This window comes from Phenylobacterium sp. (genome assembly GCF_016124325.1).
Taxonomy (GTDB): Bacteria; Pseudomonadota; Alphaproteobacteria; order Caulobacterales; family Caulobacteraceae; genus Phenylobacterium.
Map to the genome: position 1 here is coordinate 221225 of NZ_WGNY01000014.1, position 46256 is coordinate 267480.

At 70.2% G+C, this 46256-nt stretch carries 39 protein-coding genes (1 of these 39 cut by a window edge); 24 read left to right on the forward strand and 15 right to left on the reverse strand.

The genetic code is table 11. The annotated features are described in order from the left end of the window. On the forward strand, nt 1-2039 hold the 3' portion of the coding sequence (locus GC203_RS08015; protein ID WP_293453128.1) for a TonB-dependent receptor. It extends 295 nt beyond the left edge of the window; 2039 of the gene's 2334 nt are visible here — the last part of the coding sequence; its start codon lies beyond the left edge, outside the window; it ends in the stop codon at nt 2037-2039. On the opposite strand, the gene GC203_RS08020 is transcribed toward GC203_RS08015, so the two are convergent. Continuing rightward, nucleotides 2036-2893, reverse strand: coding sequence for an enoyl-CoA hydratase-related protein (locus GC203_RS08020; RefSeq protein ID WP_293453130.1), 858 nt, complete (start codon nt 2891-2893; stop codon nt 2036-2038). The two genes, GC203_RS08015 and GC203_RS08020, sit on opposite strands and share 4 nt — an antisense overlap. 86 nt (nt 2894-2979) lie before the next feature. Here GC203_RS08020 and GC203_RS08025 point away from each other — a divergent pair, with 86 nt between their 5' ends. Both GC203_RS08025 and GC203_RS08030 read left to right on the forward strand, forming a co-directional pair. Beyond that, entirely contained in the window at nt 2980-4350 is a 1371-nt protein-coding gene (locus GC203_RS08025; protein ID WP_366501568.1) for an anthranilate synthase component I family protein, read from the forward strand. Beyond that, complete coding sequence (locus GC203_RS08030) at nt 4347-5126, forward strand: aminotransferase class IV (RefSeq protein WP_293453131.1); 780 nt, start codon at nt 4347-4349, stop codon at nt 5124-5126. The genes GC203_RS08025 and GC203_RS08030 overlap by 4 nt, the downstream gene beginning before the upstream one ends. On the opposite strand, the gene GC203_RS08035 is transcribed toward GC203_RS08030, so the two are convergent. Further along, nucleotides 5107-6432 (reverse strand): aspartate aminotransferase family protein, encoded by a 1326-nt coding sequence (locus GC203_RS08035; RefSeq protein ID WP_293453133.1) that lies wholly within the window; start codon nt 6430-6432, stop codon nt 5107-5109. The genes GC203_RS08030 and GC203_RS08035 overlap by 20 nt on opposite strands. Before the next feature lie 52 nt (nt 6433-6484). Beyond that, entirely contained in the window at nt 6485-7747 is a 1263-nt protein-coding gene (locus GC203_RS08040) for an MFS transporter (protein WP_293453134.1), read from the reverse strand. 156 nt (nt 7748-7903) lie between these two features. Between GC203_RS08040 and GC203_RS08045 the strand changes: the two genes are divergently transcribed. Both GC203_RS08045 and GC203_RS08050 read left to right on the forward strand, forming a co-directional pair. Further along, a complete protein-coding gene (locus tag GC203_RS08045) occupies nt 7904-9145 on the forward strand; it encodes an LLM class flavin-dependent oxidoreductase (protein ID WP_293453135.1) in 1242 nt (413 codons plus the stop codon). Between the two features lie 167 nt (nt 9146-9312). Further along, the gene (locus GC203_RS08050) at nt 9313-9528 is read left to right on the forward strand and encodes a hypothetical protein (RefSeq protein WP_293453136.1); all 216 of its coding nucleotides are present in this window, start codon (nt 9313-9315) and stop codon (nt 9526-9528) included. Between the two features lie 42 nt (nt 9529-9570). Here the strand turns inward: GC203_RS08050 and GC203_RS08055 are convergent, their stop codons facing one another. From GC203_RS08055 to GC203_RS08075, 5 genes are all read right to left on the reverse strand, one after another. Beyond that, a complete protein-coding gene (locus tag GC203_RS08055; RefSeq protein ID WP_293453137.1) occupies nt 9571-10176 on the reverse strand; it encodes a CoA pyrophosphatase in 606 nt (201 codons plus the stop codon). A gap of 47 nt (nt 10177-10223) precedes the next feature. Next, nucleotides 10224-11282 (reverse strand): alkene reductase, encoded by a 1059-nt coding sequence (locus GC203_RS08060; RefSeq protein ID WP_293453139.1) that lies wholly within the window; start codon nt 11280-11282, stop codon nt 10224-10226. Between the two features lie 95 nt (nt 11283-11377). Next, entirely contained in the window at nt 11378-12121 is a 744-nt protein-coding gene (locus GC203_RS08065) for an SDR family oxidoreductase (RefSeq protein WP_293453141.1), read from the reverse strand. A gap of 21 nt (nt 12122-12142) precedes the next feature. Beyond that, complete coding sequence (locus GC203_RS08070) at nt 12143-12970, reverse strand: hypothetical protein (RefSeq protein WP_293453143.1); 828 nt, start codon at nt 12968-12970, stop codon at nt 12143-12145. A 76-nt stretch (nt 12971-13046) separates the two neighbouring features. Further along, complete coding sequence (locus GC203_RS08075) at nt 13047-14099, reverse strand: hypothetical protein (protein ID WP_293453145.1); 1053 nt, start codon at nt 14097-14099, stop codon at nt 13047-13049. A gap of 137 nt (nt 14100-14236) precedes the next feature. Between GC203_RS08075 and GC203_RS08080 the strand changes: the two genes are divergently transcribed. Beyond that, nucleotides 14237-15496 (forward strand): cytochrome P450, encoded by a 1260-nt coding sequence (locus tag GC203_RS08080; RefSeq protein ID WP_293453146.1) that lies wholly within the window; start codon nt 14237-14239, stop codon nt 15494-15496. Here the strand turns inward: GC203_RS08080 and GC203_RS08085 are convergent. Further along, nucleotides 15463-16296, reverse strand: coding sequence for a phytanoyl-CoA dioxygenase family protein (locus GC203_RS08085; protein WP_293453147.1), 834 nt, complete (start codon nt 16294-16296; stop codon nt 15463-15465). The genes GC203_RS08080 and GC203_RS08085 overlap by 34 nt on opposite strands. Before the next feature lie 70 nt (nt 16297-16366). On the opposite strand from GC203_RS08085, the gene GC203_RS08090 reads away from it, so the two are divergent. After that, nucleotides 16367-17476 (forward strand): S-(hydroxymethyl)glutathione dehydrogenase/class III alcohol dehydrogenase, encoded by a 1110-nt coding sequence (locus GC203_RS08090; protein ID WP_293453200.1) that lies wholly within the window; start codon nt 16367-16369, stop codon nt 17474-17476. A gap of 6 nt (nt 17477-17482) precedes the next feature. On the opposite strand, the gene GC203_RS08095 is transcribed toward GC203_RS08090, so the two are convergent. Continuing rightward, nucleotides 17483-18550: a formylglycine-generating enzyme family protein gene (locus tag GC203_RS08095; protein ID WP_293453149.1), complete on the reverse strand. Its 1068-nt coding sequence runs from the start codon at nt 18548-18550 to the stop codon at nt 17483-17485. A 149-nt stretch (nt 18551-18699) separates the two neighbouring features. Here GC203_RS08095 and GC203_RS08100 point away from each other — a divergent pair, with 149 nt between their 5' ends. The 4 genes from GC203_RS08100 to GC203_RS08115 all read left to right on the forward strand — a co-directional run bounded on the left by GC203_RS08100 (nt 18700) and on the right by GC203_RS08115 (nt 24772). Further along, a complete protein-coding gene (locus tag GC203_RS08100; protein WP_293453151.1) occupies nt 18700-19245 on the forward strand; it encodes an RNA polymerase sigma factor in 546 nt (181 codons plus the stop codon). A gap of 97 nt (nt 19246-19342) precedes the next feature. Further along, nucleotides 19343-20317 (forward strand): FecR domain-containing protein, encoded by a 975-nt coding sequence (locus GC203_RS08105; protein ID WP_293453153.1) that lies wholly within the window; start codon nt 19343-19345, stop codon nt 20315-20317. Nucleotides 20318-20360: 43 nt separating this feature from the next. Beyond that, the gene (locus GC203_RS08110; protein WP_293453154.1) at nt 20361-22715 is read left to right on the forward strand and encodes a TonB-dependent receptor; all 2355 of its coding nucleotides are present in this window, start codon (nt 20361-20363) and stop codon (nt 22713-22715) included. 860 nt (nt 22716-23575) lie between these two features. Then, nucleotides 23576-24772, forward strand: coding sequence for a mandelate racemase/muconate lactonizing enzyme family protein (locus tag GC203_RS08115; protein WP_293453155.1), 1197 nt, complete (start codon nt 23576-23578; stop codon nt 24770-24772). 35 nt (nt 24773-24807) lie between these two features. Here the strand turns inward: GC203_RS08115 and GC203_RS08120 are convergent, their stop codons facing one another. From GC203_RS08120 to GC203_RS08130, 3 genes are read right to left on the reverse strand one after another with little or no spacing between them, the layout of a single operon-like run. Continuing rightward, the gene (locus GC203_RS08120; RefSeq protein WP_293453157.1) at nt 24808-25695 is read right to left on the reverse strand and encodes a 3-keto-5-aminohexanoate cleavage protein; all 888 of its coding nucleotides are present in this window, start codon (nt 25693-25695) and stop codon (nt 24808-24810) included. Nucleotides 25696-25713: 18 nt separating this feature from the next. After that, nucleotides 25714-26484, reverse strand: a complete 771-nt coding sequence (locus GC203_RS08125) for an SDR family oxidoreductase (protein WP_293453159.1) — start codon at nt 26482-26484, stop codon at nt 25714-25716. Then, nucleotides 26481-27614, reverse strand: coding sequence for a mandelate racemase/muconate lactonizing enzyme family protein (locus tag GC203_RS08130; protein WP_293453161.1), 1134 nt, complete (start codon nt 27612-27614; stop codon nt 26481-26483). The genes GC203_RS08125 and GC203_RS08130 overlap by 4 nt, the downstream gene beginning before the upstream one ends. Nucleotides 27615-27768: 154 nt before the next feature. Here GC203_RS08130 and GC203_RS08135 point away from each other — a divergent pair, with 154 nt between their 5' ends. From GC203_RS08135 to GC203_RS08180, 10 genes are all read left to right on the forward strand, one after another. Further along, nucleotides 27769-28503: a TetR/AcrR family transcriptional regulator gene (locus tag GC203_RS08135; RefSeq protein WP_293453163.1), complete on the forward strand. Its 735-nt coding sequence runs from the start codon at nt 27769-27771 to the stop codon at nt 28501-28503. A gap of 56 nt (nt 28504-28559) precedes the next feature. Next, nucleotides 28560-29492 carry an SMP-30/gluconolactonase/LRE family protein gene (locus GC203_RS08140; protein WP_293453165.1) on the forward strand — a complete coding sequence of 311 codons (933 nt, stop codon included), beginning with the start codon at nt 28560-28562 and terminating at the stop codon, nt 29490-29492. Nucleotides 29493-29508: 16 nt separating this feature from the next. Then, complete coding sequence (locus GC203_RS08145) at nt 29509-30843, forward strand: aspartate aminotransferase family protein (RefSeq protein ID WP_293453167.1); 1335 nt, start codon at nt 29509-29511, stop codon at nt 30841-30843. Nucleotides 30844-30859: 16 nt separating this feature from the next. Beyond that, nucleotides 30860-32074 carry a CoA transferase gene (locus GC203_RS08150; RefSeq protein ID WP_293453169.1) on the forward strand — a complete coding sequence of 405 codons (1215 nt, stop codon included), beginning with the start codon at nt 30860-30862 and terminating at the stop codon, nt 32072-32074. A 138-nt stretch (nt 32075-32212) separates the two neighbouring features. Further along, complete coding sequence (locus GC203_RS08155; protein ID WP_293453170.1) at nt 32213-33862, forward strand: acetolactate synthase large subunit; 1650 nt, start codon at nt 32213-32215, stop codon at nt 33860-33862. Beyond that, entirely contained in the window at nt 33859-35040 is a 1182-nt protein-coding gene (locus GC203_RS08160) for an acyl-CoA dehydrogenase family protein (protein ID WP_293453171.1), read from the forward strand. The genes GC203_RS08155 and GC203_RS08160 overlap by 4 nt, the downstream gene beginning before the upstream one ends. A gap of 11 nt (nt 35041-35051) precedes the next feature. Continuing rightward, nucleotides 35052-36464, forward strand: a complete 1413-nt coding sequence (locus tag GC203_RS08165) for an MFS transporter (protein ID WP_293453172.1) — start codon at nt 35052-35054, stop codon at nt 36462-36464. Between the two features lie 15 nt (nt 36465-36479). Further along, on the forward strand, nt 36480-38438 hold the full coding sequence (locus GC203_RS08170; RefSeq protein ID WP_293453174.1) for a prolyl oligopeptidase family serine peptidase: 1959 nt from the start codon (nt 36480-36482) through the stop codon (nt 38436-38438). Next, nucleotides 38435-39700 (forward strand): serine hydrolase domain-containing protein, encoded by a 1266-nt coding sequence (locus GC203_RS08175; protein ID WP_293453175.1) that lies wholly within the window; start codon nt 38435-38437, stop codon nt 39698-39700. The genes GC203_RS08170 and GC203_RS08175 overlap by 4 nt, the downstream gene beginning before the upstream one ends. 225 nt (nt 39701-39925) lie before the next feature. Beyond that, the gene (locus tag GC203_RS08180) at nt 39926-42178 is read left to right on the forward strand and encodes a TonB-dependent receptor (protein ID WP_293453177.1); all 2253 of its coding nucleotides are present in this window, start codon (nt 39926-39928) and stop codon (nt 42176-42178) included. Nucleotides 42179-42277: 99 nt separating this feature from the next. Here GC203_RS08180 and GC203_RS08185 read toward each other — a convergent pair whose 3' ends face one another. Then, nucleotides 42278-43375: a DUF2817 domain-containing protein gene (locus GC203_RS08185; RefSeq protein WP_293453178.1), complete on the reverse strand. Its 1098-nt coding sequence runs from the start codon at nt 43373-43375 to the stop codon at nt 42278-42280. 79 nt (nt 43376-43454) lie between these two features. Here GC203_RS08185 and GC203_RS08190 point away from each other — a divergent pair, with 79 nt between their 5' ends. From GC203_RS08190 to GC203_RS08200, 3 genes are all read left to right on the forward strand, one after another. After that, entirely contained in the window at nt 43455-43781 is a 327-nt protein-coding gene (locus GC203_RS08190; protein ID WP_293453202.1) for a 4-oxalocrotonate tautomerase family protein, read from the forward strand. Nucleotides 43782-43866: 85 nt separating this feature from the next. Then, nucleotides 43867-44874 (forward strand): DUF4350 domain-containing protein, encoded by a 1008-nt coding sequence (locus GC203_RS08195; RefSeq protein WP_293453180.1) that lies wholly within the window; start codon nt 43867-43869, stop codon nt 44872-44874. 35 nt (nt 44875-44909) lie between these two features. After that, a complete protein-coding gene (locus tag GC203_RS08200; protein WP_293453182.1) occupies nt 44910-45731 on the forward strand; it encodes a M55 family metallopeptidase in 822 nt (273 codons plus the stop codon). Between the two features lie 32 nt (nt 45732-45763). Here GC203_RS08200 and GC203_RS08205 read toward each other — a convergent pair. Next, nucleotides 45764-46256: 2-oxo acid dehydrogenase subunit E2 (locus GC203_RS08205; RefSeq protein ID WP_293453184.1), on the reverse strand; the 493-nt coding region annotated here is incomplete at its 5' end.

Consider the following 46256-nt stretch of genomic DNA (forward strand, 5'->3'; position numbering starts at 1 on the left):
CCACCTTCTACATGCGCGGCGTCGCCTCGGGCGAGAACAACAACCACTCCGGCCCGCTGCCCAGCGTCGGCATCTATCTCGATGAGCAGCCGGTCACCACGATCACCGGCCCGCTGGACATCCACGTCTACGACATCGCCCGGGTCGAGGTGCTGGCCGGACCGCAGGGCACGCTCTACGGCGCGAGTTCGCAGGCCGGGACGATCCGCATCATCACCAACAAGCCGTCGCTCTCGGGCTTCTCGGCCAGCTACGACGTCGAGGGCAACACCGTCGCCCACGGCGATCCCGGCTATTCGGCCGAAGGCTACGTCAACATGCCGCTCGGCGACCGCATGGCGATCCGCCTGGTCGCCTGGGGCGAGCACGACGGCGGCTATATCGACAACGTCGCGAGCACCCTGACCTATCCGACGGGCCCGGTCACGATCAACAACGCGCCGTATGTCGAGAAGAACTACAACGAGGTCGACATCACCGGCGCGCGGGCCGCGCTGAAGATCGATCTCGACGACAACTGGACGATCACACCGTCGCTCATGGGCCAGCGTACCGAGGCCGACGGCAATTTCTCGGCCGACCGCTACAACAAGGGCAAGTACGCGATCGCCCGGTATCGGCCCGAGCGGTCTGACGACAAGTGGTTCCAGGCCGCGGCGACCATCGAAGGAACGGTCTCCAACATCGACCTGACCTACGCCGGCGCCTACATGCGCCGCTGGATCGACACCGAGTCCGACTATTCGGACTACAGCTACTTCTACGACACCCTGTTCGGCTACGGCGCCTACACCACCGACAACGCCGGAAATCCCATCGACACGACGCAGTACATCCAGGGCAAGGACTACTTCACCAAGCAGAGCCACGAGCTGCGCCTGGCGACGCCCTCGGAGAACCGCTTCAAGGTGGTGGCCGGCCTGTTCTACCAGCGCCAGACCCACAACATCCAACAGCGCTACAAGATCGACAACCTGGCCGACGCCACCGAGGTGCCCGGCTGGGACGACACCCTGTGGCTGACCAAGCAGTTGCGGATCGACCGCGACTACGCCGCCTTCGCCGACGCGACCTACGACGTCAGCGACCACCTCTCGATCACGGGCGGCATCCGCTTCTTCCGCTACAAGAACTCTCTGGCGGGCTTCTTCGGCTTCGGCACCGGCTATTCGTCCGGCACCGGCGTCGGCGCCTGCTTCGGGCCTCCGGTGGTCGAGGGCGGCCCCTGCACCAACGTCGACAAGGTGACCAAGGACACCGGCCACACCTATCGCATCAACGCCCAGTGGAAATTCGACGACGACCGGATGGTCTACGCCACCGTGTCCACAGGCTTCCGGCCGGGCGGCATCAACCGCCGCGGGACGCTTCCGCCGTACAAGGCCGACTTCCTCAAGAACTACGAGTTCGGCTGGAAGACGAGCTGGTTCGGCAACACCCTGCGGTGGAACGGGGCGGCCTTCATCGAGAAATGGAACGACTTCCAGTTCTCGTACCTGGGCGCCAACGGCCTCACCGAGATCCGCAACGCCGGCAAGGCCAAGATGAAGGGCGTGGAGACCGACATCAACTGGCTGGTCGCCGATGGCCTGACGCTCACGGGCGGCGGCGCCTACACCGACGCCCAGCTCGACGAGGACTACATCCCCGATCCGTCCGCGCCGCCCGCCGCCTTCCGGGGCGACCGGCTGCCGGTCACCCCCAAGTGGAAGGGCAACCTCACGGCCCGCTACGAGTGGCCGATCGGCGAGATGGACGCCCACGTCCAGAGCTCGGTGGTCTACACCGGCCCCGGCTATCCCGACCTGACGATCGCGGACCGCGCCGTCACGGGCAAGACGCCGCAATACGTCACCGTCGACATGACCGCCGGCGTCCAGAAGGGCTCATGGCGGGTCGAGGCCTATGTGAAGAACCTGTTCGACGAGTACGGCCAGAACGACCGCTACGTGCAGTGCAACACCGCGGTCTGCACCCGGGTCTACGTGATCCCGATCCGGCCGCGCACGGTGGGCCTCAGGTTCGGCCAGTCGTTCTAGGTCTTGTCCCACCAGGGATAGAGGTCGGGCATGTCCGAGGAGACCCGCCCCGGGAAACGGGGCGGGCGCTTCTCCAGGAAGGCGGCGACGCCTTCCTTCACGTCGGGGCCCGCGCCCAGGATCATGCTGAGCCTGCCGTCCACCGCCAGGACACCCGACGGATCGGCTTCGCCCGAGAACCGCCACAGCATCTGGCGCGCCAGGGCGATCGACACCGGCGCGGTGTTCTCGGCGATCTCCGCCGCGATCTCGCGGGCGCGCGCCAGCAGTTGATCGGGCGCGACCACCTCGCTCACCAGTCCCGCGGCCTGGGCCTCGGCGGCTGGGATCAGCGAGCCCCGAAGGCACCAGTTCAGGGCCTGGGGCAGACCCACCAGCTTGGGCAGGAACCAGGCGCTGCCGGCCTCCGGAACCAGCCCCCGCCGGGCGAAGACGAAGCCATAGCGCGCGCCCTCCGCGCAGATGCGGATGTCCATGGGCAGGGTGAGCGTCGCGCCGACGCCGACTGCGGCGCCGTTGATCGCCGCGATCGAGGGCTTTCGGCAGTTGAAGATGGCGCCGACGAACCCGCCGCCCTCGGCCCGCGCCCGATCCGGCGCCTGGAAGGCCACGGACCCTTCGGCCTGGGTGTCGAACGCGTTGGCGCCGCCCGAGATATCGGCCCCGGCGCAGAAGCCGCGGCCTGCGCCCGTGACGATCACCACGCGGACGGCGTCGTCCTCGTCGGCCCGCTGGAAGGCGTCGGTGAGCTCGGCCCCCATCACGGCGGTGTAGGCGTTCAGCTTGTCCGGCCGGTTGAGCGTGACGGTCAGCACGGGCCCGTCCAGCTCGTAGAGCAGGGTATCGTAGGCCATGGCGTCCTCCCTCTATTTTCCCGCATAGACGCGCGCCTTCCCGGGCGGCAGGCAACCGCCGCGCCGATGCGCTATAGGCCGGCGTCGTGAGGAGCCTGCCCGCCACCGATCCGATTCCCGCGTCCGCAGACCTGGCCTGCGTGGCCCTGCGCGCCACGGCCTGGGCGGACCCCGTCTCCGTGGCTTCGGCCTTCGCCGACGAAGTCCACGCTTGCGTCCTGCTCTCGGGGGCCGATGGGTGGAGCTACGTCCTGCGGCGGCCGGACCGCGTGCTCGAGCCCTCGGGCGATCCCGCGTCGGCGCTGGCGTCGATGCTGGGCGCGCCGGTCTCGCTGGGCGACGGTCCGCCGTTCCAGGGCGGTGTCGTCGGCCTGGCCGCCTACGAGCTCTCGGCGCGGCTGGAGCCCACGGCGCCCCAGGGCCGCACCGGGTGGCCTGATCTGGTCCTGCTGCGCTATCCGGCGCTGCTCGCCTTCCACGAAGGCGGGCGGCGCGCCTTCGCCGTCGGCCGCGGCCCGGACGCGCGCTGCGCAGCGGCCCGGGCCGACGCGGCGTTGAGTTGGCTGGACGTCCCACGCCGTCGGAGGAGCGACGGCGTCCTCGCGCGGTCCGTGGCGCTGGCCACGACCGACGCCGATCACGCCGCGGCAGTGGCCGAAACCGTCGGGCGCATCGCCGCCGGGGAAATCTTCCAAGCCAATCTCGCCCGGCCCTGGCGGGGGCGGCTGGCGCCGCACGCTCGGCCCTTCGACCTCTTCGCCCGGCTGGCCGCCCAGAGCCCGGCCGGGTACGCGGCGTTCCTGAACCTGCCCGGCCGGGCCCTCGTTTCCAACTCGCCCGAGCGGTTCCTCTCGGTGCGGCCCGCCGCCGGCGGTCTCTGGGCCGAGACCCATCCGATCAAGGGCACGCGGCCGCGCGGGTCCGACGCCGCATCCGACGCCGCCCTGGCCGACGAACTCCGCGCCAGCCCCAAGGACCGCGCCGAGAACCTGATGATCGTCGACCTCATGCGCAACGATCTGGCGCGCACGTCGGCGCCGGGCACCGTCGTGGTCCCCGAACTGTTCGGCCTCGAGAGCTACGCAAACGTCCACCACCTCGTGAGTCGGATTCGGGCGCGCCTCGCGCCGGGCCGGAGCGCCTGGGACGCGTTCCTCGCCGCCTTCCCGCCGGGCTCGGTGACCGGCGCGCCCAAGCTGCAGGCGATGGCCGTGATCGCCCGACACGAGCCGCCCCGTGGCCCATACTGCGGCAGCCTGTTCTGGGCGGGCGCGGACGGGGCGCTGGAGGCCAGCGTGCTCATCCGTACGGTGTCCCTGATCGAAGAATCGGCAGGCTGGGCGTTCGAAGCCCGCGCAGGCGGCGGCGTCGTCGCCGACAGCGATCCCGCCGCCGAGACGGATGAGACCGCGGCGAAGATGGGCGCTATCCTGAAGGCTCTGACGGGAACGCCATGACCGATATCCCCCTCGACGACCGCGGCTTCACGCTTGGCCATGGTCTCTTCGAGACGGTGCTGTGGGCGGACGGCGAGTTCGCCTACTGGGACGCGCACGTCGAGCGCCTGGAGCGCGGATGCCGCGCGATCGGCCTGCCCGAACCGCCCCGCGCCGAGGTGATCGCCGCCGCGGAGGCCGCGCTGGAGACGGTCGGCAAGCCCGCCCGCGCCGCCGTGCGGATCAACTGGAGCGCCGGCTCGGGCGCGCGGGGCCTGGACCCGCCCGCCGAGTTCCATCCGAGGCTCGCGGCGACCGCTGTCGCGCAGGGTCGCGCGCCCGGGTCCGCGCAGCTGGCCACCGCCCGGGTGAGGCGCAACGATCGCTCGCCGACCGCACGGATCAAGAGCCTGTCCTATCTGGACAACGTCCTGGCCCGCGCCGAGGCCCGCGCGGCCGGGGCCGACGAGGCCCTGATGCTCAACACGGCCGGCGAGGTCGCCTGCTGCGCGGCGGCCAACGTCTTCTGGCTGCGCCACGACGAGGTGTTCACCCCCGACTTGGAGTGCGGCGTGCTGGACGGGATCATGCGCCGTGAGGTGATCGCGGCCTGCTACGCCCTCGGCCTGCCGATCCACGAGGTGTTCGCCAACTCGGGCCGGTTGGCCGGCGCGCCGATGTTCATCACCAATAGCCTGACGGGCGTGCGCCCGGTGGCCAGCCTCGACGGTCAGAAGCTGCCGACCTCACCCCTGATCGCGGCCATCGCCAAGGCGGTCAGTCGAGCCCGCAGATGACCTCGCGGAGGATTTCGGCCATGAGGCCGATCTGCGCCTCCTCGACGATCAGCGGCGGCGAGAGGCAGATGATGTCGCCCGCCGCGCGCACGGTGAGCCCGGCCTCGAAGGCCTTCACCAGCGCCTCGTAGCCGCGCGCGCCCGGCGCGCCTTTGCGCGGTTGGAGCTCCACCGCCGCCAGCAGGCCCACGTTGCGTATGTCGATGACGTGCGGGGCGTCGGCCAGGCGGTGGACCATCTCCTCCCAAATCGGGGCGAGGCCGGCCGCCCGCGTCAGCAGTCCCTCGCGCTCGTAGATGTCCATCGTCGCCATGCCGGCCGCGCAGGCCAGCGGATGGCCGGAGTAGGTGTAGCCGTGGAAGAACTCGATGCCCGCCTGGGAGGCCTCCATGATGGCGTCGTGCACATGGCGGCCCGCGAACACCGCGCCCATCGGGACGGTGGCGTTGGTGATGCCCTTGGCCGTGGTCATCAGGTCAGGGGTGACGTCGAAGAACTGCGACGCGAATGGCGTTCCCAGCCGGCCGAACCCGGTAATCACCTCGTCGAAGATCAGCAGGATTCCGTGCCGGTCGCAGATCTCGCGCAGGCGCTGGAGGTAGCCCCTGGGCGGCGGCAGCACCCCGCCCGCGCCGGCTACGGGCTCGACGATCACCGCGGCGATGGTGTCGGCGCCGTGCAGCGCCACCAGCTGCTCCAGGTCCTCGGCGCGCTCGGCGCCGTGCTTCGGCAGGCCGCGGGCGAAGGCGTTGGCGGCCAGATCCTGGGTATGGCGCAGGTGGTCGGACGGCAGGGTCACATAGGCGCGGCGGTTGTTGACCAGCCCGCCCACCGAGATGCCGCCGAAGCCCACCCCGTGATAGCCCTTCTCCCGGCCGATCAGGCGGGTGCGCTGCCCCTCGCCCCGGGCCCGGTGGTAGGCCATGGCCATCTTGAGCGCCGTGTCGACCGCTTCCGAGCCCGAGTTCACATAGAAGATCCGGTCGAGGCCGGGCGGCGCGATCCTGGCCAGGCGCGCGGCGAAGTCGAAGGCGATCGGGTGGCCCATCTGGAACGAGGGCGCGTAGTCGAGGGCCAGCACCTGCCGCTGGAGGGCCTCGGCGATCTCGCGCCGCCCGTGGCCGGCGTTGACGCACCAGAGCCCCGCGGTGCCGTCCAGAACCTCGCGGCCATCGTCGGCCCGGTAGTACATGCCGCTGGCCGAAACCAGCATCCGCGGCGCGCCCTTGAACTGGCGGTTGGCCGTGAACGGCATCCAGAAGGCCGCAAGGTCAGTGGCGTTCCTGAGCGTCGTGGCGTCGTCCATGGCGGCATCCTCGTGGCTGGCGCCTCACGAAACCAGCTTCGGGGCGGCCTAGCTAGTCCCTGGCGGCCAACGGCCGGAAGTCCGGCCCGAGCGTACGGGCGGGACGCCCGAAGAGGCCGATGAGGGCCATCGCCGCAGCCGTCAGTCCGCAGGCCACGGCCGTCGGCGCCGGGCCGAGTCGAGCGAGCACGAACGGGCCCGCCGCTGTCGAGGCCATCATCGCGGTGATCACCAGCACCAGGCGCAGGCGAAGCACCGCGGCGTAGTCGTCGCTGGAAAGTCGGCTGGAGAAGAAGTTCAGCATCTGCAGGCCGGCGACGGAATGCCCGACGCCCATCGCCAGGGCGGCGGCGGCCATGGCGGGGATGCGCGCCGGCGGCGGAAACAGGGCCGCGGCTCCGACGAGCGCCTGGGCGAGGCCGATCGCCAGATAGCCCTCGAACTGCCGCCGCAACGGCCGGCGCGGCTCGGTCAGCACCACCAGCGGACCCGCCAGCAGCTCGGTGACGGCCACGGCCCCGAACACCACGGCGACGCCCGCGAGGCCGGCGGCGCTTCCGCCCTCGGCGAAGATCAACGGGACGGCGACGGTGAACCCCAGCGCATACGAGCCGCCGCGGACGCCGGTGGTGATCAGCGCGCTCCAGACGCCCGGGCAGCCGTTGGCGGCGTGGACGCCTCGCGCCAGGCGGCGGAAGAAGCCGACCCGGTTGGCGACGGCGGCGGATCGCGGCGGATCCATGGCGTGGCCTACCGCCGCGACCGCGCCGGCCGAGGCCAGGAAGCTGACGGCGTTGGCGGTCAGGAGGTGGATGGCCGGCAGGACGGCCATGGCGGCGGCCGCCAGGAACGGGCCAGCCGCCTGGGCGACGCGGACGGTGCTGTCGAACAGTCCGTTGGCGGCCCGCAACCCGCCCTCGGGCGCCAGCGCCGGCAGGCTCGACAGGAACACCGGCCGGCTTGCCGCGCCCAGGGCGCCCAGCAGCACGCTGACCCCCACCAAGACCGGAAAGGTCGGGCCGGAGGCCGCGGCGATCACCACCGCCGCGCAGGCGGCGGCCGACAGCAGGTCGGCTCCGATCAGGAACCCCCTTCGGGGCAAGGTTTCGACGAGCGGGCCGCCCAGGATGCTGACGGCCAGGATCGCCGCCGATTGGGCCGTCACCAGCAGCGAGGCGTTGGGCCCGGCCAGCTTCGCCGCCAGCCACAGGGCGCCTACCCGGTACAGCTCTCCGCCGATCGCCGACAGCGCCAGGCCGGTCCACAGGACGCGGATACGCCGGTCCCGCAGCAGGTCGAGGTAGGGATGGGCCATGGCCGCGGAGTGTCACGCCCGAATCGCCCCCCTTGCCAATGAAGGTTCCGGGGCGGGATGGTGCAGGCAATGACCAGGCGCCGCTAAGCGCGATCCGCGAATGTGGACATCGCACTCGAACCTTTGACCCCGAGCGCCGGGCGGGAGGAGACGGACATGCGCTTCGGCGTCTTCTACGAGCATCAGCTGCCCAAGCCCTGGAACGAGGGCGACGAGGCCCGCCTGTTCCACGAGGCCCTGGAGCAGGTCGTCCTCGCCGACCGGCTGGGCTACGACTACGCCTGGGAGGTCGAGCATCACTTCCTGGAGGAGTATTCCCACTCCTCCGCGCCCGAGGTGTTCCTGGCCGCCTGCGCGGCGCTCACCAAGACCATCCGGGTCGGCCACGGCATCCGCCAGGTGATCCCCAACTACAACCACCCCGCCCGCACGGCCGAGGGCCTGGCGACGCTGGACATCGTCTCGAACGGCCGGCTCGACTTCGGCATCGGCGAGGGGGCGACGCGGCTGGAGCTGGGCGGTTTCGCGATCCCGGCCAAGGAGAAGCGGGCGCTGGCGCTGGAGGCGGCCGAGCAGATCGCCAACATGCTCGTGATGAGCCCCTATCCCGGCTACGAGGGGCGCGGCTTCTCGTTCCCCTGCCGCAACGTGGTGCCGAAGCCGATGCAGAAGCCGCATCCGCCGATGTGGATGGCCTGCACCAACCGCGACACGATCAAGATCGCCGCGCAGAACGGCATCGGGGCGTTGGCCTTCTCGTTCCTCGATCCCGAGGAGGCCAAGACCTGGGCCGACATCTACTACGGCATCATCAAGTCGGAGGAGTGCGTGCCGCTGGGCCATGCGGTGAACGCCAACCTGGCCATGGTGTCGAACTTCTCGGTGCACCACGACCGGGACGAGGCGATCCGACGCGGGCAGGAGGGCTTCGAGTTCTTTTCCTACGCGGTGAACGCCCTGGTGGCGCACGACGTCTATCCGGGCCGCTCCTCGCTGTTCGCCGATTTCCAGAGGAGCCGGGCCGCTTCGGACGACGAGATCATCGCCGCGCGCAAGGCCGCCCGCCATAACGCCAACGGCATCGGCACGCCCGACGACATCCGCGAGCACATCGAGGGGTTCCAGGCCGCCGGCGTCGACCAGGTGATCTTCATGCAGCAGGCGGGGCGCAACCGGCACGACCACATATGCCAGTCGCTGGAGCTGTTCGCGGCCGAGGTGATGCCGGGCTTCAAGGCCGGCGCCGCCGAGCGCGAGGCGAAGAAGGCCGCCGAGCTCGCGCCCTATATCGAGGCCGCTATGGCGCGGAAGAGATGGATGCCCCCGCTCGCGGCCGAAGATATCCCGGTGGTTCCCGCGTCCCGCCCGAAGGCGCAGATCAATGAGGCGGCCAGATAAATCTGCCGCGAATGTCGCGTGATTACTATCGGTGTGCTTAGTCGTCGCATCATGGTGAACGCTTCATAAGCCATGTTTGCTGAAAATCTTCGCTCGTTAGTTGCGAGATTCACGATCCATACACGCTGAAGTGACATCATGCGGGCGCTTCAGAAGGAGTAGCTCGCATGAGCATCAATGCGCTCACGCCGCCGACGGCCGCTGCGCCGCCGCCGCCCGTGCCGCCGGTCTCGCCGGTCCAGGCCCCGGCGGAGCCCGCAGTCGCCACCTCGGACAGCGACGACAAGGACAACGCGTCCAGTGACTCGCGGGAGGACCGGTCCCCGCCGCCCCCGCCGAAGCCCCCGGAAGGCCAGGGCCAGCTCTTCGACCTGAGGGTCTGATCCGACGACATTCCCCGGCGCGCGCCGCGGCCGGGACCTGCGCTAGCGGGCCGTCCAGGACGGCTGGCCGATGCCGTCGGTGCGGCATTCGCGGCCGTGCAGGCAGACTTCCCGGAACTGCAGCAGGAACGCCGCCGTCGGCGGGTTCACCCAGTCGCCGCGCGCGTGCATGCGCAGGATCGCCGGACCGCCCGCCGGGTTGGCTTCGGCGCGCGGGGCCTCGGGGTGATCCAGGTCGGCGATCGGCACCGCCCAGGCCAGCCACACCTCGTCGGGATTGGGCGCGAGCACCAGCGGCTCGGCCGACCAGAACACCACCGGGGTCACCACATGGCCGCCGAGCGTCGCGAGATCGTCCAAAAGGCCCAGGGCGGCCGCGCGCGGCAGGCTGACGCCGAGCTCCTCTGCGGTCTCGCGCCGGGCGGTGTCCACCGCGTCCTCGCCGGGCTCGGTATGGCCGCCGGGCAGGGCGTAGTTTCCGGCGTTGCGCCGCAGGTGCTGCGCCCGGCGGGTCAGGAAGAAGGCCGGCCCGTCGTCGGTGGGCGACAGCACGATCGCCACCGCCGCGCGCCGCCGGCCCTCGTCGGGCAGGGCGATGCGGGAAAAGCCGGCGAAATTGGCCTCGATGCGGGCGCGAAGATCTTGCACCCGCTCTCTAGAGCGCTCCGCTGCCCGGGGCGCAACCCGCTCCGCCTCTAGGCGGTGGCCAGCGCCGGGTAGTCGACATAGCCCGCCGCGCCGGGCCCGTAGAAGGTCTGGGGCTGTGGCGGGTTGAGATCGGCGCCCGCCTTCAGGCGCTCCACCAGGTCGGGGTTGGCGATATAGGCCTTGCCGAAGCCGACGGCGTCCGCCGTCCCGGCGTCGAGCAGGGCCTGGCCCGTCTTGGCGTCGAGGCCCTCGTTGGCGATGTAGACGCCACCGAACAGGGCCTTGAGCTGCGGCGAAAGGCTGTCGGCGCCCACGTGCTCGCGGGCCATCAGGAAGGCGAGGTTCCGCTCGCGCGCGGCGCGGGCCACGTGGCCGAACGTCGCCGCCAGATCGGAGTCGCCCATGTCGTGGGCGTCGGCGCGCGGCGCCAGGTGCAGGCCGACGCGGTCCGGGCCCCAGACGGAGACGGCCGCATCCACCGCCTCGAACATCAACCGCGCGCGGTTCTCGATCGATCCGCCGTATTCGTCATCGCGCTGGTTGGTGGTGTCCTGCAGGAACTGGTCGAGCAGGTAGCCGTTGGCGCCGTGCAGCTCCACGCCGTCGAAGCCGGCGCGCTGGGCGTTCTGCGCCCCCTTTCGATAGGCCGCGACGACCGCCTTGATCTCGGGAACCGTCAGCGGACGCGGAGTGGGGTAGGGCCGCTCGGGCCGCAGCAGGCTCACATGGCCGCGCGCCGCCACCGCGCTGGCCGAGACCGGGGCCTCGCCGCCCAGGAAGCTGGGGTCCGAGATGCGGCCCACGTGCCAGAGCTGCAGGAAGATGCGCCCGCCCCTGTCGTGGACGGCGCGGGTTACCGCCTTCCAGCCCTCGACCTGGTCTTCCGACCAGATGCCGGGGCTGCCGGCGTAGCCTACGCCCTTCGGCGTCACGGAAGTGGCCTCGGAGATGATCAGGCCGGCCGAGGCGCGCTGGGCGTAGTATTCGGCCACCAGCGGGCCGGGCGTGCGCTCGTCGCCGGTGCGCAGGCGGGTGAGCGGCGCCATGACGATGCGGTTGTTCAGCGTGAGGTCGCCGACCTTCAGGGGATCGAACAGGGTAGGCATGGCGAGGTTCCCGGGAGCGGAATTTTCGGTTGCAGCTTAGGTAGGCGCCGGATCGTCGGATTCACCCGCAGAAATCCTCGCGCGTCGTTGAGAAATCAGCCCACCCATGCGCCGCCGTTGGCGTGGATCACCTGTCCCTGGACGAAGCCGGCCGCCTCGCTCAGCAGGAACTCGACCACTGCGGCGTAGTCGGCGCCCTCGGTGAGCCGTCCCGAGGGATTGCCCCGCGCCCCGCGCTCCAGCACCCGGGCCGCGGCGTCCTCGCTTCCGGCCATCCGGGCCACTGAGGTCGTGGCCACCAGCCCCGGAGCCACGGCGTTGATGCGCACGCCCCGCGGCGCCAGTTCGGACACGAGGTATCGGATCAGGCTTTCCGCCAGCGCCTTGCCCGCGCCGAGCGCGGCGTAGTTGGCCAGAGCGGTCCGCGCGCCGGCGCTGGAGATGAACACCACGCTCGACCCGTGCTTCAGCCACGGCTGGGCCTGGCTGACCAGATAGAGCAGCGACAGTCCGTTGGTCTCGATCGCCTGGGTGAACTTCGCGAGGTCGGCCTGCAGGAGGGCGGTCGGGTAGATCGCCGCGGCGCTGTGGACGATGTGCAGCGGGCCGTCCGCGGCCGCGCCGGCCGCCGCGACCAGCCGCCCGGCGTCCTCGATCGATCCCACGTCGGCGCGCACGGCCTGCGCCTGGGCGCCGAGTCCGCCCAGCCGCGCCACGGCCGCCGAGGCCGCGCCTTCGTCGCTGTGGTAGCCAAGCACGAGCGGTTCGCCCCGGCGCGCCAGGTGCTCGGCGATGGCCAGACCGATGCCCTTGGTCCCGCCGGTGATCAGGATCGTCATGGTTCCCCCGCCAGACGGCCCCTAGCTCCAGAGCGGCGAGGAGGCCTTCAGGAAGCGAAGGTAGAACCGCACGCGGCCCACGTCTTCGCCGTCCTGCGAGAAGATCACGTCGTACCAGGCGTTCTCGGTCTTGGGGCTTTCGGTGAGCTTCAGGATCTTCGTGCGCGCCTTGTAGGTGACGCCGGCCCGGAACGGCCCCTTCAGGTGCTCGACCTCCAGCGCGCCGAACAGGCCCACGTGCGGTTGCCGCGACCTGCCGACGGCGGCGAACCGCGCCTGGTGGGCGAGGCCGATGGCCTGCGATGGCGGCAGGACGCCGCTGGCGTAGGCGGGCAGGTCCTCGGTGATGATCTCGCGGTGCTTCGCCAGCCGCTCGGGGTCGATGCAGGCTTCGGCCTCGCCCTCGTCGCCCACCTTGATATCGCCCAGGATCCGCAGCCGACCGGGTTCCGCCGGCGACTGGCCGGCCATGCGATGGACCAGCTCCGAGCCTGGGTCGGCCTTGGCCGAGGCCGTGCCGACGCAGATCTGCGCGCCGTCGTGGTTGTGCATGGACAGATGCGCGCGCTGGGCGTCGGCGGCCACCTGGGCGGCGACTTCCTCGCGGTCCACCGTGGCCTGGGTGAAATAGAGCGACAGCGTCCCGGTCTCGAACCAGGCGTCCCCGTAGAGATCGAGGAGCCGCGGCGCGAACTGGTCCATGTGGACCGAGCCGGCCACCGTGCCACCCCGGAAGCCCAGCTTGGCGGCGGTGGCGTCGTCGTGGATCGAGCCCTTGACCTCGGCGGCCATGTTGCGGGGCGTGCGGAACGGGCCGGTCCAGACGTCGGCCGCCAGGGTGTCGCTCATGGTTTCCTCCGGACCCGATCTCCATGCCGGGTTTTCGAAAACCTGAGCCTCCCGGTCCCGCCCGTCAATGCCCGGTTCAGAAGCGCGGGGCGGGCCCTCGGGATCGTATTTCCCATTCGAAAGCGTCGTCGCCGCGGTCGAGCCGGCGGCGCACATCCAGCACGAGGAACCGGTCGTGGACGGCCAGCAGGCCTTCGAACAGCCCGTTCCAGGCCTCGAAGGCGCTGTCTGGAATGTATCCCGCGCCCCGCATCAGCCGCCAGCTCGTCTGACGGATGACGGCGCCGGTCGAGCCGGCCTCGATCTCGCACGCGTCGTCCTGGCCCGCGGCCAGCGCCGCGAGCAGCCGGGCGAAGCCCTCGGGCCCCGGCTCGGCCCCGCCCAGCGTGCGGGCGATCTCGGCGTAGAACTGCATGCCGATCAGCTTGCCGGTGACGCGGCCCAGGTAGGCGGCCTCGGCCGGCCCGAACAGCTCGGCCAGCACGGGCAGGCCGTTCTTGACGTACTCCATGGCGTAGTTGCGGTTGGCCTTGGCCAGCCGCTCGGGCGTCCACGCGGCCTCGTCGAGTGCGGGCGCCGCTCCGGGATCGAAGCGGGGCGGCAGTTCGTCCGGCGCGTACCGCAGCCGCTCCTCGGGCGCGAGCTCATGGTCATATTCCATGAAGTAGCCCGAAAGGCCCGGCTGGCCGTCGGTGGTCTGCTGGGTGCAGACGAAGCCGAGGCGCGGATTGCCCAGGCTGACCCCGTTGTGGGCGTACCACCCGCGCAGCACGCCGCGGCTGACCTCGGTGGGGATGCCGCAGATCGCCGCGCCGTCGTAGATCCAGCGCGGCGGGACGAAGTGAACCCAGGCCTTGGCGTCGCTCTCGCGCACGAACTCCACCTGCACGCCGCCGATGCGGTTGGAGAGGTAGTGGTAGCCCGCCGCCTTCACCGGGTCGGGCAGGCCGTCGAGGCCCAGCTTCCCCAGGCTGGAGAGGAACTTCTCCAGGTGCTGGCGGCGGAAGAGGCGGAAGGTGAACTCGCCAGCGTCGGCGGCGCTGCGGCGCGTGACGATGGTCAGCAGCAGGCCCGTGAAGAAGCGGTGATAGAGGGTCGCCGCCGCGGCCCATCCGGCGTTCGTCGTCATCGTCCTCCCCGATCGGTCTTCTTGTCGGCCGGGCACCTTAGCCCAGCGAGATTGCCGCGCACCCGCTGTTGAGGGCATGCTGCGCGTCCAGGAGAGGACGTCCCATGCCGGCGTCCCCGCAACCGGAGGATCGACAAATGGCCGATGGCGGAGCCACGCTGAAGGACCAGGCGCGGGCGGCGGCCTATGCGACGCCGCTGGAAGACCTCGATCCCGGCAACCCCGATCTGTTCCTGAACGACGCCCACTGGCCCTACTTCGAGCGGCTGCGGCGCGAGGCGCCCGTCCATTGGTGCAAGGACAGCGAGTTCGGCGCCTACTGGTCGGTGACCCGCTACAACGACATCATGGCGGTGGACACCAACCACCAGGTCTTCTCGTCCGACGCGGCCCTGGGCGGCATCACCATCCGGGACGCGCGGCCGGATCTGCGGCGGCCCAGCTTCATCGCCATGGACCCGCCGCGCCATGACGTTCAGCGCAAGACCGTGAGCCCCATCGTCGCGCCGGCCAACCTGGCCCTGATGGAGCCGATCATCCGCGAGCGGGCCGGCAGGATTCTCGACGAACTGCCGGTGGGCGAGACCTTCAACTGGGTCGACCGCGTCTCGATCGAACTCACCACCCAGATGCTGGCCACCCTGTTCGACTTCCCGTTTGAGGAGCGGCGCAAGCTGACCCGCTGGTCCGACGTGGCGACCACGCTGCCCGGCCCCGGCGGCCTCGTCGACACCGAGGAGGAGCGTCAGGCGGAGCTGATGGAGTGCCTGGCCTACTTCACGCGGCTCTGGAACGAGCGGGTGAACGAACCGCCGCGCGGCGACCTCGTGTCGATGATGGCCCACAGCGAGGCGACGCGGAACATGACGCCCGACGAGTACCTCGGGAACATCATCCTGCTGATCGTCGGCGGCAACGACACCACCCGGAACTCGATCAGCGGCGGCGTGCTGGCGCTGAACCAGAACCCGGAGCAATACGACAAGCTGCGGGCCAACCCCGGCCTGATCACCAGCATGGTGCCCGAGATCATCCGCTGGCAGACGCCGCTCGCCCACATGCGCCGCACGGCGGTCGAGGACTACGAGCTCTGCGGCCAGACCATCAAGAAGGGCGACAAGGTGGTCATGTGGTACGTCTCGGGCAACCGGGACGAGACGGTGATCGAGAACCCCGACGCCTTCGTGATCGACCGCGAGCGGCCGCGCCAGCACCTGTCGTTCGGCTTCGGCATCCACCGCTGCGTGGGCAACCGCCTGGCCGAACTCCAGCTCCGGATCGTCTGGGAGGAGATCCTGAAGCGCTTCCGCCATATCGAGGTGATGGGCGAGCCCAAGCGCGTCCGCTCGAGCTTCGTGAAGGGCTACGAGACGTTGCCGGTCAGGATCGTGAACTGACGCGACGGATCGGTCTGCGGAATCCGCTGGCCGTCGGGCGTGCGCACCACGGCCCCGTCCGGCGCGTACTGGAGGATGTAGGCCTTGCGCACCGTGCCGGGCTTGCGGTTCGGACCCGTCCGGTGCGGCGCCAGCGACGAGAACACCACGACGTCGCCGATCCGAGCTGGCGCCGCGACCGCGCCCGCGGGCCGGTCCACACAGACGAGGCCGATGTCGGTGGCCCAGTGCTCCAGCGTGCCCATCCGGTGCAGGCCCGGCGCGATCCAGGGGCAGCCGTTCTCCTCGTCGACGTCCACCAGCGGAAGCCACAGGGTCAGGTACTGCTGCGGCTCGACGAACGAGTAGCCGTTGTCCTGGTGCCAGGGGAATTCCTGCACCTTCTCGGTCTTCTTGTAGACCGCCTGATCCCAGTAGAGCCGGACTTCGGGACCGATCAGGTCGTGGCAGATCCCGGCGATCGCCGGGTGCGCCGCGAACCTCTTCAGCGCCTCCGACTTCCTGACGAGGTGCAGGGTGAAGGTGATGGCGGCCGCGTCGGTCAGGCGCATGCGCCCGCCCTGGGCCTGGGCGGCCGCGGCGTGCGCCGCCTCGAACGGATCGATCTCGGCGCGGACCTCGGCGATCTCCTCCGGCGTGAACACGCCTCTCAGCACCACGAATCCATCGGCGTTGAACTGGTCGACCTCGGCCGCGGTCAGGCGCTGCAGGCCGGTCCGCGCCGCGTCCTGCCAGACGAAGCCGTCGCTCAGCGGATGCCGCCGCGGGCCGCCCCCGCCGATATCGCTCGCGTCGTCCATCGCGCCGCCTTCACATCGGTCCCGCCGTAAGGAATGGTGCGCGCCGCTCTGAGAGTCGAGGGACCGGATGATGAAGACGCGTGCGGCGGTGGCGTTCGAGGCGAAGAAGCCGCTGGAGATCGTGGAGGTGGACCTCGAAGGCCCCCGCGCCGGCGAGGTGCTGGTGGAGATCAAGGCCACGGGCGTCTGCCATACCGACGCCTACACCCTGGACGGCCTCGACTCGGAGGGCATCTTCCCCTCGATCCTGGGCCACGAGGGCGCGGGCGTGGTGCTGGAGGTGGGGCCGGGCGTCACCAGCGTGGCGCCGGGCGACCACGTGATCCCGCTCTACACGCCGGAATGCCGGCAGTGCAAAAGCTGCCTCAGCCGCAAGACCAACCTCTGCACGGCCATCCGCGCCACCCAGGGCAAGGGGCTGATGCCCGACGGGACCAGCCGGTTCTCGTACAAGGGCCAGCCGATCTACCACTACATGGGCTGTTCCACCTTCTCGAACCATACGGTCCTGCCCGAGATCGCGGTGGCCAAGATCCGCAAGGACGCCCCCTTCGAGACCGCCTGCTACGTGGGCTGCGGCGTGACCACGGGCGTGGGCGCGGTGGTCAACACGGCCGATGTGGAGGCCGGCGCCAACTGCGTGGTCTTCGGCCTGGGCGGCATCGGGCTGAACGTCATCCAGGGTCTGAAGCTGGTGGGCGCCGGCATGATCGTCGGCGTCGACATCAACCCGGCCCGCGAGGAATGGGGCCGCCGGTTCGGCATGACTCACTTCGTCAACCCGAAGGAGGTCTCCGGCGACCTCGTCGCCCACCTCGTGGAGCTGACGGGCGGCGGCGCGGACTACACCTTCGACGCGACGGGCAATACGGCCGTGATGCGCCAGGCGCTGGAGGCTTGTCACCGCGGCTGGGGTGAATCGATCATCATCGGCGTGGCCGAAGCCGGCAAGGAGATCGCCACGCGGCCGTTCCAGCTGGTCACCGGCCGTGTCTGGAAGGGCACGGCCTTCGGCGGCGCGCGCGGCCGCACCGACACGCCGAAGATCGTCGACTGGTACATGGAGGGGAAGATCGAGATCGATCCGATGATCACCCACAAGCTGCCCCTGGAGCGCATCAACGAGGCCTTCGACCTGATGCACAAGGGCGAGAGCATCCGCTCGGTCGTGGTCTATTGAGCCGGCCTAGCGTCCGGCGACCTTCATCTCGCTGACCCTGAGCACGGTGCGGAAGCCTACGTGGTCCGACCCCGTGTCGGTGGGGCCGGCCTCGCGGGCCGGCGGCCGGTAGCGGAAACAGAAGTTATCGGCGCAGAGGAACGAGCCGCCCTTGATTACGTGGCGGTGCTCGGCCGGGTCGCCGGGGCGGTAGGCCTCGCGCTCGGTGGGGCCGACGGGGTCGACGGCCTGCGTCGGGTCGAGGCCGGGCTTGTACCAGTCGCGGGTCCATTCCCAGACGTTGCCGGCCATGTCGTAGAGGCCGTAGCCGTTCGGCGGAAAGCAGCCCACGGGCGCGGTCCGCGCCTTGTAGCCGTCGGCGCCGGTATCGACTGCCGGGAACGGCCCCTCCCAGATGTTGGCCTGGGGCCTGGCCGGGTCGAATTTCTTCTCGCCCCAGGTGTAGGGCGCGCCATCCAGGCCGCCGCGCGCGGCGTATTCCCACTCGGCCTCGGTGGGCAGGTCGCGGCCCAGCCATCGCGCATAGGCCAGGGCGTCGTCGTAGGCGATCTGGACGACGGGCTCAGCGTCCTTGCCGGCGATCGAGCTGTCCGGTCCCTGCGGATGGCGCCAGTCGGCGCCGCGGATCACCCGCCACCAGCGGCCCGGGCCGTCGCTCGGGTCCTTCGCGCCGACGAATACGATGGCCGAGGGCTTCAGGTCGTCGCCCGAAAGGCCGGGATAGTTCCTGGGATCGAGCGGCCGTTCGGCCAGGGTCACATAGCCGGTGGCGGCCACGAACCGGGCGAAGTCGGCGTTGGTCACCTCGGTCCGGTCGATCCAGAAGGCGCCGACCTCGGTCGGACGCGGCGGCCCTTCCTCGGCGCGCGCCGGCGCGGCGCCCTGCAGGAACCGGCCGGCCTCGATCAGCACCATGCCGGCGGTCGCCGGCGCGCGCTCCGGCGCGGCCCGCCCGGACAGGCAGGCGGTGCGGGTCGACGCCTCGGCGTGGGCCGCTTCGGGGCGGCGCTCGCAGCCCGCCAGCAGCGCCAGGCCCACCAGGGCGGTCGTGGCTCGAAGCGCGGGGCTCTCCATGGCCGGGGTAGATGCACGGCGAGACGACCGCTCGGCAACCCGTTTCCGGCCGCGACAACGCCCCTCGACTTGCCTATGTTCGGCGTCGGCGATGCAAGGCGAGAGCAGTCGGCGCGCCGGTAGATTTAATTCCTTTTGGGGGGAATGGCGTGGCGCCTTCGGGGCCGTCCGAAAGGCGAGCGGTCGACAGTCCGCTGGTCGAGGCGTTCTTCGAGCGGCGCGAGAACCTGTTGCTGTTCCTCGCCGCGCGGACGCGTTGCATGGCGACCGCCGAAGACCTGCTCCAGGATCTTTTCGTCAAGCTGTCGACCACCGACGCCGGGGCCGAGGTGAAGGCGCCCGCCGCGCTCCTCTACAGGATGGCCACCAATCTGCTGATCGATCATGTGCGCAGCGCCCAGCGTTCGTCGCGGCGCAGCGCCGAGTGGCGGCGGGATACGCGCGTCCAGCTGGCCGGGGAGGACGTCTCCCAGGAACCGGCGGCCGACGAGGCGATCATCTCCCGGGAACGGATCCGGCTCCTGGCCGACGCGGTGGCCGATCTGCCGCCGCAGATGGGCCGGGCCTTCCGCCTGCACAAGCTGGAGGGCCTGAGCCAGGCCCAGACCGCCCAGGCCATGGGGGTCTCGACCAAGATGATCGAGCAGCATATCGCGGCGGCCGTGAGGCGCCTCTCCGAGCGGCTGCGCCCATGACGACGCGGGATTTTCGCCTGCGACCTAGGGGCGTCGCATCGCGGCGCCGTCTCAACCGGTGTTCGGCGCGTTTTGCGTCGACCGGGCAGGCGACGTGATGGCAGGAACCCTGGCGCATAAGGATCGGGCGGCGGCGGAAGCCGGCGCTTGGCTTGCGCGCCTGCAGGGCGACGGCCTCGACGAGCGCGACGGCCTCGAATTCGAGGCCTGGCTCGGAGCCGCGCCGGCCAACCGCGCCGCCTACGAGAAGGCCCTTTCGGTCTGGCATGAATTCGAGGACGGCGCGGACGCCATTCTCGCCGAGCTGTCCGACCGGACGCGGCGCGCCCCGCGTCCATACCTGCCGCGGCGTTGGCTGGTCGGGGCCGGCGGGGCGGCGCTTGCGGCCGGCCTGGCGCTGGCGGTGCTGCCCTCGGCCGTCATGCAGGCCAGCGCCGAGACCTATGTCACGGGCAAGGGCGAGCGCCGGACGATCACGCTGGCCGACGGCTCGGTGGTCGATCTGAACGCCGAGAGCCGGCTCCAGGTGAGCTTCTCGCGCGGCGCGCGCCGGGTTGTGCTGGGCGACGGCGAAGCGATCTTCGACGTGACCCACGATGCGAAGCGGCCGTTCACGGTGGCGGCCTCGGATCGGGTCGTGCGCGTCGTCGGCACCCAGTTCGACGTGCGCAGCCGCAAGGGCCACCTGACGGTGACGGTCGCCCGCGGCAAGGTCCAGGTGGGGCCGGCGGGCCGGAGCGGGACGGGGCTGGCGATGCAGCTCACGCCCGGCCAGCGGCTGGACGTCGCCGAATCAGGGCGGGCGGAACTCAAGTCGGTGGACCCGCAGGAGACCTTCAGCTGGCGCGCCGGACGTCTCGTCTATCGCAGCCAGCCGCTTGCCGATGTCGTCGCCGACCTCAACCGGCAATTCGACCGGCAGATCGAGATCGCCGACCCGGAACTGGGGAAGATGCCGATCACCGGCGTGATCGTGCTCGACGATCAAGCGGCGGTCATGACGCGTCTGAGCTTGATGCTCCCCATAAGATCGGTACCTTCCGAGCGGGGGCTGCTGCTTCTTCGGAAGTAAGGCCGAAGGTAGAGCGGAGCGGACGATCCTCGCGCGTCGGGATTTGGCGGTCGCCGCCACATGCGCCCTGGCGGCGTGCGGTCTAGGCGAAACCGCCGCGGCCGCGCCTGCGCGTATTCGTTTCCACGTCGAGCCCAAGCCCTATTCCGAGGCGCTGATCGACGTCGCCCAGCAGGCCAACGTCACGCTGATCGGCGCCGGCGCCTGCGCGGGGACCTCCCGGACGCGCCTTGTCGGCGCCATGACCCTGGAAACCGCGCTGTCCAGGGTCCTCGCCGGCGCCCCCTGCTCGTGGCGGCTGATCGCGCCGGGCGCGGTCGAGGTCTCGGCCCTCGCGCGCCGCGAGGCGCCCAGGCCGCTGTCCCCGGCGACCGTCGGCGAGGTTCTGGTGACCGCGACCAAGCGGGTGCGCAGCGCGCGCGAACTGGCGGTCGCCGTCTCGGCGGTGCCTCGCGATCAGCTCCGCGCGACCGGCGCGAGCGATGCGGGTGAGGCGGCGGGCCAGCTGGCGGGCGTGCTCGCGACCAACCTGGGGCCGGGGCGCAACAAGCTGCTGCTGAGAGGGTTGTCCGACGGGGCCTACACCGGCCGGGCGCGCTCGGTCGTCGCCACCTACCTCGACGAACTGCCGGTGAACTACAATGCGCCCGATCCCGACCTGCGCCTGGTCGACGTCGAGCGGGTCGAGGTCGCGCGCGGGCCGCAGGGAGCCCTCTACGGCGCCGGCTCGCTCAGCGGCGTCTACAGGATCGTGACGCGCAAGCCGGATCTCAATGGCTTCTCGGCCGAGGTGCGCGCGAGCGGGGCGGCGACCCAGGGCGGCGACCCGAGCTATGCGATCGAGGGCTTCATCAACGCTCCCGTGCTGCGCGACGACCTGGGGCTGCGCCTGTCGGCCTATCAGGAAGTCCAGGGCGGATATCTCGACGACATCACCCAGAACCGCAGCAACGTCGACCGCACCGAGCGTCGGGGCGCGCGGCTCATCCTGCTCTTCCAGCCCAACGACGCATGGATGGTCAGCCTCACCGCCGCCGGCCAGCATCTGCGCTCGGACGACACCCACTACACGACGCCGGGGCTCGGGCTGACGCGATCGGTCCGCATCCAGGAGCCGCACGTCAACGATATCGAGCTGGCGACGGCCACGGTGAAGCACTCGTGGGGCTGGGCCGAGCTCACCTCCGCGACCGGCTTCGTCCGCCACGCCTACGGCAGCCTCTACGATGCGACGGCGACGCAACACAACTACACCGACCGCGCCAAGACCTCGGCCTACTCCGAGCGGACGCGGGCCAAGATGCTGGTCGAGGATCTCTATCTCACCTCGCGCGGCGCAGGGCCCATCGAGTGGCTGGCCGGCGTGTACGCCTCTGACACCTCGCTCCACTCGCCGACCGAGTTCCTCGCGCAGAACCCGAACCTGCCGAACGTGCCCGTCTATGGCGACAACCGTCACGACGACGTCCGCGAGGTCGCCGCCTACGCGGAACTCTCGTACGAGTTCACGCCCGGCTGGACTGTGGCCGCCGGCGGCCGGGTGTTCAGCATCCGCAGCCGCACCCGCTCGGAGGTGGTCTCGGAACGCTTCATGCCACGCAGCGTCGACCGGGTGGCCAGGTTCGCCAGCTTCTCGCCAAAGCTGTCGATCCAGCACGTCTTCGGCGACGGGGACCTGGCCTACGCCGTGGCGTCGGAAGGCTATCGCTCGGGCGGCACCAACTCGGGCGGCGCCAACCCGCTCCCGCCGAGCCGTGCGACGTTCGCGCCCGACCGGCTGCGGAACTACGAGGTGGGGGTGAAGCTGCAGGCCCTCGACCGGCGGCTCTCGCTGAATTCGGCGCTGTTCTATGACGTCTGGAAGGACATCCAGACGGACCAGTTCCGCAACTCGGGCATCCCCTACACGACCAACGCCGGGGATGCGCACATCGTGGGCCTGGAGGCCGAGCTCGGCTACCGGACCGACAGCGGCTTCGCGATCCAGCTCAATGGCCGGCTCTCGCGCACCCGCACCACGAACGCCAATCCCGACTTCACCAGCCAGCTCTCGGAAAGCCTTCCCGGCGCGCCGGCGATCTCGGGCGGCGCCGTGCTGAGCTACGAGCGTGAAATCTTCGACGACTGGACGATGCGGCTGATCGCCCAGGCGACCTATGTCGGCCGCTCGCGCGTCACCTTCGACGCCGCGCCTCCCGAGATGGGCGGCTATGCGCGGACCAAGCTTTCGGCCGAGTTCACCCACAATGCGCTCGGTCTGCAGATCTTCGTGATCAACCCGCTGAACGATTTCAGCGACACCTTCGCCTACGGGAACCCGTTCAATCCCGACCAGACCCGCCAGATCACGCCGCAGCGGCCGCGCACCGTCGGCGTCACGCTTTCAGCGGCCATGTGAAATTTTTGCGGGGCGACCTAGGGATGGTCGCCGGCCGCGCCGTCATCACCGCGACCTTCGACTTCTGGAGAGCCGCTGGTCGAGAAAAAGATGCGCTGCGTACCGGCGCACCAGTCAAACACGGCGCGCATTTCCGAGCCCAAGGTCGCGCCGCGGCTGGCTGAGCGCGGCCCTGGCGAGGAGAGCGTCCAGGGCCGCGCCGCCATCGTCCTGCCTGCGACGCGATTGCGAATTGGCCAGGCTTCCGGAGAATGCTATTCTATGGTTGTTGGTGGCGGTCGGCTCGGACCGCACGGCGTTCTGCGCCGGACATCAACCCGCGTCGGCTCTCCAGTCGCTGGCACGAGACCTAACGCCCCGGCCCGAGGACGTCACACCTCGGCCGGGGCAACTCGTTTCTGGATCACCGCATCATCCCGCAGCCTTCCAAGGCGACTCCGGCCCGCCGGTTTCGTCGATGGCGACGACCTGCCCGCTCCCGATCGCCGAGGCGACAGCGGCGATGCCCCCTGAAGGCCTGGGCATTCATCGCGCGAGGGCCGCCCCGGCCTGATCCCATCAAGCGGGCAGGGCGCCCGCGGCCGCAACGGCCCAACGAGGCAAAATCCCGGGGACTCCCACGCGATCACATCGAATGACCAATAGGTCATATAGAAGAGGCGTGGCGCAAGAAGATTCGAACCGTCAGAAATGCGATAACATACAATCAGATAAAGATTTGTCAGGGTTTGGGCCGCCTCTCCCGCGCCGGCCGTCGAGCTTGACACCTCCGAAAAAATTTCCTCTGACATGAACCGTCAGTCATGTATCGGAGTGCGTCAGGGCTCCGATGGCATCGGCGACCCTGTCCGGAGAGCGTCATGAGCCGAATTACCCACGTCGAAGCCACGCACCTGCGCTTCGAGTACGACATGTCCAAGACGTTCAAGACGCCGGCAGGTCCCGTGCACGCCCGCTTCATGAGCCTGGTCCGCGTGCGGACCGACGACGGCCGCGAAGGCGTCGGTTCGGCCTACGCCCATCCCGGCGTGGTGCAGGCGTCCGTGGACCACATGGGCCCGTTCCTGATCGGGCTCGACCCGCGCGAGACCGAGCGCCTTCAGGAGCGACTGAAAGGCGTCAGCGCCTGGTACGGGCGCAAAGGCGGCGCGACCGCCGCCGTCAGCGGGATCGACACCGCGCTCTGGGATATCCGCGGGAAGATCGAGGGCCAGCCCGTCTGGCGGCTGCTGGGCGGCAAGTCGGGCAAGGCGCCCGCCTATGCCTCGGGCAACCTCTACTCGTCGCCCGAGGAGGTCGCCGCCGGCGTCCGACGCGCGATCGATCGCGGGTTCCGGCGCGTGAAGATGCGGGTGGGCTGGACCTACGACTACGACGTCGCGGCGATGCGCGCGGCCCGCGCCGAGATGGGCCCCGACAACGACCTGATGATCGACGGCACCCAGCGGTTCACGCCCGAGACCGCCCGCGATATCGCCCCGGTGCTGGAGGAGGTGAGGGCGTTCTGGTTCGAGGAACCCTTCGCGCCCGACGAACTCGACCGCTTCGTGGAACTGCGGAAGGTGCTCGCGCCGCTGGGCGTGCCCCTGGCGACCGGCGAGAACGAGTTCGGCTACCACGGCTTTCGTGAACTGATCCGCGCCGGGGCGGTGGATATCGTGCAGGCCGACGCCAGCCGGGCCGGCGGGATCACCGAGGTGATGCGCATCGGCAAGCTCGCCGCCGAGCACGGCGTGCGCCTGGCGCCGCACACCTGGTGCGACATGGTGGGCGTGGTGGCCAACGCCCACGTGGTCGCCGCGTCGGGGAACGGCGTGACCTGCGAGATCGACCAGACAGGCAACCGCTTCATCGAGGAGCTTGCGGGCCCCCTCGACATCCAGGACGGCCTGCTCGACCTCGGCGATCGGCCCGGCCTCGGGCTCACGCTCGACGAGGACCTGGTGCGCGATCTGACCGTCGATCCGTTCCGCATGCCCGACGGCAACTACTGCGACGTGATCTTCGGTCGCGGCCAGACCCGCTACATCGGCGACTACGTTCCCAAGGCGGCCTGAGGCCTCACGGCGGCTGGCCTGGCCAGCCGCCCCCATCAGGTCCGGACGGCTTGCGGCAGGCCCAGGATCTCGCGCGCCGTCGAAGGGGATGCGAGCCGGAAGCCAAGGTCCTCGATGATCCGGCGCGCCTTCAGGCAGAGCTCGGCGTTGCTCTTCGCGAGCATACCCTTCTCCAGGTAGATGTTGTCCTCCAGGCCCACCCGGGCGTGGCCGCCCATGATCGCGGCGAGCGCCACCATCGGGAACTCGGTCGGCCCCACGCCGAACGCGGACCAGACCGCGCCGGGGGGCAGCATGCTGACGCCGAGCTGGATCGCCTCGACGCTGGCCGGCCAGCCGTACTTGATGCCGAGGACGAACGAGAACAGCGCCGGCCCGGAGAACGGCTCGGAGCCGATCAGCTCGTTGGCCAGCACGAGGTCGCCGGGATTGAAGATCTCGATCTCCGGCTTCGATCCCGCGCCGAGCATGGCCTGCGCCATGATGCGGGTGTTCCGGCGGGTGTTCATCACCACCTGGTCCCCCGAGTTCATGGTGTTGAGATCGAGGGTGCAGATCTCCGGGCGCAGGGTGAGGATGTGCGGCACCCGCTCGAGGGGCGGCAGCAGCGAGGTGCCGGGCGCTGCGATCCGCGGATTGTCCGGGTCGGGCAGGTAACGCCCGCCCGGGCCGGTGGTGAGGTTGAGCACGAGATCCTGATTCTTCTCGCGGATGCGCGAGACCACCTCCGCGTAGTGTTCGGTCTCCATGGAGGGCCGTCCGTCCTCGGGATGGCGCACATGGATGTGCACGACCGAGGCGCCGACCTCGGCCGCCTCCAGGGCGGATTCGGCGATCTGCTCCGGGGTGACCGGGAGGTGGGGCGTCTGGTCGGGACGGGTGATGTTGCCCGTCACCGCGCAGGTGAGGATCACGTCGCGCATGAGGATTGTCCCTGGAGGTCAGAGGCGGCGGCCGCCGTCGACGACGATGGTCTCGCCCGTGGTCATGGTGAGGAGCCGAGCGGCGGCCAGGACGGCGTTGGCCACCTCGGTGGTGGTCGCCAGCCGGCCGAGCGGCGTGGCCGCGATGGTCCGGTCGATGAAGTCCTGGGGGCGGCCCTGGGCGAAGTCGGTGTCGAGGGCGCTGGGGGCCACGTTGACGATGCGGATCTCGGGGGCGAGCGCCTTGGCGAGCGAGACGGACATGGCGTCCATCGCGGCCTTGGCGCCGACATAGGCGATGTTGCTGCCGACCCCGGTGCGCGCCGCCACCGAGGAGACGTTCACGATGCAGGGGGCGTGTCCCGCACGCAGCAAGGGCACGAGGTCGCGGATCAGCTTCAGCACGCCCGTCGCGTTGGACGCCATGACGGCGTCGATGAGGCCGTCGTCCAGCCGCTCGATGGCCTTGAGCGGCACCGAGCGGGTCATGCCGGCGGTGTTCACCAGGATGTCGACGCGCCCGACCGTGGCGGTGAGCCAGGCGACGAATTCCGCGCGCGAGGCCGCGTCGGTGTGATCCAGCCGGGCCTCCAGCCGCGGGCCGTCCGCAGTGTTGGCGGCCACGCGGCGCGACGCGGCCACCACCCGCGCGCCGAGCGCCTCGGCCTGCCGGGCCACCTCCGCGCCGATGCCGCCGAAGCCGCCGACCACCACCACGATCTGGTCCTTGAAGCCGTCGGCCAGCAGGCCCTGCGCGTCGCCCACCGGCGCGGGGAGGGCGCCGCTCACAGGTGACGCACGCCGCCATCGGCCGCCCGCGCGGCGCCGTGGGCGAACTTATGGCCGAACGGCTCGTATTGCGCCTGGCGGAGGTAGTCGAGGTCGAGCGACATGCCGACCCCGGGCGTCTCGGGGATGAGAAGGTAGCCGCCCTCCCGCCGGTTCACCGCCGTCACCACGTCGGTCCAGGGGCGGCGATCCTCGCGGATGTAGCCCTGGACGTCCCAGTTGCTGGTGCAGGCGGCGAGCTGGATGTGGCAGGCGGTCACCCAGGGGCTGGTGAAGTTGTGGGGCACGATCCGCTGGTGCCGGGACTCCGCGATCGCCGCGATCTTCCGCAGCTGGGTGAACCCGCCGGCCAGCCCGACGTCGGGCCGCAGGATGGCCACGCCGTGGATGTCGGAGAACTCGCGGAATTCCCAGATGTTCGAGTTGCGTTCGGCCAGGGCGACCGTGCCCTCGATGCGCGGCGCCAGGGCGGCGGCCGAGGCCACGCTGAAGGGCTGGATGGGGTCCTCGATGAAGTAGGGCCGCATCGCGCGGAGGTCGGCTGCGAAGACGGCGGCCTGGTCGGGCGTCAGGTTGCGGTGGATTTCGACGGCGATGTCGATGTCCCACCCGAGCTCGCCGCGGACCTGGTGGACGAGGTCGGCGGTCTCCCGCAGCAGGCGCGCCATCGGCTTGACGGCCCAGTCGCCGAGGAACGGCTTGATCTTTATGGCGGTGAAGCCCTCCGCCTGCGCCTCGCGCGCCTTGGCGAGCAGTTCGTCGGGCGTGGTCGCCTCGATCAGCAGGATCGCCCGCACCCGGTCGCGCACCCGGCCGCCGAGCAGGTCCCACACGGGCGCCTGGAGCGCCTTGCCCTTGATGTCCCACAGCGCCTGGTCCAGCGCGGCGAGGGCGGAGGTGGCGACGGCGTCGCGCATCGAATGCAGCTTGTGGAGGCGTTGGAAGTGGAACTCGGCCCGGCGGGCGTCGGCGCCGACGTATTCCGCGCGCAGGTCCTCGATGACGGCGCGGGCGGCCTGGGCGTGCGGGAAGTAGGTGCTCTCGCCGAAGCCGGTGACGCCGGATTCCGTGGTCACCGCCACGAACGTCCAATGGCCCGCGATGAAGGTTTCGACCGCTTCGATGCGCACGCTGAGACTCCCGTTTCCGCGCTCTATATGACCCATGGGTCATAATTGCAACGGCTGGTTCGGCGGGCGCCGGCTGGACCCATGGGCGGATTGCGGCTTAAAGAAATGGCCTGACGCGCAGGTCATCTTCCTGCGCCGGAACAGGGAGTAGCGGGTGACCCTGCCCTACCTCGACATCGAAGTGATCCGCTTCCCGACGTATCTCACGGCGATGGCGGACGAGATCCGGAAGAGCCGCAGCGGCGAGCGCTCGCGCCTGCGGCTGCTGGCCGCGGCGGCCCGGCTGCTGGAGACCATCCACTACCGCGACCTGCTGGTCGAGCAGGTGTGCCAGGAGGCCGGCGTCGCCAAGGGCACCTTCTACATCTACTTCAAGAGCAAGGACGAGTTCCTGCGCGAGCTGGCCAGGCGCTATGTGAGCTTCGAGGTGCAGACCTATCCGCGCCTCTCCTCGAAGAGCACGCCTTTCACGAACACCCGCCGATGGGTCTACTGGTACGAAAAGACCTTCGCGGCCAACGTCGGCGTGATGAAGTGCATGGTTCAGATGGGCACGCAGGACGAAGAGATGCGCCAGATCTGGCACGAGCGGAACGGGCGGCTCGTCGACCGCTCGCTTATCGGCTGGATGAAGACCCGCCCCGACTCCGACCCCAAGCTGGAACGGTTCATCCTGCGGACGGCGGGCACGATGATGGATCAGAGCCTCTTCGAGCGTTACGGCGTCCAGACAGGGCAGGGCGTGGAGGATCCGCATGATCCCGAGTTCATCGTCGACCTGCACGCGTTTATGAACTTCCGAGCCATGTACGGGCACAATCCGCCGGCCGAGGAGTTTTCGGCGGACAGCCCCTTCCGAAAGTTGATCGAACAGGACGCCGCCGCCTGATCCTTGCAAACGTGACCCGCAAGTCATAAAAGGAATCCAGCGGAGGGCTGGAGTCCATGCGGGTTGTTACGGACAGGCTGAGGTTTCCCGAAGGCCCGATCGCCCTACCCGACGGCAGCGTCGTGGTGGTGGAGATCGAGGGCCGTGCCCTGACTCGCGTTCGCCCGGACGGCCGGTTGGAGATCATCGCCGAACTGGAGGGCGGGCCGAACGGCGCCGCCATGGGCCCGGATGGCTGGTGCTACGTCTGCAACAGCGGTGGGTGGATCTACACGAGCGAAGCCAACGGCTGGCGCCGGCCGCTCCGCCAGTCCGACCACAATGGCTGGATCGAGCGGGTGCATCTGGCCACCGGCCGGGTGGAGCGGCTCTACGACCGTTGCGGCGACATCGCCCTGCAGTCGCCGAACGACATCGTGTTCGACCGGTCGGGCGGGTTCTACTTCACCGACCACGGCAAGCGCCGCCCCCGGGAATGGGGGATCACCAGCGTCTTCTACGCCGCCCCCGATGGCGGCCGGATCGTGGAGGCCGTGCGTGGCCTGGTGACGCCGAACGGCGTGGGCCTGTCCGCCGACGAAAAGACGCTGTACGTCGCCGAGACGATCCCGCGCCGCATCTGGGCCTTCGACCTCGAGGCGCCGGGCGTGATCCGCGAGGAGCCGTGGCCGTCGTCGTGCGGCGGGCGGCTCGTGGCTGGCCTGCCCGATAACAACTACCTGGACTCGCTGGCGCTCGACGCCGACGGCGCCATCGTCGTGGCCTCGTTCAACCGCTGCGGCGTCTGGACGGTCTCGCCGGACGGGGCGCGGCGGGAATTCCTCGCCATCGACGACTTCTACGCCACCAACGTGGCCTTCGGCGGCGAGGGCCTGCGCACGGCCTTCGTCACCCTCTCCTCGACGGGCCGCCTGGTCGCCATCGACTGGCCGCGGGCCGGACAGCCCGTGAACTTCGTCAACACCATGCCGGCTCCCCGGGGGGCCTGAGAAAGGAAAGCGACCTGTGTTCCCCGATCCGAAGTCGAAGTCCGCCGACCTGTTCGCCCGAGCGGCCGCGGTGATGCCCGGCGCCAACACGCGCCACATGATCACCTTCGGGCCCTACATCGTCTACGGCGAGCGCGGGGAGGGCTGCCGGCTCACCGACGTGGACGGCGAGGTCTATCTGGATTGGGTCAACAACTTCTCGACCCAGATCCACGGCTACGGCTTCCCGCCGATCCTGGAGGCCGTGCGGGCGCAGGTCGAGAAGATGATCTGCTGCATCCTGCCCAGCGAACCTGAGGTGGAGCTGGCCGAACTCCTCGTGGAGCGGATTCCCGGGGTCGAGCAGGTGCGCTTCACCAACTCCGGCACCGAGGCGATGATGGTAGCGATCAAGGGCGCGCGCGGCGTGACCGGGCGCAGCATGATCGCCAAGGCCGAGGGCGGCTATCACGGCCAGTACGACCTAGTGGAGGCCAGCTTCCTGCCCACGCCCGACAACTGGGGCCCCGAGGATCGGCCGGCGGCGCCGCCGTTCGCGCGCGGGACGCCGCAAAGCCTTCTCGACCAGGTGGTGGTCTATCCCTTCAACGACACCGAGCGGACGCTGGCGCTGCTGGAGGCGCACGCGCACGAACTGGCCTGCGTGGTGATCGATCCGATCCCGGCCCGCCTGGGCTTTTCGCCGGCGCGCGTCGACTATCTGCAGGCGCTCCGCGACTTCTGCACCCGCCACGGCGTGATCCTCATCTTCGACGAGGTGTTCTGCAACCGGGCCGGCTTCCACGGGGCGCAGGGACGGCTGGGCGTCACGCCAGACCTGACCGTCATGGGCAAGATCATCGGCGGCGGCTTCCCGATCGGCGCCGTCGGCGGCCGGCGCGAGGCGATGAGCGCCTTCGACAACCTCGCCGGCCCGCTCAAGGTGAGCCACAGCGGCACCTTCACCGCCAATCCGGTCTCGATGGTCGCGGGGCTCGCCTCGATGCGCCACCTGAAGCCGGAGGTGTTCGAGCGGCTGGAGCGGCAGGGCCAGCGCCTGCGGGCGGGGATCACGGGCAAGGTGGACGCGCTGGGCCTGGACATGCGCGCCAACGGCCTGGCCTCCATGACCAGCCTGCAGTTCTTCCGGGAGCCGGCGTCGAGCTACCGGGAATTCCATCGCAAGTCGGGCGAGGGCTATCTGCAGAGGATGCAGCAGCTGCACCGGCTGATGCTGCAGGAAGGCGTGCTGATGGCCACGCGCGGCATGATGATCGGCTCCACGCCGATGACCGACGCCGACATCGACGAGACCGTGGAGCGGACCGGCCGGGCGCTCGCGCGCTTCGCCGAAGTCCCGGCCGCGGCCTGAGCGGACGGAGGGCGCGATGGAACAGGAAACGGCTTCCGAGGGCGCGCCGCTGGAGGGCGTGAAGATCCTCGATCTGACCGCGGTCGTCTCGGGACCCTTCGCCACCATGTGGCTCGCCGACCAGGGCGCCGAGGTCATCAAGGTCGAGCCGCCCCATGGCGGCGAGCAGGGGCGGTACGTGGGCGCCGGCTACCTCGGCTACAGCGCGCTCTTCGCCACCTGCAACCGCAACAAGCGCTCCCTCGCCGTCGACCTGCGCGATCCGAAGGGGCTGGCGGCGGTGCTCCGCCTCGCGCGGGCGGCCGATGTCGTCATCGAGAACTTCCGGCCCGGCGTCGCCGATCGCCTGGGGCTGGGGTACGAGGCCCTCGCCGCCGAGAACCCGCGGCTGATCTACGCCTCGATCACCGGCTTCGGCCCGACGGGCCCCTATGCCGGGCGCAGGACCTACGACTCCATCATCCAGGCGATGAGCGGGATCGCCGACGCCCAGGCCCACGGCAGCCATCCGCCGGCGCTCACCTACACGATCATCTGCGACAAGGTGGCGGGGCTCTCGGCGGCCCAGGCGATCTCCGCGGCGCTCTATGCGCGCAGCCGGACGGGCGCCGGCCGGCGCATCTCCGTCTCGATGCTGGAGTCGAGCCTGGCCTTCAACTGGCCCGACCTGATGTGGAACCACGCGTTCACGTCCGAGGGCGCGCCGAAGGGCCTCGCCCTGACCGACACCTATCGCCTCTGGACGACGGCCGACGGCCACGTGGCGGTGGTCTTCATCTCCGGGCGGGCCTTCGACGAATGGTGTCGCGCGCTGGAGGCGCCCCCCGAGATCGCCGGCGAGACGTTCGCCACCGAGGCGGAAAGCCGGCTGCGCTGGCGCGAGCTGTGGCCGTTCTGGGAGTCGCGGATCGCCAGCTACAGCACCGCCGAGGTGGTTGAGCGGTTCCTGGCGAACGGCGTGCCCTGCGGTCCGGTGCTGGCGCGTGCGAGGCTGCACGAGGACCCGCAGGTGGTCCATTGCGACGCCGTGCGGGAAGTGCCGCATCCCGCGCGCGGCGGCTTGCGCGTCGCCCGGCCCGGCGCCCGCTTCTCGGGCTGGGAGCCCGGGCTGCCGACCCCGGCTCCCGAGATCGGCGAACACTCGCGGCAGGCCCTGGCCGAGGCCGGGCTGGACGACGCCGAGATCGAGGCCCTGATCGCCGCCGGGGCGGTGAGGGTCTCCGAGGCCTGATGCCGCGCGGCCGCGCTCGAGCGTCTGTGGCCAGTTCGCAATACAAATATGACTTTCAGGTCATAGCGTCTTCACACAGCGCCTTTTTGGGCCGACAACAGTTGTCACATGACCGATGGGTCATATAATGGCGTCGTGATGCAGGACATTCAGCGTCGTTCGGATTCCGGCCAGACGGCCGCCAAGGCGGATCTCGGCCTCAACGGGGCCGACTCGCTGATGTCGGCGCTCGTGGCGTCTGGGGTCACGGTCTGCTTCGCCAATCCCGGCACGAGCGAGATGCAGTTCGTGGCCGCGCTGGATCGCGCCAGCGACATGCGCGCCGTGCTCTGCCTCTTCGAGGGCGTCGCCACCGGCGCCGCCGACGGCTATGCGCGCATGGCGGGGCGGCCGGCCGCGACCCTGCTGCACCTGGGCCCCGGCTACCTGAACGGGGGCGCCAACCTCCACAACGCGCGCCGGGCGCGCAGCCCCGTCGTCAACGTGGTGGGCGATCACGCCACCTACCACCGGAAGTACGACGCGCCGCTGTCCAGCGACATCGCGGGCCTGGCGGGTCCGAACTCGAAGTGGGTGGTCTCGGCGGACGCGCCCTCGGACGTCGGCCCGCTGGCCGCCAAAGCGGTGGCGCGGGCGTCGGCCAAGCCGCGCGGGCCCGTGTCGCTGATCCTGCCGGCGGATGCGGCCTGGGGTCGGGTCGGGCCGGAATCGCTGAGCCCCGGCGTCCCGGCCGATTCACCGCCTGCGGTCGAACCCGGGCGGATCGTCGCCCTCGCCGACAGGGTCCGCGCCGCGAAGGCGCCCGTCGTCCTGCTGGGCGGTGAGGCGTGCGGCGATCGCGCGCTGGCGTCGGCCTCGCGCCTCGCCCAGGCTGGCGTCGCGGTGTTCACCGAGAGCTTCGTGTCGCGCCAGCGGCGGGGCAGAGGGGTCTTCGCGCCCACGCGTCTCGCCTACTTCGCCGAGTCCGCCATGGAGCAACTGGCGGCATGCGACCTGCTGCTGACGGTGGAGGCGCAGGCCCCGGTGGCGTTCTTCGCCTATCCAGGACGGTCCAGCGAGCTGCTTCCCGGCGGATGTCCGGTCGAGGCGCTGGCGACCGCGGCCATGGACGGGGCCGCTGCGCTGGAGATGCTGGCCGACGTGCTCGGCGCGCCCGCCCCTATGGCCGGGGCGCTCCCGCCCGAGCCCGAGCCGGCGCAGGGCGAACTCAACGCGCACGTGGCCGCCCGCGCCATCGCCCGCCTGCTGCCGGCCGATGCGATCGTCAGCGACGACGCCGTCACGGCCAGCCAGCCGATCTTCGACGCGACACGCGGGGCCGCGCCCCACGACTGGCTCATGCTGACGGGCGGCGCGATCGGCCAGGGACTGCCGGCGGCGATCGGCGCGGCGGTGGCGTGCCCCGACCGCAAGGTGGTGTCCCTGAACGGCGACGGGGCGGCGATGTACACCGTCCAGGCGCTCTGGACGATCGCGCGGGAACGGCTCGACGTCGTGGTCGTGGTCTTCGCCAACAGCGCCTACCGCATCCTCAATGTGGAGTTCTCGCGCACGGGGTCCGGCGACCGGCCCGGCCCGGCCGCGTCGCAGCTCCTCAACCTGGCGGACCCGCTGATCGACTGGGTCTCGCTGAGCGAGAGCCTCGGGGTTCCGGCGGAGCGTTGCCTCACCGGCGAGGCGTTCGAGGCGGCGTTCGCACGGGCGTGCGAGCGTCCGGGCCCGGCCTTCATCGAAGCGGTGACCGGAGGCGAAGGCCGAAGGCGATACGCCGGGGACGCGGCGCGATGACCGCCGCCGCCCCAACGGTCGAGGCCGACGACGATCATGGCCTGTTGCGCGAGAGCGTCCGGCGGCTCTGCGCGGCCTTCCCCGACGAGTACTGGTCGTCCTGCGACGAACGCCACGAGTTCCCGTGGGCCTTCTATGAAGCCCTCGCGAAGGGCGGGTGGCTGGGGATCGCCATCCCGGAGCGCTACGGCGGCTCCGGCCAGGGCATCACGGAAGCCTCCATCCTGCTCGAGGAGATCGCCGCCTCGGGGGCCGCGATGAACGGCGCCAGCGCGGCGCACATGTCGATCTTCGGCATGCATCCGATCGTGAAGTTCGGCTCGGAATCGCTGCGCGCGCGCTTCCTTCCCCGGGTCGCCAGCGGCGACCTGCACGTGGCCTTCGGCGTGACCGAACCCGACGCCGGCAGCGAGACCACGCGCATCTCGACCTTCGCCCATCGGGTCGCGGGGGGCTACCGCGTTCGGGGCCGCAAGGTGTGGACTTCGAAGGCGCTCGAAAGCGAACGCGTGCTCCTGCTCGTGCGCACCACGCCGCGCGAGGACTGCCGGCGGCGCACCGACGGCCTGACCCTGCTATTCGCCGAGCTGAGGCGTCCCGAGGTGACGATCTCGCCGATCCCGAAGGCGGGGCGCAACGCCGTGGCCAGCTGCGAGGTGGTCTACGACGACCTGTTCGTGGCGGAGGAGGATCGGGTCGGCGAGGAGGGCGGGGGCTTCAAGCTGCTGCTGGCCGGGCTGAACGCCGAACGCATCCTGGTCGCGGCGGAGGCGTTGGGCATCGGCCGGGCGGCGCTGCGCCGGGCCACCACCTATGCGCGCGAGCGCGTCGTTTTCGGCCGCCCGATCGGCCAGAACCAGGGCCTGGCCTTTCCGCTGGCGCTCGCCAAGGTGCGGCTGGACGCCGCCGAGCTGATGGTGCGCCGCGCCTCCGCGCTGCTCGACGCGGGCCTGCCGTGCGGCTCCGAGGCCAACATGGCGAAATATCTCGCCGCCGACGCGGGCTACCAGGCCGCCGACGCGGCCATCCAGGCGCACGGCGGTTTCGGCTATGCCCGCGAGTATCACGTCGAGCGCTACTGGCGCGAAGCGCGGGTGATGCGTCTCGCGCCAGTCAGCCAGGAGATGGTCCTGAACTATGTGGCGGAACACGACCTGCGCTTGCCGCGGTCGTACTGAGGGCCGGGCCGATGACAGATGAGCGGCCGACGGGGGCGAGGGCGATGATGGGCCAGGACAGCCGCGACGCGTCGCCGGGACGACCTCAGCTCGTGGCCTGGAGCCTGGGGTCGATCATCGGCACCATGATGCTCCTGCCGCTCAATGCGCTGATCCCGGCCTTCTACGCCAAGAACACCGCCGTCACCCTGACGGAGGTGGGCCTCGTCTTCCTCATCGCCCGGCTCTACGACGCGGTGGCCGATCCGGCGATCGGATACCTGTCCGACCGGACGACCAGCCCGCTGGGGCGGCGCAAGCCCTGGATCCTGGCCGGCGCGACGCTCACCTGCGTCGCGGGATGGCTGATGTTCAACCCGACGTCTTCGGCCTCGATGGCCTATCTGATGGCGGTCTCGCTGCTTTTCTACACCGCGTATTCGATGCTCACCGTGCCCCTGACCGCCTGGGGCGCCGAGCTCACCAGCAGCTATGAGCAGAGGTCGTTCCTCTCCGGGCTTCTGACCTTCACGGGCGTGGTCGGGCTGCTGCTGTTCATGGGGCTGCCGGTCCTCCTCTCGTCGCCGCTTCTGCCGCTGTTCCCCACCGCCGAGATCACGCCGCCGATGCTGAAGCTGCTGGGCTGGCTGGTCATCATCGGCGCGCCTCTCTGCACCCTGCCGGCGGTGATCTTCACCCCTCGCGGGCATGAGACGCCGGCCTCGGAGAAGGTGGAGCTGCGCGACCTCTGGCCCTCGATACGGGTCAACCCGCCCTTCTGGTGGTTCGTCGGCGCCTATCTGATGAGCAGCCTCGGCTACGGCGTCTACTACGCCACGACCTACATGTTCCTGGACTCGTACCTGGGCCTCGCGGACCGCTTCCCCCTGATCTACTCGATCGCCGCGGTCGCCCAGATCGTCACCATCCCGCTGTGGACCCGCCTAAGCCAGCGGTTCGAGCGCCACCACATCTGGGCGCTGGGGATCGCGGTGTTCGGGCTGGTGCTGCCGATCCGCCTCCTGCTGCCGGCGGGCGCCGACGGCTTCTGGCCCCTGGTCGCCCTCACCCTGGTGGGCAGTGCGTTCAACGCCGCCTCGCAGGTGCCGCAGATGGCGGTGCTGGCCGACTGCGTGGACTACGCCGCCGCCCGCACGGGCAAGAGCCTGGCCGGAAGCTACTACGCCGCCCAGCAGTTCCTGCTGAAGGCCAGCCTGGCCGGCGGCGGCGCGGCCGCGTTCCTGGCGCTGCAGGTGCTGGGCTACCAGCCGAAGGAGCAGACCCATACGGCGGCCAGCCTCTCCGGCCTGGCCTGGGTGCATACGGCCGGGCCGCTCTGCCTGTTCCTGGCCTGCGCCGTCATCCTCTGGGGCTTTCCCCTCAACCGTCGTCGCCAGGCGGAACTGCGCGCAGCGTCGCCCGCCGCCGAAACCCATCCCGCCTGACAGGAGCCCGCCCACATGCCTCGGATCGCCGAATACGGGAGCTGGGAAACCCCCTGGACGCCGGAACGGGTCGCCGCCAGCTCCTTCTTCCCCCAGTACTGGGTGACGCAGCTCGAGGTGGATAGCGACGGCGCGGTCTACGCCTGCACGCGCCGCGGCGAAGGCGGAGGCCGCGCCGAGGTCCTGCGGCTTGACGGCCAGGGCGGCGGGGAAAGCCTCACGCCGCCGCCGTTCAACGTGCGCACCCAGATCGTCGAGTACGGCGGCGCCGCGTTCGCCGTGTGCGACGGCGTCCTGTTCTTCATCCACGCCGACCAGCGCTGGCGCCGCCGCGATCCCGATGGGACGATCCGGCCGATCACGGCGGAGGGCGCCGTGCGCTACGGCGCGCCGCAGGTGGATCGCGCGCGCCGGCGGCTGATCTGCGTGCGGGAGGACCATCGGGCCGGCGGCGAACCCGTGAACGCGATCGTGGCCATCGCCATGGACGGCGACGAGTTCGGGGAGGTGCTGGTCGAGGGCGACGACTTCTACGCCTGGCCGGCGCTGAGCCCCGATGGGGCCCAGCTCGCCTGGACGGCCTGGAACCATCCGCACGTGCCCTGGGACGTCACCTCGCTCTCGTGCGCGAAGCTCGACGCCGCGGGCCGGGTGGCCTCGGTCGCCACGGTGGCTCCGGAGGACGCCGAGGTGGCCTGCGACGCGCAGTTCGGCCCCGACGGGACGCTCTATTTCGTCTCCGACCGGAGCGACTGGTGGAACTACTATCGCTGGGACGGCGCGGCGGCCTGGCCGGTGGCGCCCATGGCCATCGAGTTCGCGCGCCCCTTCTGGAACATGGGCACCAGCGACTACCGCGTGCTCGACGACGGCCGGCTCTTCGGCGTCCACAACCGCGACGGGATCAACCACCTCGGCTTCGTCGATCCCGCCACGGGCGCGCTCGAACGCCTGGACCTTCCCTACTCCTACTATGCGCGGCTGCAGGTCCACGCCGGCAAGGCCTTCGTGCTGGCCGCCTCGGCGGTGCGGCCGGCGGAGGTGATCGAGATCGATCTCGCCACCGGCGCGACGCGGTCGCTCTTGAGGATGCCGGCGCCCGAGGATGCGGAAGGCTACATCTCGGCCCCGCGGCACATCACCTTCCCCTCGGCGCACGGGCGGACGGGCTACGGCTTCCTCTACCTGCCGGCCAACCGCGACTTCGCGGCGCCCGCCGGGACCCGCCCGCCGCTCCTCGTCACCAGCCACGGCGGCCCGACCGGCTGCACCAACACCTGCTTCAATCCCGCGATCCAGTTCTGGACCAGCCGGGGCTATGCGGTCTTCGACATCAACTACGCCGGGAGCACCGGGTACGGCCGGCCCTTCCGCGACCTGTTGAAGGGCGGCTGGGGCGTCGTCGACGTGGAGGACCACGCGGCCGCGGCCCTGCACCTGGCGCGCGAGGGCCTGGTCGACGGCGCGCGGCTGGGCGTGCGCGGGTGGAGCGCGGGGGGCTACAACACCTTCGCATGCCTGGCGTTCGCCGACGTCTTCCACGCCGGCTGCGCCTACTTCGGCATCAGCGACGTCGCCGTCTGGGCCGCCGAGACCCACAAGCTGGAATCCCGCTATCCGGACTATCTGGTCGGGCCCCGGGAGACCTCGGCGGAGCTGTGGAAGGCGCGCTCGCCGCTGCATCACGCCGACCGCATCCGCGCGCCCCTGCTGATGCTGCAGGGCGACCGCGACAAGATCACGCCGCCCAACCAGTCCGAGCGGATCCTGGAGAACCTGAAGCGCCGGGGCGTTCCGGTCGGCTACATCCTCTTCGAGGGGGAGGGCCACGGCTTCCGCAAGTCGGAGACGAACCTCGCGTCGCTGCAGGCCGAGCTCGCGTTCTTCTCCCGGATCTTCGGCGTGACGCCGCCCGAGCGGCTGCCGCCGATCCCGCTCCTGAACGCCGAAGCAATCGAGGCGGCGGCGACATGATCGCGCCGAAACGGACGGCCGCCATCGCATCGGACCTGGGAGCGGCGTTCCGTGAGGCGGTCGAGGCCGACCTGGCAGACCTCTGGCGGAAACACGCCGCCGAGGCCGGATGGCCCGGCGCCACGGTGCGCGTCTCCCTCGGCCAGGGCGAGTGCTTCGTCTGGTCGGCAGGCCGCGCGCGGCAGGACGCCGATCGGCCCATGGATCCAGAGACCGGCTTCCACGTCGCCTCGGTGGGGAAGATGTTCACGGCGGTCCTGATGCTTCAGCTCGCCGAAGCGGGCCGGCTGGGCCCGCGCGGCCTCAATGCGCCGCTCTCGTCCTTCGTCGAGATGGAGGACATCGCCGCCGTTGCGCCGGTCGTGCGGGACGAACCCATCACGATCCGGCAGATGCTCAACCATTCATCGGGCCTGCGCGACGCCTTCAACGACGACGGGGCGCTGCTCGCGACGGAGAATGGCGGGCGGCCCGCGCCCGGCTCGCTGGGCGCCCACCTCCGCCGCGCCCTGACGCCGGATCCGGAAACCGGCCGCGGGTGGCCGGCGTGGGACCCGAACCGGCCGGGCGAAGCCACGGCCGGGGTGCTCAACTGGTTCATCTGGGGCGGACGCGCCGCGGAGGCTCTGGCCCATCGGCCCGGCGCCCGCTTCCACTACAGCGATACGGCCTACATGCTGCTCGCCCTGCTGGCCGAGCGCCTGGCCGGCCGGAGCTACGAAGTCCTTTGCCGGGAGCGGATCTTCGCGCCTCTCGGGATGCAGGACACCTATCTGGCCTATGGCGACCTGGCCCCCGAGGGGTGGCGTTCCCGGGTCGCCGACTTCTCCTATGCGGGGCGTGCGGTGTTCAGCGAGGGCCTGGACGCCTCCTGGGACTGGGGCGGCGGCGGCCAGATCAGCACGACGGCCGACCTCGACACATTCCTCCGGGCGCTCCTTTCGGGACGCCTGTTCGAGCGTCCGCGAACGGGGCGCGGCATGACGCGGTGGACCCGGCCCCCGAACCTTCCGCCCGGATGCACCGGGATGGGCCTCGGGGTTCGCCGCCTGCGCAGCGACAGAAGGGTCGATCTCGTGGGCCACGCCGGAGCCTGGAGCGTCCAGGCCTTCTACGTCCCGGAATTCGACGCGACGATCACGGGCTCGTTCAACCTGCCGATGGGCCTGGACGAACGGCTTCGCACCTGGGTCCTGGCGGTCGCCGACCGTCTTCCCCTGCTGGCGCAGCGGGATCCGGACTGGGTGAGCTTTCCCTACTGAGGTTCCCCGGGACGCTTGACGAAACGAATTGCCAAGATGACCCGTAGGTCATATAAAGGTCATATCAGTGGGCAAGGGCCAACTGTTCGACGCCGGGACTCGCGTCGGGATCATTCGTCTCTACTGAGAGAAACTTAGGGGTGTGGCCGTTTCGGCCTCTCGCGGGGATAGTAGCTCTTCTATATGACCGATGGGTCATAATCGAACAACGCAAAGGGGACGTGCATGGGTAAGTTCAGGGTATGGGCCATGACGGGGGTCGCCAGCTGCTCGCTGCTGAGCGCCGCGCCGGCCCTGGCTGCGGACGCCGCCAAGTCGGAGGGATCGCAGCTCGAGGAAGTGATCGTCACCGCCACCAAGCGCGAGTCCAACCTTCAGCAGGTGCCGGTCGCCGTCGCGGCCATCAGCGCCGAGCAGTTGGTCAAGCAGCAGGCGGTGACGCTTCGCGACCTCCAGTACTCGATCCCGAACCTGGTGTTCGCCGGCCAGTCCACGAACCGCCGGCCGGACATCACCCTGCGCGGCATCTCCAGCGCCACCCGGGCGCCGGGGTACGAAGGCAGCATCGGGTTCTTCGTCGACGGCGTCTATCTGCCGTTCCCGGCGCAGTGGAACAACCCGGTCCTCGATGTCGAGCGCGTGGAGGTGCTGTACGGCCCGCAGGACACGCTGTTCGGCAAGAACACCATCTCCGGCGCGATCAGCATCACGACGAAACGGCCGACGTTCGACTTCGGCGGTTCGGTCAACGCCGAGCTCGGCAACTACGCCTTCCACATGGCGCGCGGCTCGATCAACGTCCCGCTGGGCGACAAGGCCGCCGTGCGGCTGACCGCCTTCGGTTCGGAACGCGACGGCTACATCACCAACGTGTTCAACGGCCACAAGTACGGCGACTCCAAGCAGGCCGGCGCGCGCCTGCAGGCCCGCGTGAAGCCGGTGGACAACCTGGACATCAATTTCAGCGCGAGCATCTACGACGAGCACGGCGCCGAGGTGCAGTCGGAGCGGGTCGGCGGGCAGTTCTCCACGAACGATCCGCGGAAGGTGAACCTCAACATCGATCCCAAAACGTCGCGTCAGCTCTACGACTCCACGCTGACCATCGACCTCGACCTCGGCGACGCTGGCACGCTCACCTCCATCACCGGCTACAACGCCCTGCGCGCCTGGTACCGCATGGATGAGGACGCGAACCCCGTGGACCTCTGGTTCACCAACATCGCCGACCACAGCAACGCGTTCTCGCAGGAGCTGCGGTACACCTCGCCGACCGGCGGGCCGATCGACTACGTCGCCGGGCTCTACTACCAGCACACCTTCTGGGCCCAGTCGGGCACGCTGGAGACCCTGCCCGGGGACCCGAACAGCGATCCGGGCGGCATCAGCTCGCTGCCGAACGCCAGCCTCACGCCGCGCGACTACGGCGAGCGCAATTCGCGCCGGGTCAGCGGCAACACCTACGCCGGCTTCGGCGACGTGCGGTGGCATGCGAGCGAGGCTCTGACGGTCCACGCGGGCCTGCGCCTCAGCTTCGACACCAAGGACCTGAACTACCCCGGCCAGAACGTCTTCGGCGCCGGCTTCCTCAACCTCTGCAAGCTCGGCCGGGCCTCGGGCGGGACGACCTGCCTGATCCCCGGCGGCGCCTATCCCCAGATCGCCCCGTTCTCGGACTACCTGAGCAAGAGCGCGCTGACCGGGACGGTGGGGATCGACTACCGCATCGCGCCCGACGCCATGATCTATGCCAAGGTCAGCAACGGACAGAAGGGCGGCGGCTGGAACACCGGGACCCAGCGCACGACGCAACCGCCGCGCTTCGGGCCCGAGAAGGTCACGGCCTACGAAATGGGGCTGAAGTCGGAATGGTTCGACCGCCGGCTGCGGCTCAACGCCGACGTCTTCTACGAGGACTACAAGGACAAGCAGGAGACGATCTTCATCTCCATCACCGAGGGCTTCCGGATCGACAACGCCGCCAGCGCCACCATCAAGGGCGTGGAGGCGACGGCCAATCTGAAGCTGGGCGACTTCCGGTTTGACAGCGGCTTCGGCTACGTCGACGCGACCTACGACGACTTCGCCTGCACCGCGACGCTCAACTGCAAGGGCCAGCGGCTGGTGTTCGTCCCGAAGGTCACGGCCAACGCCGCGGCGGAATGGACCCACGAGTTCGACGGGCTCGGCAACCTCTCGCTGCGGGTCGAGGGGACCCGCCGCAGCAAGCTGTACCTCGGCGTCCCCAACGCCGATCCCTCGTCGGTGCCGGGCGTGACCCTGTGGAACGCGCGCGCGTCGCTGCAGCTCGCCGACGGCCAGACCGAGATCTACGTGTTCGGCAAGAATCTGGCCGACAAGACCTACATCATCTCGCAGGTTCCGGGCGACCCCTCCAGCCCGAGCCGCGGGGCGACCTTCTCCCGCCTGTACGGTCCGCCGCGCTTCGTCGGCGTGGGCGTGCGCCGCGAGTTCTAGTCGGGGCGAGGAGAGGCGACTTCGGCGGCCCGAAAGGGCCGCCGTTTTCGTTTGGGGCGACAGGATGTGGCCGCTGGCGAGGGCCGGGCTACGGCGAGGTCAGCCCGCCGTCTCGCGGGACCAGATCGCCAGGCCGGCGATGAAGCGCTCCAGCGTGGCGCGGCAGTTGGTCAGCCAGGCGCGGCGCCACGCCGGGTCCGTCGGATAGTAGAAGCTGCGGAAGACCCGTGAGTTCTCCCGGGCCCCGGGAGAGCGCGGGTCGCCGTACATGTGGTCGTGCATTTCAAGCCACATGGCCTCCCGGAAGCCGTCGCCGAAGTCGACGGTTCCCGCCTCGATCGTCGCCGCGGTGAAGGTGGCGCCGGGCACGACCTCGCCCTGCGCCGAATAGCTGGGCCGCGGTATGATGAGGTCGGTGTCGTGCGCCTCCGCGCCGAACAAGAGCCGGACCCGGGACTGGGACGCCTCGTCGCCGCCCACGATGACGTAGGCCTCCCCGTAGGCGCCCACGCCGGTATGGATGTCGATGAACAGCAGGTTGCGCGCCGCGCCGGCGCACAGATCCAGGATTTCCGCCAGCACCTTCGTCGACCAGGCGGCGCCGCGACCGTTGTAGCAGATGCTCTTCGGCCGGTCGGACTGCCCCTTCTTGAGCGAGGCCATCAGCCGCTCCAGGCCATGCTCGTCCACGAAGGCCTTGCGCGCGCGGGCGATCTCCTCCGAGGCCTGGGATTCGCGCAGGTGGGGGAGGTCGATGGCGTCGTCGAAGGCCACGAAGAGCGGATCGTGCGGCGTGATCTCGTCGACGTAGAAGAGGTTCTTCATCAGGTCGACGTTGTCCTCGTTGACGTACCGCGACCAGGCCGCGCCATACGGGTTGAGGATGTGGACGAGCACCAGCTTCATGTCGTCCGGCGTCGACAGCGGCGCCTCGATCAGGCTGGTCAGGATCGCGCCGCAGGCCAGCGCCTCGGTTCCGTGCACCCCGCTGTTCAGGACGACGACGTTGGGGGCGTCGGGACGCCCGAGCTCCACGACGAGCGTGTCCAGGGCCTCGCCCTGCGGCCCCTTGTGCGGGTTCGTCCACGTCCGCACCGCCAGCCCGTGGCGGGCGGCGGCGGCGCGGAACCGTTCGCTGGCGGCCGCATAGGTGTCGTCGAACACGTCCTCGGACAGCGCGGGTCGAAACTCGTCCATTGTTCTCGATTCCGTTGGCGTGAGATCCGGCGGGCGCACCCAACTTCCCAGATGACCTTCAAGTCATAAGATTTGCGGAATCCGCGGGCAAGCGCCAGAATGCAAATATGACCTACAAGTCACATATCATGAAGGCGCCGGTCGCAGCCAATCCGGCCCGCGGTCGCGCCGCCCCGGCGCGCCGGGACCTACCCGGAGCTCCAGAATGCCGCTGATCCAGGTCTCGTTGCGCGAAGGCCGGTCGCCGGAGGATCTGCGGCGCCTGGGCGCCCGGTTGACCGAGGCGGCGGCCGAGACCCTCGGCGTCCCGCCGGAAAGCGTCCGCGTCCTGATCAGCGAGGTGCCGGGCGACCTCTGGTTCGTCGGCGGGCGGCCGATCGGCGCCCCGCGACCCGACGGCGGCTGAACCCGGCGCGCTGAGCGCGCCTCCGGAATGGCGCGCATGGCCGATTGACGCCCGGTCGCCGGCCAGACAATATGACCCATAAGTCATGTTGAGAAGACGTCCAAGCCTCGCGCCGCGGCTGCTGCTCGCCGCCCTGATCGCCCCGATGCTCCTGGCGGCGAAGAAGGTCGACAACGCCGTCCTGCAGCAGATCGACACGGCCTACGACGCCGCGGTCGCCGATCCCCGCTTCGAACCGGGGACGGGGCCCAGGCTATGCCAGGACGAAGGCCACCACGATTTCCACACCAGCGAGGGACGGTTCGCCGGCTTCGCCGCGCTGATGAGGGCGGATGGATACAGGGTGGCGCCCCTGACGGGCCGGCTGAGCGCGCGCACGCTCCGGCAGTGCGACGTGCTCGTGATCGCCAACGCCCAGCCCAGCGACGCGGCGTGGGAGGACTATCCCAAGCCGACGCCGTCGGCCTTCGCGCCCGAGGAGGTGACGGCCACGCGGGGCTGGGTGGAGCAGGGCGGCGCGCTGCTGCTGATCGCCGATCACATGCCGCTGGCCGGCGCCGCCTCCGCCATGGCCGGGGCCTTCGGCTTCCATTTCACCGACGGCTTCGCGATCCCGAAGGCGCGGGTCCACGACGACGGCCGCATCACCATCGGGATGCCCGACGTCTTCCGGGCGACGGACGGCGGCCTCGCCGCCCATGAGATCACCGACGGGCGGATCGGGGGGCGGGTCTCGCAGGTGGCGACCTTCATCGGCCAGGCGTTCTGGGCCGATCCGGGCGCGGAGCCGCTGCTGGTGTTCCCCGAGGGCTCGGTGGTGCTGTTCCCCGCCAAGCCCTGGAGCTTCGACGCTACGACGCCGCGGATGCCAGCCGGCGGCTGGCTTCAGGGCGCCACGCGGCGCGTGGGCGCGGGCCGTGTCGCGGCCTTCGGCGAGGCGGCGATGTTCACGGCCCAGATCGCGAGCAACAAGAAGAAGATGGGGCTGAATGCGCCGGGCGCGGAGGAGAACGCGCGCTTCACGCGCAATCTCATGGCCTGGCTCTCGGGCGTCCGCGACGGGTCGCCGGACTCCGCGACGCACGATCCCTAGCCGCAGGGCGCCGATCACCAAGTTAGGAAGAGACGATGAAGTTCTACATTTCGGCCGACATCGAAGGCGTCGGCGGCATCGCGCATTTCGACAGCGGCACGCCCGGCAACTTCGACTACGGCGAAGCCAGGCTCTGGATGACCAACGAGGTGATCGCCGCCGCCGAGGGCGCGCACGCGGCCGGCTGCGACGAGGTGGTGGTGTCGGACTCCCACCTGTTCGGCCGAAACATCATGGTCGACCGGCTGCCTGACTATGTGCGGCTCACCCGCTGCTGGCCCCGCCCGCTGCTGATGATGGACGGCGTCGACGAGCCCGACGTGATCGGCGCCGCCTTCATCGGCTACCATGTGGGCGCCGCATCCCCCCGCGGACTGTGCCCGCACACGGTGGCCGGCGGGCATTTCACCGACGTGAAGATCAACGGCGAGTCGGTCTCCGAAACCCACATCAGCGCGCTGGCCGCCGGGGAAGCCGGCGTGCCCGTGCTCCTCGCGACGGGCGACGATGCCTACGTCGAGCATGCGCGCGAGGTGCTGGGCGACATCGAGACGGTGGCGACCAAGACCGCGATCAGTCACACGGCCGCCAACACCCTGACGCCCAGCGTGTGCTGCGACCTGATCCGCGAGGCGACCCGGCGCGCCGTGGAGCGCCGCGCCGAGGCGAAGCTCTACACCCGCGACTGGCCCGTCGACTTCGACCTGCTCCTGAAGGGGAACCGGATGGCGGAGCTGCTCTCGATGCTGCCGAACTTCGAGCGCGTGAACGGCTACACGGTCAGGGCGCGGCCGAAGACGGCCCGCGAGCTCAACGGCCTGCTGACGTTCTTCTATCAGATGATCTCGCTGAAGTAGGACGCCGCCGGGCGCGCTCGGCGCGCCCGGCCTCACACGATCATCGTCAGCGGGTCGTCGATCAGGCCTTTGAAGGCCGCGAGCCAGCGGGCGCCGGTGGCGCCGTCCACGACCCGATGATCGCAGGTGAGCGTGACGCTCATCACCGTGGCCACGGCGAGGTCGTTCCCGCGGACCACGGGACGTTTCTCGCCGGCGCCGACCGACAGGATCGCCCCCTGCGGCTCGTTGATGATCGAGGCGAAGTTCCTGATCCCGAACATGCCGAGGTTGGAGACCGAGAAGGTGCCGCCCTGGAATTCCTCGGGCTTCAGCTTCTTGTTGCGCGCCCGCTCGGCGAGGTCCTTGGCCTCCTGGGCGATCTGGGCCAGGCCCTTGGTCTCGGCCGCCCGGATGATCGGGGTGATCAGACCGCCCGGCACCGCCACCGCCATGGCGATGTCGGCGTGGTGGTGCATCGCGATGCCGTCCGGCGTGTAGGAGGCGTTGGCCTCGGGCACGCGCTTGAGCGCCACGGCGGCGGCC

What these genes read in the sequence shown, in the direction of transcription:
- GC203_RS08020 (WP_293453130.1), bottom strand. Translation starts at nt 2,893, where the DNA reads ATGGCCTACGATACCCTGCTCTACGAGCTGGACGGGCCCGTGCTGACC.
- GC203_RS08030 (WP_293453131.1), top strand. Translation starts at nt 4,347, where the DNA reads ATGACCGATATCCCCCTCGACGACCGCGGCTTCACGCTTGGCCATGGT.
- GC203_RS08035 (WP_293453133.1), bottom strand. Translation starts at nt 6,432, where the DNA reads ATGGACGACGCCACGACGCTCAGGAACGCCACTGACCTTGCGGCCTTC.
- GC203_RS08040 (WP_293453134.1), bottom strand. Translation starts at nt 7,747, where the DNA reads ATGGCCCATCCCTACCTCGACCTGCTGCGGGACCGGCGTATCCGCGTC.
- GC203_RS08045 (WP_293453135.1), top strand. Translation starts at nt 7,904, where the DNA reads ATGCGCTTCGGCGTCTTCTACGAGCATCAGCTGCCCAAGCCCTGGAAC.
- GC203_RS08050 (WP_293453136.1), top strand. Translation starts at nt 9,313, where the DNA reads ATGAGCATCAATGCGCTCACGCCGCCGACGGCCGCTGCGCCGCCGCCG.
- GC203_RS08060 (WP_293453139.1), bottom strand. Translation starts at nt 11,282, where the DNA reads ATGCCTACCCTGTTCGATCCCCTGAAGGTCGGCGACCTCACGCTGAAC.
- GC203_RS08065 (WP_293453141.1), bottom strand. Translation starts at nt 12,121, where the DNA reads ATGACGATCCTGATCACCGGCGGGACCAAGGGCATCGGTCTGGCCATC.
- GC203_RS08070 (WP_293453143.1), bottom strand. Translation starts at nt 12,970, where the DNA reads ATGAGCGACACCCTGGCGGCCGACGTCTGGACCGGCCCGTTCCGCACG.
- GC203_RS08075 (WP_293453145.1), bottom strand. Translation starts at nt 14,099, where the DNA reads ATGACGACGAACGCCGGATGGGCCGCGGCGGCGACCCTCTATCACCGC.
- GC203_RS08080 (WP_293453146.1), top strand. Translation starts at nt 14,237, where the DNA reads ATGGCCGATGGCGGAGCCACGCTGAAGGACCAGGCGCGGGCGGCGGCC.
- GC203_RS08085 (WP_293453147.1), bottom strand. Translation starts at nt 16,296, where the DNA reads ATGGACGACGCGAGCGATATCGGCGGGGGCGGCCCGCGGCGGCATCCG.
- GC203_RS08090 (WP_293453200.1), top strand. Translation starts at nt 16,367, where the DNA reads ATGAAGACGCGTGCGGCGGTGGCGTTCGAGGCGAAGAAGCCGCTGGAG.
- GC203_RS08095 (WP_293453149.1), bottom strand. Translation starts at nt 18,550, where the DNA reads ATGGAGAGCCCCGCGCTTCGAGCCACGACCGCCCTGGTGGGCCTGGCG.
- GC203_RS08105 (WP_293453153.1), top strand. Translation starts at nt 19,343, where the DNA reads ATGGCAGGAACCCTGGCGCATAAGGATCGGGCGGCGGCGGAAGCCGGC.
- GC203_RS08115 (WP_293453155.1), top strand. Translation starts at nt 23,576, where the DNA reads ATGAGCCGAATTACCCACGTCGAAGCCACGCACCTGCGCTTCGAGTAC.
- GC203_RS08120 (WP_293453157.1), bottom strand. Translation starts at nt 25,695, where the DNA reads ATGCGCGACGTGATCCTCACCTGCGCGGTGACGGGCAACATCACCCGT.
- GC203_RS08140 (WP_293453165.1), top strand. Translation starts at nt 28,560, where the DNA reads ATGCGGGTTGTTACGGACAGGCTGAGGTTTCCCGAAGGCCCGATCGCC.
- GC203_RS08150 (WP_293453169.1), top strand. Translation starts at nt 30,860, where the DNA reads ATGGAACAGGAAACGGCTTCCGAGGGCGCGCCGCTGGAGGGCGTGAAG.
- GC203_RS08155 (WP_293453170.1), top strand. Translation starts at nt 32,213, where the DNA reads ATGCAGGACATTCAGCGTCGTTCGGATTCCGGCCAGACGGCCGCCAAG.
- GC203_RS08160 (WP_293453171.1), top strand. Translation starts at nt 33,859, where the DNA reads ATGACCGCCGCCGCCCCAACGGTCGAGGCCGACGACGATCATGGCCTG.
- GC203_RS08165 (WP_293453172.1), top strand. Translation starts at nt 35,052, where the DNA reads ATGACAGATGAGCGGCCGACGGGGGCGAGGGCGATGATGGGCCAGGAC.
- GC203_RS08170 (WP_293453174.1), top strand. Translation starts at nt 36,480, where the DNA reads ATGCCTCGGATCGCCGAATACGGGAGCTGGGAAACCCCCTGGACGCCG.
- GC203_RS08175 (WP_293453175.1), top strand. Translation starts at nt 38,435, where the DNA reads ATGATCGCGCCGAAACGGACGGCCGCCATCGCATCGGACCTGGGAGCG.
- GC203_RS08180 (WP_293453177.1), top strand. Translation starts at nt 39,926, where the DNA reads ATGGGTAAGTTCAGGGTATGGGCCATGACGGGGGTCGCCAGCTGCTCG.
- GC203_RS08185 (WP_293453178.1), bottom strand. Translation starts at nt 43,375, where the DNA reads ATGGACGAGTTTCGACCCGCGCTGTCCGAGGACGTGTTCGACGACACC.
- GC203_RS08195 (WP_293453180.1), top strand. Translation starts at nt 43,867, where the DNA reads ATGTTGAGAAGACGTCCAAGCCTCGCGCCGCGGCTGCTGCTCGCCGCC.
- GC203_RS08200 (WP_293453182.1), top strand. Translation starts at nt 44,910, where the DNA reads ATGAAGTTCTACATTTCGGCCGACATCGAAGGCGTCGGCGGCATCGCG.